This window comes from Pseudomonas sp. PB103 (genome assembly GCF_009764635.1).
Lineage (GTDB): Bacteria > Pseudomonadota > Gammaproteobacteria > Pseudomonadales > Pseudomonadaceae > Aquipseudomonas.
The window spans coordinates 1-55,477 of the sequence record NZ_RWIL01000118.1; the positions used below are offsets into that span (position 1 = coordinate 1).

The window sequence follows — 55,477 nt, forward strand, 5'->3', positions numbered from 1 at the left end:
AGCCTGCGGCAGCTCCTACACCGATCCCCTGTAGGAGCTGCCGCAGGCTGCGATCTTTTGATCTTCAGGAACAGGCGACCTTGCGCGGCGGCAGCACTTGGCGTTCGCGAAATTCCAGATAGTGCTTAAGCACCTGCACCGGCGACTCGGTTTGCGGATAGTGACCGATGCCCGGCAACAACACCGTATCCGCATCCGGGATCAACTCGCGATAGCGCTCGACCATGTGCGCACCGGAGATCGGATCGACCTCGCCATCGATCACCCGCATCGGCACTTCGCCACGCTGCATCGCCGCGACCCAACGATCACGCTGCACCCGACGTTCCGGAATGTAGCTGATCAGTTTGTGCATGATGCGCGGCCCGCGATTGCTGTCGACCAGGCTCCAGAAATCATCCAGCTCACTTTCCGTCGGCCGGGTCTGCGGGCCGAAGATCTGGCGAAAACTCTTCACCAGCGCATCGCGGGTAAACGCGCGGCCGATCATCCAGCCCAACGGGCTCAGCAACAGTTTTTGCATCAGCACCGGACGATGGGTTTCCGGAAACAGGCCACCGTTGAGGAACACACAACTGGCGATTTCGATGCGGTCTTCGTAATGCCGGGCCAGCAGTTCTTGCGCAACGCTGTCGCCGTAATCGTGCGCCAGCACATGCACCGGTTGCTCAACCTGCAGATGCGCAAGCAATGCCTGCTGCAAATCCGCCTGTTCCAGCAAGCTGTAGGTGTGGTTGATCGGCTTGGCTGAATCACCAAAACCGAGCATGTCACAGGCGATCACGCGATAACGCTGGGCCAGTGGCTGCCACAGGTAATGCCAGTCCCAACTGGCGGTCGGAAAGCCATGGATCAGCAACAGCGGCTCACCCTGCCCGGTCGTCCAGTAACGGATCGGCTGGCCACGAAAGACAAACGTCTGGCTGCGTTTACGCCAGACACACAGAGGAATCTCGGCAAGAGGCATTAGAGTTTATATCCCGGGTCTTGTTTATCGAGTTTGCGCAGCAGCGCCGGCCAGGCCAGCGCGCCCCCCATGCCTTGAGCACTTTTGGTGACGCCGGCGATCATCGCTTTGGCGCCTGCCAGGACTTGCGGTTCGATGGCGATGAGTTCAGCCCCGCCGGTCTGCGCCATCACCTGAATGTCGCAGGCGCGCTGGAAGGTGAACATCATCAGAAAGGTGTCGGCGATGGTGCTGCCACAGGTCAGCAGACCGTGGTTGTGCAGCATGAGGAAATTGTTCTCGCCGAGATCGGCCTGCAGGCGCGCCTTCTCTTCATGGTTCAGCGCCACGCCTTCATAGGAGTGATAGGCCAGGCTCGACAGCACGAACAATGATTGCTGGCTGATCGGCAATACGCCCTGCTTTTGCGCCGACACCGCGACACCGGACGCGGTGTGCGTATGCAGCACACACACCACATCGTGCCGCACTTCGTGCACGGCGCTATGAATGGTGTAGCCGGCAGGGTTGATCTCGTACGGGCTATCCATGAGTTTGTTGCCGGCCTGATCGACTTTCACCAGGCTCGATGCGGTGATCTCATGGAACATCAGACCGAAAGGATTGATCAGGAAATCTTCGGTGCCCGGCACCTTGGCGGAAATATGGGTGAAGATCAGATCGTCCCAGCCATGGGCGGCGACCAGACGATAACAAGCGGCAAGATCGACACGGGTCTGCCATTCCGCAGCGCTGACCTGGTCTTTGACATTAAGGGACGATTGGACGGGGGCTACGCTCACTGTATGCACCTCTGCGTTCTTATTGTTCTGCACGTGTGAGCAGTCTAGTCAGGCGCAGGCAATCGCGTAGTTGCATTGGCAGCCAGCTTGATGACTGACCGAGTCAGCCCAGCAAACAGCCTGGATCCGCGTCAAAGCAACGACGCCAGCAAAGGAGCTGCGAACAGGTTGAGCAAACCGGTGAGGACCATCACCAGCCCGGCGACAGAGCCTTCTTCACCGCCCACTTCATGTGCCCGGCTGACGCCGGCACCGTGCGCGCCCACCCCAAACAGCGCGCCACGCGCCAGGGCGCTGCGCAACGGCAGCCACTTGAGCAGCACGCCGCCGAGCATCGCCCCGAACACGCCGGTGAACATCACGAACACGGCAGTCAGCTCCGGCACACCGCCGAGGTTTTGCGCCAGCGGCATGGCGAACGGCGTGGTGATCGAACGCGGCACCAGTGACATCGTCACCGAACTGTCGAGCGCCAACGCTTTCGCCAATCCGAACGAGGTGCCGATCGATGCCGCGCTGCCCGCCACCATGCCCAGCAACAACGCCGACCAGTGCCGCATCAACAAACGCCGTTGCTGCCAGATCGGTACGGCGAAGGCCACGGTCACCGGGCCGAGCACCAACATCAGCCAATGGGTGTTGCTGGAATACTCGGCATAGGCGGTGTGCAGCGGCACGGCGAGCGCCAGCAGCAGCGCCGGCACCAGAATCAGCGGCGACAACACGTAGCGACCGGTGCGCCGATAAATCCAGCGGCTGAACAAGTACGCCAACAAGGTGAAGGCCAGCCAGAACATCGGCATCCATTCAAGCTTCATGGGAACGCCTTGCGCGCACGGCCAATTCCACGGTGAACGCGGTCACCAGCATCACCATCAAGGTGCTGGCGGCGATCACCAGCAAAATCCGCCAGCCGTCGTTGCGCAGCAGCGCGCCGTAATCGAGCAGGCTCATCAACGCCGGGATAAAGAACAACAGCATCTCGGCCATCAGCAATCCCGCGCCCAATTGCAGCGCCGCCGGTTTGACCCAGCCGAACGCGAAGGCCAGCAGCAACAGCGCCATGCCGATCACGCCGCCGGGAATCGGCCACGCCAGCCAGGCGGCGAGTTGGCAGCCGAGCAGATAGAGACCGAGCAACACGGCGAGTTCGGCGAGTAAACGGGAGAAATGCTTGAGATTTGCGACATTCATGAGATGGGCTCCTTACAGAGGCCTATTTTACGAAGCCACCTGCCATCTCTGAAGCGAATTGTTAGACTCAAAGCCATTCCAAAACGGAATCAGGCTTATGGAATTCAAACAGCTGCGCAGTTTTGTCGAAGTCATGCATCAGGGCGGATTTACCCAAGCGGCGAAAACCCTGCACATCAGTCAATCAGCGGTTAGCAAGCAAGTCGCGCAATTGGAGCAGAGCCTCGGCACACCGCTGCTTGAGCGTCTCGGTTCGCAGTTGCGCCTGACCGCCGCCGGTAGCGTGGTCTTGCAGCGGGCCGAAGGCATGCTGCGCTTGCGCAATGAGTTGCTGGTCGAGTTGGACGACCTCAGTCATCTGGCCCGTGGCGAGTTGCGACTGGGCCTGCCGCTATTGGGCAGTGACGCGTTGTTCGCCGGATTGTTTGCCGAATATCGCCGGCGCTACCCGAACATCAGCGTGCAATTGCTCGAGGGCGGCAGCCGCAACATCGAGCAAGCTGTGCTCAACGGGGAACTGGAGCTGGGTGGCAGTTTGTTGCCGAAGGATCCGCAATTCGACTGTCAGCCGTTTTGCGACGAGAAACTCGATGCGCTGCTGCCCGTCGATCATCCGTTGGCAGATCGCGGCGAGATCGGCCTGGACGAACTGGCCGATACACCGTTCCTGCTCTATCAGCGCAGCTTCGTGCTCAACGATCGCTTGCTGCAGGCATGCCAGCAAATGGGCTTTACGCCGAAGGAAGGCGGGCGCAGCGGTCAGGCGGACTTTCTCGCGGCATTGGTGGCAGCCGGGCAAGGCGTGGTGTTGTTGCCCAGCGTGGTGGCGCGCGGGCTGGTGCGGCCAGGCGTGGTGCGCCTGACCTTGCGTGCGCCGGACTATCTGCGCTGGGACATTGCCTTCATCTGGCGTCAGGGCGCCTATCTGTCGAATGCTGCGCAGGCGTGGCTGGCACTCCTGCGCGAGCGGCCGATCAGCCCTTGAGGGTGTCGATCAACTGCGCCAGCCAAGGCTCGGCGTCGGTTTCCGGGGTCACGCTTTCGCTGGCGTCGATGCGCAGCATGTCCTGCACCTCACGCACGCCCAGTTCGCGGAACAGTTCGCGCATCTGCTCGCCACCGCCGCAGAAGGTGTCGCCATAGCTGGCGTCGCCCAACGCGATCACCGCACCCGGCAAACCGCGCCAGGCTGCCGGCAATTGATCGCGGATCGCCGAATACAGCGGTTGCAGGTTGTCCGGCAACTCGCCCATGCCGGTGGTCGAGGTCACCGCGAGGAAGGCTTCGGGGCCGAACGCTTGAATGTCGGCCAGGCTGGCGCGCGAGTTGTAGAAGGTCTCAAAGCCAGCGGCTTTCAACAGGTTCTGGGCGTGGCGGGCGACTTCTTCGGCGGTGCCGTAGACCGAACCGGAGAGGATGGCGACTTTCATCAATCTGATCCTGAAACTGAAAAAATGAGCGGCGATAGTAGCAGCCCAGGCTGCAAGCCTGCGATTGGATCTCATCTACCGATAATGGCCAGTAGACAGCGCCGACGGTTCTTCTAGAATGCGAGCCTTCGGCCAATCTGAACGGACTCACAGATGATCAATGCCCGTTTGCTGCAAATGGTGATCAACGCGTCTAACGACGGCATCGTCGTAGCGGAACAGGAAGGCGAGCAGGACACGATCCTGATTTACGTCAACCCGGCCTTTGAAAGAATGACCGGCTACAGCAGTGAAGAAATTCTTTATCAGGATTGCCGCTTTCTGCAGGCCGGAGACCGCGACCAGCAAGCGCTGGCGGCGATTCGCGAGGTGTTGCGCAACAAGGGCTCGTGCCGGGAAATCCTGCGTAATTATCGCAAGGACGGCACGCCGTTCTGGAATGAGCTGTCGCTTTCGACGGTAACAAACGCTGACGACGGGCTGACCTATTTCGTCGGTGTGCAAAAGGATGTGACGGTTCAGGTCAAGGCTCAGCAGCGCGTCACACAGCTCGAAGCCGAGGTCGCAGCCCTGCAAGCAGAGCTGGCTGAACTGAAAGCGACGAACGGTTCAAACAAAACAGCGAACTAATTGTCATTAACTACAATCACCAATGACTTTGTAACTATATCTTTCGAGTTAGCCATGCAGCGCGACGCCCTCCTCACTCAGGATGAGCTGGATTTCATCCAGACCATGCAGCACAACCCGCAACTGAACGTGCGGGATGCGACGTCGAGTCTGCTGGTCAATGGCGGTTCGCAGATCCGTGATTTGCTCACGCGCCTGGCTGCTCACGAGCAAGTGACCATCCAGGCCAACTTCGAAAACCAGCAGATGACGTTCCCGCTGCATCTGGTGGAAGACGAGTTCCACGCCCTGCATTTGCGCCTCGGTGTGCCGAGCATCTACGAAGATGGACCGATGGTGCGGCCATGGCGACTGACGCTGGAAGAACCGGTGGCACTGGAAAACGCCAAAGGCCAGCCGGGCATGCTGTGGGTGCACGAGGTGTCACACAAGGGCGTGCTGGTGGAAGTGCGCAACAAGATCAAACCGCCAAAACATTTCGCCCAGTGGTTCAGCCCATCGGGTTATGAACGAATCGCCCTGCGTGGTCACTTCGAGCGGGAAACCGAGCAAGGTTTCTTCGCCTACGAACTGAGCCAGACCGATGCGGATGAAACCGAGCGTCTGCGCCAGTTCATCCTGCAACAACACCGCCTGACCCATCCTGCCCTGCACACCTGAGTTTCAGGTATCGAGTTTCCCCGCGAGAAATTGCGTCAGGCGCTGACGCATGGTCGCGCCTTCATTGCCCAGGCAACCGATCGAAGACCCGGCCAGGCTGTCCTGCGCCAGGTCCGCGGCATCGCCGGCCAACAACACCTGACAATCCAGACTCAGCGCCAAACGATTCAAACGTCGCGGCAATTCGGCGGCCGGGGCATGATTGGAAAACAGTACCAGCGCCTGCGGCTTGATCTTTTCGCAAACCAGCGTCAACTCATCGAACGGCTGACCGCTGGTCAACACCCGCACGCCTGATTCGCTGCCGCTCAAAAACAATGCAGCGACCAACAATTCCAGCTCCCGACACTGACCGGCCAGCGCACTGACGACAATCTTGCGCGGCTGCGCGCTGCGTAACGCAATGATGCGCTGCAGCACGCGTGTTCGCAGGTAGCCGTCGAAGAACAGCCACTCACTGGTTTGCCCGAACGCCTCTTGGCGCTGCAGCAGTTGCCGCCACAACGGCAGGAGAATGTCCTGAAACACCACGGGTAGCGAGTAGGAAGAAAAGATCTGGCCATACACGCGATCAAGCTCAAGGTCGTCGAATGAGCTGACCGCACGCTGCACCTGATGCTGCCACTGCAGGTAGTCGGCTTGCACAAGGTCATCGGGAATCAGGTGCGCGAGGACTTTCAACGGCTCGGTCTTGGCGAGAATCTTGCCGACCTTGCTGACGGCCACGCCACGGTCGATCCACTCGACAATGCTGCGCACACGCTCGATATCGGTCATGGAATAGAGCCGATGCCCACTTTCGGTGCGTGTCGGCTCAATCAAACCGTAGCGGCGCTCCCAGGCACGCAGCGTGACCGGGTTGACGCCGGTCAGCCGCGACACTTCACGTATCGGGAAGAGATCTTCGCGTTCAAGCGCGACAGATGCCTGCGCAGCAGGGCTTGCGTCCGTCATGACGGGCATATTGCGGTCAATGTCCATTTGATTGAATTGGATCCCATTCTAGCTGCAATGCCTCATTCAGGTTCAAGCGATGAAATGCGACGAAAGTCGCTGGTTAAATCGCGAAATTCAGGAATAATCCTTGCTTGTAAAAACGCAGGCCACCACCCCGGCCTTCGTCTGGCGAAGCCCCTACCCGGAGCGACGCATAAGCAATACGGAGATACACAATGTCTACTTCCCCCGTCACGCTGATGGTTGCGCGTCGCGTCGCCGACGGCCGCTATCAGGATCTGATGGCCTGGCTGCGCGAAGGCGAGCAACTGGCCACCGACTTTCAAGGTTATCTCGGCTCTGGCGTGCTCGCTCCGCCGCCCGGCGATAACGAGTTTCAAATCATCTTCCGCTTCGTCGATGAACAGACCCTGCATGCCTGGGAGCATTCGGCTTCGCGCACGGCCTGGCTGGATCGCGGCAGCGATCTGTTTGCGCACCCGAAGGAACATCGGGTCAGCGGCATCGAAGGCTGGTTCGGTGCGGTCGGTCAGCGGCCGCCACGCTGGAAACAGGCTGTAGCGATCTGGCTGGCGTTCTTCCCGGTGTCGCTGCTGTTCAACTTCGTGCTCGGCCCGCTGCTCGCTGATATGAGTCTGCTACCGCGAGTTTTTATCAGCACGCTGTGCCTGACGCCACTGATGGTTTACTTCTTTATTCCGTTGTCGACGCGGTTGCTGGCCAATTGGTTGAACAGCGTTCCAGTGCGACGGTTGCCTGCGGAACCCTCTACGCAGAATCGGTGAAAGATCGCAGCCTCGTTGCACTCGTCAGCTCCTACAGGAATGTACGCAATCCAGTGTAGGAGCTGCCGCAGGCTGCGATCTTTTCAGGCGCGTCGCTGTTATAGTTTTTGCTCCACCCGCGATGCGAGCCGTTCATGTCCACTTCCGCAGCCCCGATCCTCATCACCGGCGCCGGCCAGCGTGTCGGTCTGCATTGCGCACAGCGTTTGCTGGAAGACGGCCATCGTGCCATTTTCACCTACCGCACTGAACGCCCCGGCGTGCAATCGCTGCGAGACCTGGGCGCCATCGGCCTGTTCGCGGACTTCGCCAGCGAAACCGGGATTCTCGCCTTCATCGACGAACTGAAAAGCCATACCGACAGCCTGCGTGCCATCGTGCACAACGCCTCCGAGTGGCTGGCCGAAACGCCGGGCAGCGAGACCGAAGCCTTCACCCGCATGGTCAACCTGCACATGCTCGCGCCCTACCTGATCAACCTGCACTGCGCCGATTTGCTCCAACGCTCGACACCGGCCGACATCATCCACATCAGCGACGACGTCACCCGCAAAGGCAGCAGCAAACACATCGGTTATTGCGCCAGCAAAGCCGGGCTCGACAGCCTGACGCTGTCCTTCGCCGCCCGCTATGCGCCGACAATCAAGGTCAACGGCATCGCACCGGCCCTGCTATTGTTCAATCCCGACGACGACGCGGCGTACCGCGCCAAGGCGCTGGCGAAATCCGCGCTGGGCATCGAACCCGGCAGCGAAGTGATCTACCAGAGCCTGCGCTATCTGCTCGACAACCCTTATGTCACCGGGACGACCCTGACCGTCAACGGCGGACGGCACGTCAAATAACGCTGCCCCGCGAGGATGTTGCATGCCACTTTCCCTGCCCGAAAATTACCGCGAAATCCTCATTGGCCTCGGTGAAGATCCTGAGCGTGAAGGACTGCGCGACACCCCGGTACGTGCGGCCAAGGCCATGCAATACCTGTGTCACGGTTATGAGCAAAGCGTTGACGAGATCGTCAATGGCGCACTGTTTGCCTCCGACAGCGACGAGATGATCATCGTCGCCGACATTGAACTGTACTCATTGTGCGAACATCATCTGCTGCCCTTCATCGGCAAGGCCCATGTGGCTTACATTCCGACGGGCAAGGTGCTGGGCCTGTCGAAAATCGCGCGTTTGGTGGACATGTTCGCCCGACGCCTGCAGATTCAGGAAAACCTCACCCGGCAAATTGCCGACGCGGTGCAACAAGTCACCGACGCTGCCGGCGTCGCCGTGGTCATCGAAGCCAGACACATGTGCATGATGATGCGCGGCGTTGAAAAACAGAATTCGACGATGAACACCTCGGTCATGCTCGGCGCCTTCCGCGAGTCGAGCAACACCCGCCAGGAGTTCCTGCAATTGATTGGACGGAGCAAGTAAATGCCACAACTTCAGCCGGGAATGGCGCGCATCCGGGTCAAGGATCTGCGCTTGCGCACCTTTATCGGGATCAACGAGGACGAGATCCTCAACAAACAGGATGTGCTGATCAACCTGACCATTCTGTATGCGGCCCAGGAAGCGGTGCGTGACAACGACATTGATCACGCATTGAACTACCGCACGATCACCAAAGCGATCATCGCCCACGTCGAGGGCAACCGCTTTGCGCTGCTTGAACGCCTGACGCAGGAGTTGCTCGACCTGGTGATGAGCAATGGTTCGGTGCTGTACGCCGAAGTCGAAGTCGACAAGCCGCATGCGCTGCGATTTGCCGAATCGGTATCGATCACGCTTGCGGCAAGCCGCTAGCTTCAAGCTTCAAGCGGCAAGCTGTAAACTTCGGTTCACCGCCACCCATCTTGCAGCTTGAAGCTCGTCGCTTGAAGCTGTCTCGCAGAGATTCCCATGAACGAGCAACAACGCCTCGAACTCGAAGCCGCCGCCTTCCGCCGGCTGGTCGCCCACCTGGACAGCCGCAAGGACGTGCAGAACATCGACCTGATGAACCTCGCCGGGTTCTGCCGCAATTGCCTGTCGAAGTGGTACAAGGCCGAAGCCGACGAGCGCCAGATCGAGGTCAGCCTCGATGACGCCCGCGAAGTGGTTTACGGCATGCCGTACGCCGAGTGGAAAGCCCAATTTCAGCAAGAAGCCAGCGCCGACCAGCAAGCGGCGTTCGCCAAAGGAAAAACCCATGAGTGACCTGAACACCCTGCGCGCCAGCCTGAAGAGCGGCGAACACGCTTTCGCCGACACCCTGGCTTTTGTTGCCGACGGTTACGACTACCAGCCGCAAGCCTTCAACAACGGTGGCGTGGAAAACGCCGCCGGGCAGAACGAAGGTTCGTGCAAGACCCTGGGTCTGGCGCTGCTGGAAGGGCTGAGCGATGAAGAAGCGCTGTTGGCGTTTGGCGAGCATTATCGCTCGGTGGTGGCGACGCCTGAGGGCAGCGATCACGGCAATATTCGGGCTTTGATCAAACATGGTCTGGCTGGCGTGAAGTTCACCGCCCAACCCCTGACCCGCCGCTGATCAAGATCAAAAGATCGCAGCCTTCGGCAGCTCCTACACTGATCTGATCGTTCCCACGCTCCGCGTGGGAATGCAGCCGGGGTCGCTCCGCGTCCCATCGGACGCAGAGCGTCCAGATAAGGCCTTCCCACGCAGAGCGTGGGAACGATCAGGCACAAAAAAACCGGCCAATCTGGCCGGTTTTTTTGTGCCTGCGATCTTAGAACGAAGCGTTCTGCAGACCATCCAGGTAACGCTCGGTGTCGAGTGCCGCCATGCAACCGGCGCCGGCCGAGGTGATGGCCTGGCGGTAAACGTGGTCAGCCACGTCACCGGCGGCGAAGATGCCTTCGACGCTGGTCGCGGTAGCGTTGCCGTCACGGCCGCCCTGCACCACCAGATAACCGTCTTTGAGGGTCAACTGGCCTTCGAACAGCGAAGTGTTCGGGGTGTGGCCGATGGCGATGAACACGCCGTCAACGGTGATTTCGTCGAAGCTGCCATCGTTGTTCTTCAGACGCGCACCGGTCACGCCCATGTTGTCGCCCAGGACTTCGTCGAGAGTGGCGTTCAACTTGAGGATGATCTTGCCTTCGGCGACGCGAGCGTTGAGCTTGTCGATCAGGATCTTCTCGGCGCGGAAGGTTTCACGACGGTGGATCAGGGTCACGGTGCTGGCGATATTGGCCAGGTACAGCGCCTCTTCCACAGCAGTGTTGCCGCCGCCAACCACAGCCACTGGCTTGTTGCGATAGAAGAAACCGTCGCAGGTCGCGCAGGCCGAAACGCCTTTGCCCATGAACGTTTCTTCCGACGGCAGGCCCAGGTAGCGAGCGCTGGCGCCGGTGGCGATGATCAGGGCGTCACAGGTGTAAGTCGCGCTGTCGCCGGTCAGGGTGTACGGCTTGGCAGCGAAGTCGACGGCGTTGATGTGATCAAACACGATCTCGGTTTCAAAACGCTCGGCGTGCTCGCGCATGCGCTCCATCAGCACTGGGCCGGTCAGACCATGGACGTCGCCCGGCCAGTTGTCGACTTCGGTGGTGGTGGTCAGCTGACCGCCAGCCTGCATGCCGGTGATCAGCAGTGGCTTGAGGTTGGCACGGGCCGCGTATACCGCAGCGCTGTAACCGGCAGGGCCGGAACCGAGAATAATCACTCGCGAATGACGGACTTCAGACATGACCTGCTCCTGTTGACCGGGCCGAAAAACAGACCCGGATCGCCGGACTGCCGGCGAGAATAAAAAAGGACTGTGGATAACCTTGGGGAAGGCGTGAGCTCGACAGTCCTGTAAAAAGTTGGGTGCAGCGTATCGAGGGGGGCAAGATTAAGGAAATACGGTTTAACAATCCAGCTCATAGGTCGACTCTATGCCGACGCACTGACGAGCTGGACGTCCGGCGATCCGAATCACTCATCCACACTGGCAGCGTATTTTTACCGGCCGCTGCATTTACCGTTGGCAGCTCTCGGCAAAATCGCTTGCTGGGGATAACTTGGACACCACAAAAAAATCACTTTTCTTAAAGGGAAAAACTTCCGGATTCCAGTACCTCAATTTCCCTGTAATTTTAACAGCCACTATATAGCCATGATGCGCAAGAAGTTGCGCAACTGCCCATAATAAAACACCCCCGGAAACCGCTACAGGCCTTACAGCCAAAGGCCTGCAGCCAAGTGCGCAAGAAGTTGCGCAGTACTGCGCAACTTCTTGCGCACTTTCCGCGGTTTCTCCGTGTCCAACTAATCTGCATGGATGAGGTACTTCACTTAAATCCTTGATCCGAAATGACTATCGAATCACTGGCATGAAAGTTGATATCTCAGAACTTACACGGACAGGCAATCGTGCCTGTTTAACGTGTCATTTCAAGCAAGGAGAGCATTCCCATGGCAACACCAGCGTACATGTCGGTCACTGGCGAAAAGCAAGGTCTGATCACCGCCGGCGCGTTCACCGCCGACTCGGTTGGCAACACCTTTCAGGAAGGCCACGAAGACCAGGTCATGGTTCAGGCTTTTACCCACGACGTGATCATCCCGCGTGACCCGCAATCCGGTCAGCCAACCGGTCAGCGCGTGCACAAGCCAGTTGTGATCACCAAGGTCTACGACAAGGCTTCGCCGCTGCTGCAGGCTGCTCTGACTTCGGGCGAGCGCATGAGCGAAATCGTTATCCAGTGGTACCGCACTTCGGCTCAAGGTACTCAAGAGCACTACTACACCACCAAACTGGAAGACGCGATCATCGTCGCCATCAACAACAAAATGCACAACTGCCAGGACCCGGGCAACGCGCACTTCACCCACCTGGAAGAAGTGCAGTTCACCTACCGCAAAATCACCTGGACCCACGAAGTATCCGGTACTTCGGGTTCCGATGACTGGCGTGCTCCAGTCGTCTAAGGACGGCTAAGCGTTACAACCATCGGCCAGCCCTGCTGGTCGATGTGATGGATGTCTTGCAGCGTTGATGGGCGGCCTCTCTTTCTCACCTGACCAAGGAACAGTCCAATGCGGCAAAGGGATTTGAAGTTCACGTTTTCCGTGTTGTCAGGGCAGATGGAGTTCGAGGTCGTAGAGTTCACGCTGGAAGAAGCCGTGTGTGAACCGTTTCGACTCACCATCGAGTTGGCCAGCCACAACCCGAACATCGATTTCGGCAAGGTTCTCGATCAGCCCTCATTACTCACGATCTGGCAAGGCGGCACGGCTGTGCGCCATGTCCACGGGCTGGTGTCCAGCTTCACTCAAGGCAAAACCGGCTTTCGCCGCACGCGTTATCGCGCCGTGGTCGAACCGCATCTCGCCCGCCTCGCCCTGAGTTCCAACTGGCGTATTTTTCAGCAGAAAAACGTCCCGGACATCATCAAGTCAGTGCTCAGCGAACACGGCATCCTCGACTATCAGCAACACATCAACGGCGAGCATCTGCCGCGCGAATACTGCACTCAGGTCGGCGACACGGACCTCTACCTGTTTGATCGGCTTTCCAGTGAAGAAGGCTTGTTCTATTTCTTCAAATGCAACGAAAGCACCCACACGCTGATTCAGGGCGACAAACTCTATGTGCAGGAGCGCATTCAAGGCGCTCCGGTGCTGTACACCACTGAACCGGCGGCGGACGCCACGCAGCCCGTGCTCTATGCGTTCAGTTACACCGAGAACGTGCGCACGGCCGAGCAGACGCAACGCGACTACACCTTCAAGCGCCCGACCTTCGACCAGCAACAGAATTTCACCGGCGATGACTTGCAACATCAGACGCCGAACTATGAACGCTACGATTATCCGGGTCGCTACAAGGTCACCTCGGCCGGCAAACCGTTCACCCAGAATCGCTTGCTCGGGCACCGTGGCGATGCGCGCATTGCCGTTGTCGAAGGCGACGATCCGCGCCTGATCCCGGGGTTCTCTTTTCAGCTCAGCGGCCATCCCCGGGAAGATTTCAATCGTTGGTGGCGATCGCTGAGGATCACCCACAAGGGCATCCAGCACGCCAGCCAGGAGGAAGAATCCGCCGGCGCGGATGTCGGCGTGAGCTATGACTTCGTCGCCGAAATCGTTTCCGAAGACACCGAATGGCGCACCCCGCCGATGCCCAAACCGATTATCGACGGGCCGCAGATCGCGACGGTGACCGGGCCGGACGGGGAAGAGATTTACACCGATGAATACGGCCGGGTAAAGGTCCAGTTCCCCTGGGACAGGGAAGGCAAGAACAACGAATTCAGTTCCTGCTGGGTGCGTGTGGCGCAGAACTGGGCAGGTGCGGACTGGGGCCATATGGCGATTCCGCGCATTGGCCAAGAGGTCATCGTCGATTACCTCGACGGCGACTGCGATCAGCCGATCATCACCGGTCGCACGTACCGGGCGACGAACATGCCGCCCTACCAACTGCCCAATCACAAGATTCTCAGCACCATCAAAAGCAAGGAATACAAGGGCACTCGGGCCAACGAACTGCGCATTGACGACACCACCAAGCAGATCAGTGCCGCCTTGATGAGTGATCACGGCAGCACCGCATTGCATCTGGGTTACCTGACGCATCCGCGGCCGAGCGGCGGTGAGCCGCGCGGCGAGGGTTTCGAGTTGCGCACCGATGAGCACGGTGCGCTGCGGGCGGCCAAGGGCCTGCTGCTCAGTACCGAGGAGCAAATGAACGCCAGCGGCGGGCACCTCAATCGCGGCTCGGTCATCCAGGTACTGGAAGCGGCGTTGAAACTGGCCAAGGACCTGGGGGACTACGCCCAGGACAACCAGGGTGTCGGCCATGACAAGGCACCGCAGCAAACCCTCAGCGATGCCGTTCGCGACCTCGGCAACGGCGCGAACGACGAGTCGGGCAAGACCAACGGTGGCCATCCGGCGATCGCCATGAGCGGTGAAGCCGGCATCGCGGCGGCATCCCCCAAGAGCATCACGGTGGCGGCGGGCGAGCATATCGACACCGTTGCCCAGCAAAATCAGCAACAGACCTCGGGGCAGAAGTTTGTGCTCAATGCCGGGACCGACCTGGGGATGTTTGCCCACAGCGGCGAAATGCGCCAGATCACCCATCAGGGCGCGATGCTGTTGCAGGCGCAGAAAAACAATATCCGCCTGGAGGCGGATCAGAGTGTGGAAGTCAGCGCCAGCAACCAGCACGTGCTGGTGTCGGCCAAAGAGCACATCACCCTGATGTGCGGCGGGGCCTACATCACCCTCAAGGGCGGCAATATCGAACTGGGCATGCCCGGCAACCTGATCGTCAAAGCGGCCAAACACAGCCTGCTCGGTGCGACCAGCCTGGAAGCCGAGCTGCCGAAATTCAAAGTCGGCGATACCCAGCGGCGTTTCATGCTCAAGCAAATTGACGGGACGTCGGCGATGCCCAACATGCCGTACAAAATCACCCTGTCCAATGGCGAAGTGGTCGAAGGCGTGACCGACGCTCAGGGCGCCACGCAGTTGTTGCAGAAAGACGTGATGAGCATTGCCAACGTCGCCATGCTCAAGCCCCCCGCCCCGGCAGCGGCAGGCGCGGCGGGAGGAGGCGCAGGGGCAGCCGCCAGTGCGGCCGGTGCTGGTGCCGCTGACGAGGCGGAGGAAATTGTGCAGTTTTTTGAATTCAAGGACGACCAGGGAGGCCCCGCGCCGCACCACTTCAAGGTGATGTCCGCCGGGGAAGTCGTGGCCGAGGGTTCCGGTGAGCGCACGCCGGAATTTCCTGCCGACCTGCAACTGGAACTGGAATCGTGGCCGGTGAAGGACAACCAAAATGCCTGATCTCATCACGCCACAGGTGCGCAAGCTCGCGGCCATCGGATACGGCGAAGCCTCGACGGACAACAACCCGCAGGAAGTGCGCGGCATTTGCTTTACGGTGACCAACCGCATGCGCGCCTGGGAGCTTGCCGATGTCGACAGCCTGCTCAGGGAGGCCGGCAGCGGCTACGTCGTTGCCACGAAGGGCAACAATGTCCGCTACAACCAACTCATGGCGGCTTCGGAAGCGGCCATCAATGCCGACCCGAACATGCGCTCGGCGGTAGAGAGTGCACGGGACGCGCTCGCCCAGCGCGGCAATGATCCCTCCAACGGCGCGTATTGGTGGGACGGTGTCGATATCAAGCAGTCGACCAACCCCCGACACTCTTCCGGGTTCCACTACGGCTCCCCCTCGCACAACATCTTTGGTGTGGCGCAAGTCACGAAGCCGGAGAAGATCACCTATTGGACCCAGTTCAACAAAAAGACCAACACGATGGTAAATACCCGTGAGCGGGGTCGTTATACCTACAAATACCTGTCCACTGCTGCCATCGGCAAAACGATCTTCTGGACCACCAATCCGGAGTACATCAAGGCATCCGGCGCCAAGGGGCATCGATGAGCAAAGTCACCCGTTGTCTGAGCCTGTTTCTCGTTGCGAGCCTGCCCCTTCTGGCGCAGGCCGCCCCGGTACAGTTCACCGATTACCGTGCGTTCTATCAATCGTTGGGCGACAACCTGTTTGCCGGGCCCGGCAGCGAACTTGCCATGCCCTGCTCGGAATCGCCAAGGCATTGCCTGTGGGCCAACGCCATGCGCCCGGCGTTTGAACGTTTTGAGGATGCGCAGTGGAGCGCGCCCGACGGACTGAAGCTCGACCCGCCCAAAGGCACCCCCGTCATTGTCTTGGACGGAGATGCGCTGACGGTCGGCAAACAACGTTGGCCGCTGCGCGAGGCGGTCAACTTCGCCTCGCCGCAATGGCCCATCGATGACCCCATCGACCCGGAAAACGTGGCTAGCGCAACGACCTGGCGTCAAGGCGCCTCAACGTGCCTGGAGTTGCATTACGTCAGCAGTGGCTACGGTAGTCGCTACCCCCAGGTGTTGCTGGTACACGGCCAGCATCTCTATGCGTTACCGCGACTTTTCTCCTCGTGCTCGGCCGTTCGCAAGGCGCCCGGCAATCAGTTCAGCTATCCGGAAAACACCTACCTGGGGGCAGAGTTGGAAAACAACCCGACCGGGCTGCAAGTGGATTACCGGGTACCCAACGCGAAAAACCCGGTGGCGCAGTACCTGCTGCACTTCCCGAATCAGGGTGATCCCTTCGTATTTGAGGCGCAGCGCCAATAGGCGCCAGCGGACACATCCGTCATGACCGTGCCCGCACGCGTCGAGACCAACGGAATTTTCAAGGAGGAAATGGGCGATGACTGATCCTACCCAGCCGAAAAAGATCGCTTCCAGCCAATCGATCACCATGCCCAGCGGTGGCGACATCCACCTGATTCCGCCGCCACCGAAGCCCTGTGTGACGATCCTCGTGCACGGCGTCAACGACCTCGCGGGTTGCTACGCGCGTATTGAGCAGGGCCTGTGCGAGGGGCTGAACGAACGCCTCGATATGCCGCGCACCTTCCCCAACGGCGCGAACAACCCGGGTTACCTGTTGCCGGCCAGCTACACCGCGCCCGCCGATGATGGCGGCAAGGCCAATAACCCCGATGCCGTGTACTTCCGCCGCAAAGCCGGCGCCTCCAGCAACGGCAGCCAGCCACGCAGTGTGGTGGTGCCGTTCTATTGGGGGTTTCGCGAAGAAGAAGCCTTCATTCAGAAAACCGAAGCGCACGGTCAGTGGCTGGACCGTGACGGCAACCGTCTGGACAAGGCCGGGACCAAGGAAGGCGGCCAGTTCGCCAACGCCACCACCAACCTGCCGGACATGTGGGGCAAGGGTTTCAACGGCATGCTGCTCGGCTTCATCTCGCTCGACAAAATCGGCGGCAAGCTGACTCACCCGCTGTTTTCAGCCGCCGGTCGGCGTTACATGGTGCTGGCTGCCATGCGCCTGGCGATGTTGATCAAGATCATTCACAAACGTCATCCAAACGATACGATCAACGTGGTTGGCCACAGTCAGGGCACGCTGCTGACACTGTTGGCCCACGCGTTCCTCAAGGAGGACAACGCCAAACCGGCTGACGGCGTGGTCATGTTCAACTCGCCCTACAGCCTGTTCCAGCCGAACATGGACAAGGTCCAGAAGTGGGGTGGGCAACAGACGACCGGAGCGCGCATCGCCACGCTCAACGGCATCTTGCAATTCATCGCCGGCAGCCCTAATCCGGTGCCGGCGCTGTCGGGCGTCGCCCTGAAAAACAAGCAGGGTTACGGAGCGATTGGCGGGCCTGGCTGGACGGGCACGGCCGCGTGTCAAACCACGATCCGCGGAGAAAAAATCACCTTCAACGAGCGCGACAACCGCGGCAGCACCTTTCTCTATTTCACCCCTCAGGATCAGACGGTTGGCCTGAAGAACGTCCAGGGCATCGGCTGGCAGGGGATCGGCGAAGAAGTCGATGGCCAGCCGGCGCGCAAGATTCTTCCGCAACGTTTCCACCAACGGGTCTTTACCGTACGCAAACGTAACGGCGAGAAAGAACTCGTCGGCAAACACGTTCCTCCATACGTCTACCTGTTGCGTCAGGACAGCGAGCAGCCCTGGGAAGACACCGGCCTGGGCTTCATGGACCGGATCCCCAATGGCAGCCTCGACAAGGGCGCCAGCGTAATCTTGACCGCGCCTCCATTGCCGGTGCCAGGCGACGTGAACTTTGCCAACGATGGTGTCGTTACCGCCCCCGGGGAAGACTCCAAAAGCGGGGTGTACCAGGTCAAGGACAAACTCGATCCCGTCGATGCCGCGATCGGCGTGGCCAATGGCGGCTGGGAGCCGGACAACCCACGTTACGCCGAAGCGGAGACCATGGAAGAAGCCCAGGCTTTCAAATACGGGCAAGACATCAAGAGCGTCGAAAAGGCCCGTAACGAGGGCAAGGAAGCCTCGGACTGCGCCCATGTGTTTGCCGCTCGGGCTCAAGGCAACGGCAAGGTTCTCGTCACGCGTGGGGAAACGCCTTATCAGGCACGTATCCGCCTGCAAGGCGAGGAATACTCGCTGGCGATGTCTTTCCACTCTTCCATCCCCAACAACCCTGAACACAGCCGCCAGGTGCTGGCCTATGACGTGGCGATCGGGGCCGGCGAATGCGTGGATGAAGCGTCGTTCTATGCGTATCTGTGTCGAGTGGCGGATTGGCGGCTGGACTGGGCCAAGACCGATGGCGGCGCCAACGCGCAATTTCAGGCAGAGAATGAAGATCCGGACGACTCCGTGGATCAGCACTATCAGGAGGAGGACGGTAAGAACCGCGAGTTGATTGACGCTACCGTGGCGTATCGCAAGACCGGCGCGTTACCCGCCATCAGCGACAACATGCCGAGCCTGGTGGCGACCCAGACCCGGACCGAACTCAGAAATGGCGAACCCGTGCGTTTTGGTGGAGCCCCTTGATGCGCTTTGATATTGCTCGTTTGTTTTGCACCGGCCTGCTCCTGACCAGCCCTCTGGTCCACGCAGCTGCACATCCATCGACGGCCAGCCGTTGCTTTGCCAGCGCGGCCTCACCCGTGCCTGCCTATACCTCGGCCAAGGAGGCCGCCACCATGCCTGTTGATGCCCGTTACCGCGCCCCTGCCACCTCGCCGCGTCTGGACACGCTGGATGTGCTCGCCATTGGCCTGAGCCTCGACGTGTTCCGTCAGGGCCAGGCCTGGAAAGCCTTGCAGGAACAGAACGCAAAACAGACCGAAGCCCTTCACGTCGGCAGCATTCTGCCCACGGACCCGAAACAGTATCCGGTGGATGGCGACGCCAAAGACCTCGCCTATGACAAGCGCAAGGCTGATGCGCTGGAACTGGGCTTGCGCGACTTCGTCGAGAAGTGGCCGATCCCGACCCTCACGGTCGTGCGTGGCTGGAATCCCGACACACCGAACCTGCGTTACGCCCCGCAAAGAACCCGGGAAATGCTCTCGGGCATGGTCAACAGTTACCGCACGGAAGCGGGCCTGCACTGGCATCGCGTACGCAATCTGCAAGATGGCGTGGTCTGCAGCGACACCCCGGAAGGTCTGGTGGAAAACCTCTTCAACCTGTTCGAACAGAACCCTGACCTCCCCGCTGTGCTGGTCTACAACGTCGAAGGCTTCAGCATGTCGTTCGCGCTGTCGGCGAAAAAGGCGCCGTTGATTGGCGGGCCCGGCCCACGCAAGCCGGGCGAACTCACCGACGCCATGGTCGCCATGGTGGTCGGTCGCCCCGAACGCGTCGAATGGCTGCGTTACTACGCGCAATTTGCCAAGGTCAACGAGAACAAAATCGACCCGGAATTCACCGGTTGGGGCGCGAGCAAACCCGCCGTGGAGTTCCAGCCATCGACGTTCATTCCGCAACCCTGGACCCAGCGTGCGTTCGAGCAATGGGATGCACAGCCGGTGCTGGCCAAGCTGCATCGGCCGGTCACCGTGGCGCTGCTGCGGCCAGACAATGGCGAACGCCTCAAGCGTGACGCGCTGACCGCCAAACTCGCCGCTGGCTGGAAAGACGCCACCGACGGGCTCGTGCAGAAACCAGCGCGGGTGTTCTTTGACGGCGGCGCGAACACCACGCCGCTGGCGGAGTTGCTGCCGGCGCTCACTGCCGCCCACAGCCCGCTGGATCTGCTCGATTCGCGCGAGAGCTACGACCTCACTCAGCGCTTGGGCGACACCGGCTCGGCTTCGCCGTTCGTTGGCCTGACCCTGGCGACGATGGCCAGTTACCTCAACGCCGACACCAGTGTGGTCATGCCGATGCGGCGCCCGGAGCAGGCGACGATCATTGCCGTGACCTCGCCGACGCCCGGCAAGAAGCCAACGGGCAATGATCATTTCGGCGTCAACCTGATGCCGCAGACTGCGAACACCGAGGAACCGTCAGCCGTGCCTACCGCGCATTCGGCGGCGAAAATGCCGGGCATCGAGCAGGATCACACGCTGGAAGAATTCCTCGCCGACCAGAAACCGAAAACCAACTGGATGGACGATCTCTAAGGGGCCTGCTGCCATGGACATCATTCGGCTCGGCGACTCCACCAGTCACGGTGGCACCGTCCTTGAAGCTTTCAACCAGACAGACCTGAACGGCAAACCCATGTCCGGCGTTGGCCACAAAGTGGTCTGCCCGCTGTGCAAAGGGGTGTTCCCGATCACGCAGGGCAGTGCCCTGCTGGATGTCGGCGGCATTGCAGTCGCGCTGCACGGGATGAAAACCGCGTGCGGCGCCAGCCTGATCGCGAGCAATCCCAAGGGTGAGGCTGAAAGCTGAACCCAAGCACTACCGCGCGGAAACAAGGCTGGATCAGCGGTGTTTGTTCATGCCCGACCAGAGCAGCGAGGGCAGCGTCCGTGAGTCCAGCAACGCTTCATCCGCCGTCACCAATCGTGGAAGCACGTGCCAGGGATGGTTGGCACTGCGGTGATGATGCAGGTGCAGATTGATGTGATAAGGCCAGATGAAAAACCGCCCTGCGTGCCCGACTTTCCAGGCATACGTCCATTCCCGCCAACCGGGGGTCACGTCCGGCCCGCCGCTGTGCTCGGCGATACTGCGGATTTTCTGCAACAGGGTGCCCAGGGTGGCCAGTGGCACAAACCAGAAAAAAACAATCAGCAGGATCGTCTGCGCCGACGTCTGCCAGGCAATCAACGCTAAAAGGCCCAGCCAGATCACACTCGCCGCTAAGGCCGGGCCGGTCATCTTCGGTGAGGCTCCGCCCGCTGCCTTGTAGGCGCGCAGATTGCGCAGCGTGTTGATCAGCAACAGATCGCCGAGCATTTGTCGCAGCAACAATTTGCCGCTCAGCGGCCGGAAATCCCAAGGCTGGCGGTGATACAGAAAGCGGCGCTCCGGGTCGTTGGCAGTACCGGTCTGTTGATGATGTTCGAGGTGCAGAGGCCGATAGAATTCCACCGGGACGAGGCCCGGCACACCGATCGCCAGGTTGATCAGAAAGTCGTTGAGCGGGCGATGACGGGTCAGGTGATAGTGCGTCGCATCGTGGTACAGGATGAACAGCGCATGTTGGCGTGCGGCAATCATCACGAAGGCCACGCCATACAGACGCCAGTCCCCCACGTACAGGGCTATGCGCAACGTCACGATGATGCACAGCCATTCCAGCAGGATCGCGGCCATGCTGCGCAGATCCACTTTCAGGCGCTTGAGCATGATCGTGAACACACCCGCCACGGCGCCGATCGCGGCGCCATACACCACGTCGAGCAGCACGTGCTGCCCCGTGGTCAACACGGTAACCCCCAGCATCACGCTCCACAGACTGAAGAGCCAGGCCGCACGGACGCGCAGGTAAGCAAGGACAACGCTGATCGCCACCGGCAAGGCCACGTGCCCACTGGGCGAGGCGGCCAACGGGGAGTCGAGCTGATAGAACCACATGAGCCACTGCGACGAACTGTCCGGACGCACGATCATGGTGGGCCAGAACAAATGGCTCAGCAGGCAGGTGCCGGACGCCACGGCCGCGGCAAAAAAGGCTGGCAGCAACCATTCGCGGCGCCGCCCCAGCAGCACCAGCGCCGGCATGATCAGCACATAGCTCAGGTACAACGGCAAGGTGTAAGGCAGTCGAGCAATGTGCGCGTCAAAACCTGTCGGTTCAATCACTCGCACCGCACCCATCGGGTAGTGCGTGACGAGAAAATACAGCGCGCCCGTCACGACGGTGTAGACCGCTAGCCAGAGGAACGGGCGTGTCACGATCGAGGTATCAAATTGATGACTGGCCAACGTGGATGACATGAATAAGGCGCCTGATGGGTCAGAACACGTGCAACGTTTCCATACCGCCAAGAGCGGCGGCTTCTGCTCGGTTATGCCAGATTTTCAGCGTCAGTAAATGACGGCGACGAAAGGAAGTCTACGTTGCATTGACCCTTTCAACTCGCCAAACTCCAAACATCTTGCTTGCGATGCCGAGGGTCTCCATGCGTTTGAGCGCAACGTCCGTTGAATGCTCCGATCTGCATCCACATGAAATCAACCGGATGTTCGAGATTTATTCGGCGTCCTACTGCGACACCTCTCGCCCGCAGTTCGAACAGGATTTGCAGGACAAGACCCACTGCATCGTGTTGCGTTGCGCGGATCAGAGCATCGTCGGTTTCACCACCCTCAAACGCTATGAGCGCACGTGGTGCGGGCGCCCGATCAGGGTGATTTTTTCCGGTGACACCATCATTGACCGCGAACACTGGGGCAGCCAGCAACTGGCCTTCGCGTGGATGCGCCTGGCCGGCGAGATCTGGCTGGAGCAACCTGACATTCCCCTGTACTGGTTTCTGATCTGCAAGGGCCATCGCACCTACCGTTATCTGGCCGCCATGGCGCTGAACTACGCGCCCCGCGCTGGCGCCGTGACGGACTCTGCGGTTCAGGCACTGGCCGATTATCTGGCGGTGGATCGTTTCGGCGAGGCCTACGACCCGGCAACAGGCGTGCTGTCTTTCAAAGTGCCGCAAGGTCGACTGACGACCGAGTTGGCACACGTCCCGGCGCCGCACTTGCGCCTGGATAACGTCGCGTATTTTCTGCACAAGAATCCTCATTACGCGGCGGGCGATGAACTGGTCTGCCTGTGTGAATTGCACCCCGATAACCTGCGGCCCATGGCGCAGCGTCTGTTCGCCGCCGCACAACCATGCTGATCCGCCAGGCCTGCGCGGCGGACAACCAGCGACTGTTGGATTTTCAGGCGCAGCGGGCCATGCAGGGTGGTTTGCCAATGCGTTTCGATCGCGGGCCGGACTACTTTGCGCTGCACCGTTGTCATGCCAGCGACCATCGCACCTGGCTGGCCGAGAACGAGACCGGTGATCTGAAGGGCATCGCCAGCCTGTTGGTGCGCGAGGGTTATCTTCAGGGTGACATTCAGCCCGTGGCCTATCTGGGGGATTTGCGACTGGTGCCTGATCGACGCCTGTCGCTGTCGTGGATGGCCGAGGTCAAAGTCCGTCTCGCCGCACTGGCCGCTGAAACGGGGGTGCAGCATGCCTATTGCTGTGTCATCCGCGACAACCGTCTCGCCACACAATCATTGCTCGGCGGACGGCGCGCCAATCCACTCGGGCTGGCGCGCTGGCGGGGTTACAGCAACGTCGCCGTGTATGCCCAGCGTGGCTGGACAAGCACCCCGCGAACGCCGGACCACGTGCGCATCGTGCAAGCGCAGCCGTGTCACGCCGACGCACTCCGGGCGTTTCTCGACCGCGAGTCGGCAGCTCAGCCCTTCGGCAACGTCTTCAGCGAGACGCAGTTTGCCAGGCGCCTGGAGACCTGGCCGGACTTCGGCCTCTCGTCATTTCTGCTGGCACTCGACGCCCGAGACAATTTGCTGGGCTGCGTCGCGCCTTGGGATGCCGGGCGGATCAAGCGCGTGGTGCTTGAGACCTTGCCGCTGCCCCACCAGGCCCTGCGCCTGGCGTTCAACACCTGTGCGCCGCTGTTGGGGCGCCCCGCCATTGCCGCGCCCGGCGAGGCGTTGCGCGACGTTTACCTGACCCACCTGCACGTCCGCCAACGCGACCCGCAGATTTTTGCGGCACTGCTGGACGCGGCGTGGATGCGCGTTCGCGGTCAGTACGCATTGATGCAATTGTGCCTGTATGACCATGACCCATTCTGGCTGGCCATGAAGCGCTATCGCGCCGTGTCCATTGCCATGGACTTGTACACCGCGCCTTGCGTGGGCAATGCCACGGCGTTGACGCCGCAGGATGCCGAGCGCATCCCGGGCTTCGAAATCTATCTGGTCTGAGCGCAACCGTGGACGACATCCAACAGCGTCAACCAGAAACGCGTGGCGTCAAAGCCACCGCCGCCCAGCACCGGTTGACCGTGATCGAGCCGGGGCAGGCAGATCTGCGGCATGCCCGCGATGCGTTGATGTTCGAGGTAAAACTGGCCGTCATGGGCGCAACCCGGGCGTCGCGCATTGAGGCGGGCATGATGGGTATCGAAGCGTGAACTGGGGACGGCGCTCCAACTGATCACGTGCAGGCATTGCACGTCGGCGGCCAGGTGTTCGAGCAGGTCGCTGATCTGCGGGTCGCGCAGACTGCTGATATCCCGTGCGCCAGCGGCCACCCAACGGGTTTTCGCCAGCACTCGGCGAACGCGATCGAACGGATAGTCGAGGTTCGACTGCCCTGCGCTGCAAGCCAACAGGTCATCGATGACCGTCGACGGACCTGTCGGCGGTTGCACCAGCACCACACCGTCACACGCCTGGCGCAACAGTTTGTCCTGTGCCAATGCCGCGAGCGCGTCGAGCCCACCCTTGCTGTGCGCCAACACGACAAAGCGTTGCCCCTGCCTGAGTTGGGCCGTCAGCACCTGACTGATATGTCGACCCTGCGCCATGACGCCGCGAGAGGAACGCACGGGCATGCGCAAAACCGGATAGCCCAGGCGCCGCAACGTCCGCGCGCAATCCTGAAAACAGCCGGGCAGCCATTCGGAAAACAGCCCGGCCACCAGCACCACCAACGTTTCCTGGGAAAGGCTGAGCATGGGCTTGTGCCAGGACGCGATAAATTGCTCCGTGCAGTCCAGCAATACGTCTGGCGCGACGAATTCGCTTGCCGGAAAATACCGTGGCCACTCGGCAAATCCCTCAGGTGTCCAGGCGGGGGTCATCGCCGAAGGCCCTTTCATGGTGTGCGCCCAGCGTATTCGTCGAGGGTTTGCCGCGCCGTTGCCAACGCTTCACGGGTGTCGAGGTGGTTGGGGTGAAACCCCGGAATGAACCAGGCCAGCCATTTCGGAAACACCCGGGTCAGCGGGCCGGGACGGACGAATAACCAGCCGAGCAAACGCAGCCATTCGCGCCCGTTGTGGCGCTGCCCATCATTGCCTGCCAGTCGGTAAATGAAATACAGGACATCGATGGCAAAGTAGCCGGTCATGATCAGCATGACCCCGCAGCGCATCAGGTATCGCCGCAGCGGATTGCTCACCACCACGCCCAGCACATCGTAGGCAACGGCCTTGTGTTCGGTTTCTTCGATCGCATGCCAGCGCCACAGCATGGCCATCTTCGTATCGGCGCCTTCAAGGATCGCCGGATGACGCAGCAGTTGATCGGAGAGGATCGCGGTGAAATGTTCCAGGCTGGCCGTCATGGCCAGGCGCATCGCCGGGGAAAATTTATTGCCCACCTCCTGACGACGCATCAGCAATTGTTCCAGCGCATCAATCGGTGCGCCTTGGGCCGCGAGCAGCCGGTTATACGCGCGATGTTCGCGAATATGCGACGCTTCCTGATACACGAACGCGTCAACCGCCTGGGCCAGCGCCGGATGTTTTTCGAGGGCTTGGCGAAAGTGCACGACACTGTCGATGAAGAGTTTTTCGCCGAGTGGAAACATGATCGACAGGCCATCGAAAAAGCGCGTGACGTGCGGCCAGCCACGATACCAATAGCGCGGAATCTGCTCATCGAGCGCGAAACGCATGTCGCGTCGAGGGATGTCTGCGCCAGCGGGTTTCGTCGCCGAGCGTCTGTTCAGAAGGCGTTTTAGATACGACATACAGTGTTCTGCGGTTCCTCGTTGCCCTGACGCGCCAGCAATTGATCATTAGCGACGCGATCAGGGCGGTATACTTTTTCGACTCGACCTATCAAGGAGCCCATATGCGCAGTTCCAGTGACATTTCGCAAACGCGTCGTTTCGACGTGGCCAATCTGTGCGTGCTGGCGCTGCAAACGCTGTTGTGGGGCGCGACCCTGACCTGGCTTTCCCACACTGAGGCGGGCGGGCTCAAATGGCTGGTGCTCATCCCGTTCTGCCTGGTCATGCAAGGTGTCTTCTCGATGATGCACGAGTCCTTTCATGGCCTGGCGCACAGTCGCAAGTCCCTCAACTACTTCGTCATGTGGTGGGCTTCTACCCTGTTTGGCGCGTCGGCGACGCTGATCCATATCAATCACCTGGGTCATCATGTGCGCAATCGTACACGCGCAGAACTGGCCGACTTCGCGGTCGCGGATGAGTCGCTGTGGCGCAAGCGCATCGAGTACTACTTTGCGGTGCTTGGCGGTATCTGGCTGGCGGCGTTTGTCGGCAGCCTGTTATTGCCGGTGCTGCCGGCGCGCATCACAGACAAGTGGTCGCAAACCGCAGAGGTCAACACCTACGCCGCCGCCTTCAAGGACTTCTCCAGCGCCGACTTCAAGCGTATCCGCGTGGAAGTCATCGCCAGTGTCGCCGCGTGGTTGTCGATCGGATTCTTGCTGGGATGGACGTGGCAGGTGGTGCTCATCGCCTACCTTGCTTTCGCCTTTTCCTGGTCGTCGCTGCAGTGGGTGTATCACATGCGCACGCCACTGGACGTCGTCGAGGGCGCCTATAACCTGCGGGCCCCGCGGCTGGTGCGCTGGGCGTTTTTGAACTTCAACTACAACCTGACCCATCATCGGCACTCGGCCATGCACTGGCAGCAAATGCATGCCGCCTCCAACCTGAAGGAAACCCGGCCGCTGTGGTATGGCTGGCTGCAGGTTTTCCTGCCGCCGCAGCGGTTACCCGATGATTTGTCGCAACTGGACAAGACCTACTTCTGATGAGCGCCAACATGGATGTGAAACGCGCGCTGTGGCAGACCTTCCTCGAGCACGCCAAGCCCACGCTCGATCAATGGCACGCGCAGCTCGAGCAACCGCAGGCAACGCAAGAACGCTTATTGCAGCGCCTGCTCGAAGCCAATCGCGATTGCGCATTCGGCCGTGCCCACGACTTTGCCCGACTGCAGGACTCGACGCAGTTTCGCGATAACGTACCGGTTCACACCTACGCGCAACTGCAGCCGTGGATCGAACGCGCGCAACAAGAATCCGCAGCGATTCTGACCACCGACACACCACTGTTCTTCGAGCGTACGAGCGGTAACAGCGCGCTGCAAAAAGCGATTCCCTACACGCGCGCCTTCCTCGCAGAAATGCACAACGCGCTGACCGTGTGGCTCGCCGACATGCATCGCCAGGTGCCGGGCATCAGTCATGGCTCGAGTTATTGGTCGATGTCGCCGCCCCTGCAAATGCCCGTGGCCGGGCCCAATGGCATTTGCCTCGGGTCGGCCAGTGATCTGGAGTATTTGAGCGGCAGTCATCTGGCCGGTCTGGCCGGGACATTGCTGATTCCAGAGTTTAACGGTGCACTGTCGCAATGGCGCCGCCAGACCCTGCTGGCCTTGCTGGCCGACGCTGATTTGAGTTTTATCAGCGTATGGAGCCCGACCTTTCTGACCAGCCTGTTACAGCCACTGTTCGCTGCCGAAACACCCGAACAGCTGCAGACCTTTGCATGGCTTGACGCCGCCCTCCCCGCGCCGCGCCGCTCGGCGCTACGCCGCGCGCGAGCTCAGGGTAACTGCAGCGAATTATGGCCGCGTCTGGCCGCCGTCAGTTGCTGGATGGAAGGGCCGAGTCGCCACTACTTCACGCAACTGGCCGCGCGTTTTCCGCAAACGCAATGGCTACCAAAAAGTCTGTTTGCCACCGAAGGCGTCGTCAGTGTTCCCTTCGGCGACGAACCGGGTTGCCCGTTGGCGATCGGCAGCCATTATCTGGAATTCCTCTGCGAAGACGGCAGCCTGCGCCATGCGCATTCGTTACGCCTGGGGGAAACGGCGCAGGTGCTGCTGAGCACCGGCGGCGGTTTGTACCGCTACGCACTGGGCGATCGGGTCCGCGTCGTCGGCATGTCGGGGGCCACGCCACGGGTCGAGTTTGTCGGCCGTGCCACGGGCACCAGTGATCTGGTCGGAGAAAAACTCGATGAACACGTGGTGCAGAACCTGTTCGAGCATTGCCCGGCCACCCAGGGCGGCGCCTGCCTGATCCCCGACGCCTATGCTTCGCCACCGCATTACACGGCGCTGGTGGCGATGCCCCGAGACCTTGATGCCAGTGCCCTGGCACTGACGATCGAGGCGGCACTGGCCGACGCCTTTCATTACGGCCAGGCACGCCAGCTCGGGCAACTGGGACCGGTGCAGGTGCGCCTGCTCGACGGCGGCGCTGATCAACTCGCGCAGGTGTTGCAACAGGCGGCGGAGTTGAGCGGCATCCGTGCGGGCGACTTCAAGCCACGCGCACTTATCAATCGGCTGGAGACAGCTCAAGCCCTTCTCGCTCTGACGGAAAGCTCATGTCGGTACCTTTGAACAACCTCCTCGAAACACCCGACGACGCGACCCTCGAACAATGGTATGTGGCGTGCGCACACAAAGAGCTGCGCAAAAACAAACCTTACCGGGCGAAGATTCTGGGCCTGAACCTGGTGCTTTTTCGCCAGCGTGACGGCCGGGCAGCGGCGTTGCTCGACCAGTGCGTGCATCGCGGCACACGCTTGTCGGCGGGCAAGATTGCCGACGATTGCCTGGTGTGCCCCTACCACGGCTGGCGCTACGACGCTGAGGGCCAAGTGGTGCATATCCCCAGCGCCGGCGAGAAGTCGTGCTCTTCGACATCCCCCGCGTATCGCTACCGCCAGCGTCACTTTGCGGTGCAGGAACAGGACGGGCTGGTCTGGGTCTACACCGGCACGGGCGACCCGCAGAGCAAAACCGTGTTCAAGCTCCCGGTCTACGGCGAAAAACCCTGGCAGTCCTATTTCATGATCAACACCTTCGAGGCCGACGTCGGCAGCCTCGTGCAGAACTTCATGGACGTGCCGCACACTGTTTTTGTCCACGAGGGCATCTTCCGTTCCAGCAGTGGGCGGGCGATGGAAGCCACGCTCGCGTGTAAAGCGCAGAGCATCGAAGTGACGTATCACGATGACGACGACAAGATCGGTTTGATGAACTGGCTGAGCAACCCCGACGGCGAGCCGCTGGTGCACACCGATCGTTTTTTTGCGCCCAACGTCACCCGCTGCGACTATCGGTGGGGCGAGCGTTCGGCATTCTTCATCATCAGTCAGATCACGCCCATCGACTCACGCCAGTCGCGCGTCTACACCTACATCGCCTACCGCTTCCGCCTACCCCGCTGGGTGCTGGGCCTGTTGCGGCCGTTGATTCATCTGTACACCCACATCGTGATTCGCCAGGACGTGAAAATCATTCAGGCGCACCGCCAAGGCCTCGACAATGTCGCCGATTTCAAACCGTGCAACGTGCAGGCCGATGCCGTGCATATCGGCGTCGATCAGCTATTGGCCGCCGTGAAACGCGGAGAATCGCTACCGCCGGCACAACGCCGTGAATCGCGGATACGCTTTGAACTCTGAGGGCGGACGCTGAACGATTCACTGACGAATAGCGTCCCTGTGATCTTGTTACAGTGAATGTCGATCGCTCTGCCGTGCTTTCGCAGCCTTTGCAAAGTCGGTAAGGTCGGCGCGTTTTCCCTTGCTCGGAGCACCTTATGCCCGCCCCTGTTCTGTCCGGCCCGCAATACCTGCGCGAAGGCCTCAAACTGGTTCTCAGCCCTGGCCTGCGCCTGTTCGTGTTGTTGCCACTGGCGATCAACCTGGTGCTGTTCGTCGGCTTGATTTATCTTGCCGGCCACCAGTTCAGCCTCTGGGTCGATACGCTGATGCCGTCGTTGCCCGAATGGCTGAGCTTCCTCAGCTACATCCTCTGGCCCTTGTTTGTGGTGCTGGTGGCGCTGATGGTGTTTTTCACCTTCACCATGCTCGCCAACGTGATCGCCGCGCCGTTCAACGGCTTTCTCGCGGAAAAAGTCGAAGTCGTGGTGCGCGGCACCGATGACTTCCCGGCGTTCAGTTGGGGCGAGTTGATCGAGATGGTCCCGCGCACCCTCGCCCGGGAAATGCGCAAGCTCGGCTACTTCCTGCCACGGGCAATCGGCCTGTTCATCCTCTCGTTCATCCCGATGGTCAACATCATCGCCGCGCCATTGTGGCTGCTGTTCGGCGTGTGGATGATGGCGATCCAGTACATCGACTACCCGGCGGACAACCACAAACTGGGCTGGAACGAAATGCTCGCCTGGCTGCGCCAGAAGCGCTGGCAGAGCATGAGTTTTGGCGGCATCGTTTATCTGGCGCTGCTGATTCCGGTGGTCAACATCCTGATGATGCCGGCCGCTGTCGCAGGCGCGACGTTGTTCTGGGTGCGTGAGCGTGGTGCCGAGAATCTGGTGACTCAGCGCTGAACCGGCAACAGAGCGCGCGTCACAAATCCATCATCCGAACGTAACAGCCACGACATGGCCTCAGCCGACACTGAGGTCATGACGACAGCTCTACACATCACCCTCATCAGCGAAACCTTCCCACCGGAAATCAACGGCGTGGCCAACACCCTTGGCCGCTTGTGCGATGGCTTGCGCGCGCGTGGGCATCAGGTGGAACTGGTGCGGCCGCGTCAGGCCGGTGATCCGCAGCGCAGTGACGATGATGCGCTGCTGCTGTGCCGAGGTTGGCCGCTGCCGGGGTATCCGGGGTTGCAGTGGGGGCAGTCGTCGATGCACAAATTGCTGCGGCGCTGGAAGCGCCAGCGCCCGGACGTGTTGTACATCGCCACGGAAGGGCCACTCGGCCTGTCGGCGTTGCGGGCCGCGCGGCGTTTGGGGATATCGGTGGTCAGCGGGTTTCATACCAACTTCCAGCAATACACCAGCCAGTACGGTCTCGGTTTGCTGACGCGGATGCTCACGCATTATCTGCGCTGGTTTCACAATCGTTCGGCACTGACACTGGTGCCGAGCGTGAGCCAGCGGCTGGAACTGGAGCGGCGGCATTTCGAGCGGTTGGCGTTGTTGTCGCGAGGGGTCGACAGCCAGTTGTTTCATCCAAGCAAACGGTTGAACGCTTTACGTGAGCAATGGGGCCTCAACGAGCGCGATATCGCGGTCATTCACGTAGGACGCCTCGCTCCCGAGAAAAACCTCGGCCTGCTCAAGCGCAGCTTCGAAGCACTGCGCAGCACTTATCCGCAGCGTCATCTGAAACTGATCATCGTCGGTGACGGGCCGCAACGCGTGGCGCTGGAAAAGGACCTGCCCGAGGCGATCTTCTGCGGCGCACAACGTGGCGAGGCATTGGCCGCGCACTATGCGTCGGGGGATGTGTTTGTGTTTCCGAGCCTGACCGAAACCTTCGGCAATGTCGTGTTGGAGGCGCTGGCCTCAGGTTTGGGGGTGGTGGCCTACGATCAAGCGGCGGCGGCGCAACACATTCGCCACGGCTACAGCGGCGTGCTGGCGATGCCGGGGGATGAGCAGGCATTTTGCGAAGCGGCCGTGTGGTTGCTGGAGGAAGATGAGCGGTTGCGTTGTGTGCGGCTGAATGCGCGACAGCATGCGAGTCGCCAGGGGTGGCCGGCGATTATCGAGCAGTTCGAGAGCCATTTGCGTGGGGCTTGTGTGGGGGAGCAAGTGGTGCCGAATGCGCAGACATTGCCTTGAATCATTGCTGACTTGGAAGGCGCCATCGCTGGCAAGCCAGCTCCCACAGTGTTTGCGGAAAACACAAAATTTGTGAACATCCCCAGAACCTGTGGGAGCTGGCTTGCCAGCGATAGCGTCAAAAGCGGCGCTGGTTAAACCAGCGTCATCAACGCCTCACGGCTGAACGGCAGGATGTCCTGCTCACGCCCTTCGCGGACTTTCAACGCCCAGTCCGGATCGACCAGCAGCGCACGCCCCACCGCCACCAGATCGAATTCCTCTTTGTTCAGACGCTCCAGCAGGTTTTCCAGGCTGGCCGGTTGCGCGACCTTGTCGGTGTTGACCATGAACTGCAGGAACTCGCCATCCAGGCCGACACTGCCGACGGTGATGGTTGGTTTGCCAGTCAGCTTGCGCGTCCAGCCCGCCAGGTTCAGCTCGGAACCTTCGAACTCCGGCTCCCAGAAGCGGCGCGTCGAGCAGTGGAAAATATCCACACCTGCGTCAGACAAAGGCTTGAGGAATTCGCCCAGCGCATCCGGCGTTTGCACCAGACGCGCGGTGTAATCCTGCTGCTTCCACTGCGAGAAGCGGAAGATGATCGGGAAGCCTTCGCCGACCGCCGCACGCACCGCCTGAATCAGCTCGATGGCAAAACGCGAGCGGTTGGCCAGGTTGCCGCCGTACTCGTCGGTGCGCTGGTTGCTGCCTTCCCAGAAGAACTGGTCGACCAGGTAACCGTGCGCGCCGTGAATCTCGACGCCGTCCATGCCGATGCTTTGTGCATCCTTGGCCGCTTGGGCGAAGGCTGCGATCACGTCCTGGATGTCTTGTTTAGTCATGCCGTGCACCACGACCTGACCGTCCTTGAGTTTTTCCGACGGGCCGTAACCCGGCACGTTGGCGTCCGGCTCGGTGCCGATGCGGCGCACACTGCCGACGTGCCAGAGTTGCGGAACGATCTTGCCGCCTTCAGCGTGAACGGCGTCGACGACTTTTTTCCAGCCAGCCAAAGGCGCGTCGCCAAAGAATTGCGGCACGTTCGGGTAGCCATTGGAGGCAATGTGACCAACGGTGGTGCCTTCGGTGATGATCAGGCCAACGCCTGCGGCCGCACGACGGCGGTAGTACTCGATGACTTTCGAATTCGGCACGCCACCCGGGGAGAAAGATCGGGTCATCGGCGCCATGACCACGCGGGTCGGGAGTTCGAGGGCACCGAGGTGGAACGGTTTGAACAAGGCTTGGACAGGCATCGGGAGGCTCCACAGAGATAACTTTATGACGGCGATAATATGGAGAGCCGAGGCCTTTGAACAGCATTATTGATTTCGGTGATTAAGGATTAAAAGACGCAAAGCAAAAGATCGCAGCCTTCGGCAGCTCCTACATGGGATAACGTTTCCCTGTAGGAGCTGCCGAAGGCTGCGATCTTTTGATCTTGCTGTTTCAGCTCAGCGCTTTTTCAATCGCATGCACAATGGTCGGATCATCCGGCGCCGTGCGCGGCGAGAACCGCGCCAACACACGGCCGTCCTTGCCGAGCAAAAACTTCTCGAAATTCCAGGTGATGTCACCGGGAAACTCCGCGCCCTCGCCCGCCAGCAAGCGGTACAACTGATGCCGTTCGTGACCGTTGACTTCGAGCTTGCTCGACAACGGAAACGTCACACCATAGTTAAGGCTGCAGAAATCCTGAATGTCCTTTTCAGAACCGGGTTCCTGGCCGGCAAACTGGTTGCACGGCAGGCCGAGCACGCTGAAACCTTTGCCCTTGAACTGCTGATAGAGGTTTTCCAGCGCCGCATACTGGGGGGTCAAGCCGCATTTGGAGGCGACGTTGACCACCAGCACGACTTGGCCCTTGAACGGTGCCAGCGGTAGCTCCTGACCATCCAGGGCTGTCAACTTAAGGTCGTGAAAAGCACTCATGACGAACTCCAAGATTCCCGTGTTCTACTCGAAACAGCCACTTGGCGAGGCTACCAAGGACAGCCGCGGACTAAAAAGGCGCCCGCAGGCGCCTCTCCAGTACTCGAAGCTTAGCGCAGAAATCAGTGGTGATGGCCACCTTCGCCATGGACGTGGCCATGAGCGATTTCTTCCTGGCTGGCGTCACGGATGTCAACGATCTTCACTTTGAAGTTCAGGCGCTGACCAGCCAACGGGTGGTTGCCGTCGACAGTCACGTCGTCGCCGTCGAGGTCACGGATGGTGACGATTTGCATCTGGCCGTCCGGCGCCGAAGCGTGGAACTGCATGCCGACTTCCAGCTCGTCAACGCCTTCGAACATGCTGCGGCTCAGGGTGCTGACCAGCTCTGCAGCGTATTCGCCGTATGCGTCTTCCGGTTCAACGGAGACTTCCAGCTCGTCACCAACAGCTTTGCCATCCAGCGCTTTTTCCAGGCCCGGGATGATGTTGCCTGCGCCTTGCAGGTAGACCAGCGGAGCGCCGCCGGCGGAGCTGTCGATGACCTCACCAGCGTCGTTGGTCAGGGTATAGTCGATGGAGACAGCCTTATTGGCGGCGATCAGCATGGGGCGAGACCTTTTGCATAAGAATATAGAAAGGCCAAGTTTAGCGAAGCAATCGCGCGAAAGCGAACACAACCCGGACAAACGGGTTTCGACGCTCACAGGCTTGCATCAGGACGAAGACGGTCATTGGGTCGCCGAGCTTTCCTGTGGCCACACCCAGCACCTGCGCCACCAGCCGCCGTGGCAATCACGCGCCTGGGTGCTGGACCCGGCGCAACGTATTGAAAAAATAGGCCAACCCTTTGCCTGCGGTTGGTGCGCACAGGGCTCGGTTAGCGATAACCTTGGCGACTGAATTTCGGTAGGCGATCACGTATAGATTGCCGCCATTGCCATGCAACTTTAGAGAATTCGCATGCAAACTTTTTTTATCGCCCCCACCGATTTTGGCGTGGGTCTGACCTCCATCAGCCTCGGGCTGGTGCGCACGCTTGAGCGAGCGGGCCTGAAAGTCGGGTTCTTCAAACCGATTGCCCAGCCGCACCCGGGCGACACCGGCCCTGAGCGCTCCACCGAACTGGTAGCCCGTACTCACGGTTTGAAACCGCCGCAACCATTGGGCCTGGCGCACGTCGAGCGGATGCTCGGCGACGGCCAGCTCGATGAGCTGCTCGAAGAAATCATCACCCTGTATCAGCAAGCCGCCATCGGCAAAGACGTGCTGGTCGTCGAAGGCATGGTGCCGACTCGCAGCGCCAGCTACGCCGCGCGGGTCAACCTGCATTTGGCCAAAAGCCTCGATGCCGAGGTGATTCTGGTCTCGGCGCCGGAAAACGAAGTGCTGGCCGAACTCTCCGGCCGCGTTGAATTGCAGGCGCAATTGTTCGGCGGGCCGAAAGACCCGAAAGTCCTCGGGGTGATCCTCAACAAGGTCAAAACCGACGAGAGCATGGAAGCCTTCGCCGCGCGTCTGAAGGAGCACTCGCCGTTGCTGCGCAGCGGTGATTTCCGCCTGCTCGGCTGCATTCCCTATCAGCCGGAACTCAATGCACCACGCACCCGCGACGTCGCCGACCTGATGGGTGCGCAAGTGCTCAACGCCGGTGATTACGAAACCCGGCGGATGACCAAAATCATCATTTGCGCACGGACCATGCGCAACACCGTCGAGCTGCTCAAGCCCGGCGTGCTGGTGGTGACCCCGGGTGATCGCGACGACATCATCCTCGCTGTCAGCCTCGCGGCGATCAACGGCGTGCCGCTGGCCGGCCTGTTGCTGACCAGCGACACCCTGCCCGATCCGCGCATCATGGATCTGTGCCGGGGCGCGTTGCAGGCCGGTCTGCCTGTGTTGTCGGTGAGCACTGGCTCGTATGACACCGCCAACCTGCTCAACGGTTTGAACAAGGAAATCCCCATTGATGACCGCGAGCGTGCGGAGATCATCACCGACTTCGTTGCCAGCCATCTCGACGCGAAATGGCTGCACCAGCGCTGCGGCACGCCACGGGAAATGCGCCTGTCGCCGGCAGTGTTCCGCTATCAGTTGATTCAACGCGCGCAAGCGGCGAACAAACGCATCGTCCTGCCCGAAGGCAGCGAGCCGTTCACTGTGCAAGCGGCAGCGATCTGTCAGGAACGCGGGATCGCCCGTTGTGTGTTGCTGGCGAAACCGGAAGACGTCGAAGCCGTCGCCCGTGCCCAAGGCATCACATTGCCGCCGGGGCTGGAGATTCTTGATCCGGATCTGATCCGCGAACGCTACGTCGAGCCGATGGTCGCCCTGCGCAAAACCAAAAGCCTTAATGCACCGATGGCCGAGCAGCAACTGGAAGACACCGTGGTGATCGGTACCATGATGCTCGCACTCGATGAAGTCGACGGTTTGGTCTCGGGCGTGATCAACACCACGGCCAACACCATCCGCCCTGCCTTGCAGCTGATCAAAACGGCACCGGGCTGCACGCTGGTGTCGTCGGTGTTCTTCATGCTGTTCCCGGAAGAAGTGCTGGTGTATGGCGACTGTGTGATGAACCCGCACCCGAGCGCTACCGAACTGGCCGAGATCGCCCTGCAAAGCGCCGATTCGGCAGCGGCGTTCGGCATCACCCCGCGCGTGGCGATGATCAGTTACTCCAGCGGCGAATCGGCCACCGGCGAAGAAGTCGAGAAAGTCCGCGAGGCCACCCTGCTCGCCCACGAACAACAGCATTCGCTGCTGATCGACGGCCCGTTGCAATACGACGCCGCGGCCAACGCCGAAGTCGCCCGGCAACTGGCACCGAACAGTCAGGTCGCCGGTCGCGCCACGGTGTTCGTGTTCCCGGATCTGAACACCGGCAATACCACGCACAAAGCCGTGCAACGCAGCGCCGATTGCGTCAGCCTCGGGCCGATGCTGCAAGGCCTGCGCAAACCGGTGAACGATTTGCCGCGCGGCGCGCAAGTCGATGACATCGTCTACACCATCGCCCTTACCGCGATTCAAGCCGCCAACCGACCTATGGATGTGTAAATGCTGGATTTTCTACCTGCACCCGTGCGCGGCGTGATTGCCTCGCTGCTGTTGGCACTCAACACGATTCTGCTCTGCTCGTTTCTGTTCTGCGTGGCGCTGGTCAAGGCCTTGCCGTTCGCCTTGACCCAACGCATCGCCGGTTGGCTGATGAGCCACACCCACGAGGCGTGGATCAGCAACAACAAAGGCTGGATGAACCTGGTGCGCCGCACGCGCTGGCACATCAGCGGCCTGCAAGGCCTCGATTACCAGCACTCGTACCTGATCACCAGTAACCATCAGAGCTGGGTCGATATTCTGGTGCTGCAATACGTGCTCAACCGCCGGATTCAGCCGCTGAAATTCTTCCTCAAGCAGGAGCTGATCTGGGTGCCGGTGATCGGTCTGGCGTGGTGGGCGCTGGGCTTTCCGTTCATGAAGCGCTACTCCAAGGCTTACTTGGCCAAGCACCCGGAGAAGAAAGGCAAAGACCTCGAAACCACGCGCAAGACCTGCGCGAAGTTTCGCCATAACCCGGTGGGGATTTTCAACTTCGTCGAGGGCACGCGCTTTACTGACGGCAAGCATGCGCAGCAGCAATCGCCGTTCAAGTATCTGCTCAAGCCCAAGGCTGGCGGGATTGCCTTTGTGCTCGATGCGATGGGCGAGCAACTGGAGTCGATCGTCAACGTGACGATTCACTACCCGGCCGGGCGTCCGGGGTTCTGGGATTTGCTGTGCGGCAATGTGCGCGACGTGGTGGTGCACTTTGAAGAGCTGAAGATTCCACAGCAGTTCATCGGCAAGAACTACGATCAGGACGGCGAGTATCGCCTGCAGTTCCAGGGCTGGATCAATCAGCTGTGGCTGGACAAGGATGCGCTGCTGGAACAGATGCACCGCGAATATCCAGCGAAGTCTTGAGGCGTCTGTTCCGGCCTCATCGCTGGCAAGCCAGCTCCCACAGGTTTCTCTGCGTTACACAATATTTGTGTGCGCTGAAAATCCCTGTGGGAGCTGGCTTGCCAGCGATAGCAATATCAAGGCAACAAAAAACCCGCCGATGATCTCTCATCAGCGGGTTTTGTTTTTCAGGCTAACGCTTAGATCGCGCCACGCTGACGCAGCAGATCCAGCACTTGCTTGACGCTTTCTTCCACACTCAGCGTCTGCGTGTCGATCACCAGATCGGCATTCAGCGGCACGTCGTACGGGAAGGATTCGCCCGGGATGTTGTCGCCAGCGGCGGCATACAGACCTTGCGGATCACGCTCGGCGCAGACGGCCGGCGAGGCCTGTACGTAGACGGTCAGCAGGCGATCCTTGCCGATCAGGTCCTTGGCCTGTTCACGCCCTTCAGCGCTTGGTGCCACGAACGAGGCCAGGGTCAGCAGACCCGCTTCGTTGAACTGACGCGCCACGTGTGCGGCACGACGCCAGTTCTCGGTACGCCCGGCGCGATCCTGCGGCAGGCCTTTGTTCAAGTCCTGACGCAGGTTCTGGCCATCCAGCACAAACACCGCACGGCCCATGTCGAACAGCTTGCGCTCGACCGCATAGGCCAGCGTGCTCTTGCCCGCGCCCGACAGACCGCTGAACAGCACGGTCGCCGGTTGCTGGCCAAAGCGCTGAGCACGTTCTTCAGTCGCAACGTGCGCCAGTTTGCCGTGGTGCGTGGCAGTGCCATGCGTCACTGGCTGCGCGACGATCATGCCAGCGCCAACGGTGCCGTTGGTCAAACGGTCGATGATGATGAACGCGCCGGTGGTGCGGTTGCTTTCGTAACCGTCGAGGGCGATTGGCGCATCGAGCGCAATCTTCACCTTGCCGATTTCGTTGAGCTGCAACGCGCTCGCAGGGCCTTCTTCCAGGGTGTTCACGTCGACCTTGTTAACGATGCTGGCAATCGAGCCCGGCACGTAACTGGTAGCGCGTTTGATGTCGTATTTCTTGCCCGGCAGCATCGGCTCTTCAGCCATCCACACCAGCATCGCTTCGAAGCTGTCGGTGACCGGCGGCACGTTGTCGGCATGCACCAACAGGTCGCCACGGGAGATGTCGATTTCGTCTTCCATGGTCAGCGTCACTGCCTGACCTGGACCGGCGTGTTCCAGCTCACCTTCGAAAGTGACGATGGATTTCACCCGGCTGCTCTTGCCCGACGGCAGCACCACGACTTCGTCACCCTTGTGCACGATGCCACTGGCCAGCGTGCCGGCGAAACCACGGAAGTTCAGGTTCGGACGGTTGACGTACTGCACCGGGAAACGCAGATCGGTGAAGTTGCGGTCGCCCGCAACTTCTACGGTCTCGAGAATCTCCATCAGCGACTGGCCCTTGTACCAAGGCGAGCGCTCGGACTTGTTCACCACGTTGTCGCCCTTGAGGGCAGACATCGGCACGAAGTGCATGCTGGTCGGCTTCATCTTCAAGCCTTCGGCGAACTTCAGGTAGTCGGCCTTGATCGACTCGAACACGCCTTCATCGAAGTCTTTCAAGTCCATCTTGTTGATGGCGACAACGATGTGTTTGATCCCCAGCAGGGAGGCGATGAAGCTGTGACGACGGGTCTGGGTCTGCACGCCGTAACGCGCGTCGACGAGGATGATCGCCAGGTCACAGGTGGAGGCACCGGTGGCCATGTTGCGGGTGTACTGCTCATGGCCAGGCGTATCGGCGATGATGAATTTGCGTTTGGCCGTGGAGAAATAACGGTAAGCGACATCAATGGTGATGCCCTGCTCACGCTCGGCCTGCAGACCGTCGACCAGCAATGCCAGGTCGATGTCGTCACCGGTGGTGCCGACTTTCTTCGAATCGCGGGTAATCGCTTCGAGGTGATCTTCGTAGATCATTTTCGAGTCGTGCAGCAGGCGCCCGATCAGGGTGCTCTTGCCGTCATCGACGTTACCGCAAGTCAAAAAGCGCAGCAGCTCTTTACGTTCGTGCTGGCCCAGGTAGGCGAGGATGTCCTCGCTGATCAAATCAGATACGTGGCTCATTGCATTCAAGCTCCGAGCTGTAAGCTTCAAGCGGCAAGCTTGTCGGCGTACAGCTAGTCAGAAATTTTGTTGATCAACCCGCCCAGCATTCTAGAAAGCTCACGGGTTTCCATAATCCAATTTTCAGCCAGCGGTTCTGCGATGTAAGCGATATCTCGGCCTATCAGGATCTGGGTTCGCAACTCTCCGCAAGAAGCCTTCGCAATCCAAAGAAAGTGCACCTTTTCTTTGCAACTCCGACGCTCCATGCCTTCAGCAATATTGGAAGGCACTGACATTGCAGTGCGGGTGATCTGATCCTTGAATCCAAAATCCCCGCATCGCGCAAACTCTCTAAAAATCCCCACCGCCAAGCATTTGCTTCGCTGCCAAACAACCAGTTTCTCGAAATCCATTACGAGTCATCCGATTCCGGCTCGCAACAACCGGCCGCAAGCGCCAAACCGTAAAGTTACGCATAACGCCTTTAACTTGCAGCTTGCCGCTTGTAACTCGAAGCTTAAAAGTACCCCTGACGTTTTTTGTCTTCCATCGAGCCGGCGCCATCGTGGTCGATGACTCGGCCCTGGCGCTCGGAAGTTCGCGTCAGGAGCATTTCCTGGATGATGTCCGTCAGCGTTTCGGCTTCGGACTCCACGGCGCCCGTCAACGGGTAGCAGCCTAGGGTACGGAAACGCACTTTCTTTTTGACGATGCGCGCTTTGTCTTCGTCGGACAGGTGCTCGAGGATGCGCTCGTCGTCGATCATGATCAGCGTGCCGTTCTTCTCGATCACTTCGCGTTCGGCGGCGAAGTACAGCGGCACAATCGGGATGCCTTCGAGGTAGATGTACTGCCAGATATCCAGTTCGGTCCAGTTCGACAACGGGAACACACGGATGGATTCGCCCTTGTTGACCTTGCCGTTGTAGACGTTCCACAGCTCCGGACGCTGGTTTTTCGGGTCCCAGCGGTGCTTGCTGTCGCGGAACGAGTACACGCGCTCTTTGGCGCGGGATTTCTCTTCATCGCGACGGGCGCCGCCGAAGGCTGCGTCGAAACCATGCTTGTCGAGTGCCTGTTTCAAGCCCTCGGTTTTCATGATGTCGGTGTGCTTGGCGCTGCCGTGGGTGAACGGGTTGATGTTCTGCGCCACGCCATCGGGGTTGATGTGGGTGATCAGGTCCAGGCCCAGTTCTTCGACCATCTTGTCGCGGAACTTGTACATCTCCTGGAATTTCCAGCGGGTGTCGACGTGCATCACCGGAAACGGCAGCTTGCCCGGGAAGAACGCCTTGCGTGCCAGATGCAGCATCACGGCGGAGTCTTTACCGATGGAGTACAGCATCACCGGGTTATCGAACTCGGCGGCCACCTCGCGGATGATGTGGATGCTTTCCGCCTCCAGCTGTTTCAGATGCGTCAGTTTGTCGACCATGGCTACTCACGAAAACTTTCTTATGAACGGCCAGCGGGCCGTGTTCGAGCGGGGAATCCTAGCACAGCGGCCTTCTTCTAATCAGGACGCGGGCTAGAACGAAAGGGCATATGAATATGCCTCACAGTTCGGCCAACCCGCCCCTGTAGGAGCTGCCGAAGGCTGCGATCCTTTGATCTTGTTTTTAAACACCAGATCAAAAGATCGCAGCCTTCGGCAGCTCCTACAGGGGGGGCAAGTCAAATTGGATTGGGGATATCGATGAAGATGTGTTCGAGGGCGAAGCGTTTTGCCAGGTATTCACCGAGTGCCTGCACGCCGTAGCGTTCGGTGGCGTGGTGGCCGGCGGCGATGAAGCTGATGTCGTTTTCGCGAGCACTGTGGAAAGTCTGCTCGGACGCCTCGCCACTGAGGAATAAATCGACGCCCGCCGCGACGCCATGATCGATATAACCCTGGCCACCGCCGGTGCACCAGCCGACCCGCCGAATCATCGGGCTGCCCTCGATCACCAGCGGCTCACGGCCCATGACGTCCTGCACCTTGCGGGCGAAATCGCGTGCGGTCATCGGCTCCTTCAGGGAGCCGACCAGGCCGACGATTTTCAAGTTATCCGGATCCAGCGGCCCTTCGACGGTGATGTCCAACTGACGAGCGAGCTGCACGTTATTGCCGACCTCCGGGTGCAGATCAAGCGGCAAGTGGTAGGCGAGCAGACTGATATCGTGCTTAAGCAAGGTTTTCAATCGACGCTGTTTCATGCCGGTGATGCACGGGTTTTCGCCCTTCCAGAAGTAACCATGATGCACCAGCACCAGATCGGCCCCGGCTTCAACGGCAGCGTCCAGCAAGGCCTGGCTGGCGGTCACGCCGCTGACAATGCGCATCACCTGCGGCTGACCTTCGACCTGCAAACCGTTGGGGCAATAATCGGCAATTTTCGCACTGCCAAGGTAACGGTCGGCTTCTTCGACGAGGGTGCTGAGGGCAACGGCCATGAAAGACTCCTAAATATCCCGTTCCGAGGCACGCGCGGCCTCGTATAATGCGCGACATTATGGGCGGTCTGACCCCGCCTGCAACTTTTCCAGGACGTGCTTAATGTTCAAGGCGCTGCGTTTTATGGGCTGGCCGTTGTTGGCCGGTGTGCTTATCGCTCTGTTGATTATTCAGCGTTACCCGCAGTGGGTCGGGCTGCCGAGCCTCGACGTCAACCTGCAACAGGCCCCGCAAACCACCAGCGTGCAGCAGGGGCCGGTGTCCTATGCCGATGCGGTGACCATCGCGGCGCCCTCGGTGGTCAACCTGTACACCACCAAAGTCATCAATAAACCGGCGCATCCGTTGTTTGAGGATCCGCAGTTCCGCCGTTTCTTCGGGGACAACTCGCCCAAGCAGAAACGCATGGAATCAAGCCTCGGCTCCGGCGTGATCATGAGCCCGGAAGGCTACATTCTGACCAACAACCACGTGACCAGCGGCGCCGACCAAATTGTCGTCGCCTTGAAGGACGGTCGCGAAACCCTCGCCCGGGTGATCGGCAGCGACCCGGAAACCGATCTGGCCGTCCTCAAGATCGACCTGAAAAGCCTGCCAGCCATCACCGTCGGTCGCTCCGACAACATCCGCATCGGCGACGTCGCGCTGGCCATCGGTAACCCGTTCGGCGTCGGCCAGACCGTGACCATGGGCATCATCAGCGCCACCGGGCGTAACCAGTTGGGCCTGAACAACTACGAGGACTTCATCCAGACCGACGCGGCGATCAACCCGGGCAACTCCGGTGGTGCGCTGGTCGATGCCAACGGCAACCTGACGGGCATCAACACGGCGATTTTCTCCAAGTCTGGCGGCTCGCAGGGCATCGGTTTTGCCATCCCGGTGAAACTGGCGATGGAAGTGATGAAGTCGATCATCGAGCACGGTCAGGTGATCCGTGGCTGGCTGGGCATTGAAGTGCAGCCACTGACCCAGGAACTGGCCGAGTCGTTTGGCCTGTCCGGGCGCCCGGGGATTGTCGTCGCGGGGATCTTCCGCGACGGCCCGGCACAGAAGGCCGGCCTGCAATTGGGTGACGTGATTTTGAGTATTGATGGCGAACCGGCGGGTGATGGTCGTCGCTCGATGAACCAGGTCGCGCGGATCAAACCGACTGACAAGGTGACGATTCAGGTGATGCGTAACGGCAAGGAGCTGAAGCTCTCGGCTGAAATCGGCCTGCGTCCGCCGCCGACGCCGGTGCAGGAAAAAGAAGAGAATTAAAAAGTAACCTGCCCCACCGCCCGTGACGGCAACTGCCGCTGCTGGAAGAACGCGATGTATTTCATACATCGCGTTTTTTTTGCCCGTCAGAACGTCAATCGCTGAAACCTGCAGCGATAGCCCTAATAGCCAATAAAACTAAAAAACTGTCATATCCGACAGTGTCGCCGACAGCCCCTTGAGTTTTACGCTGATGCCGTCAAAACCAAATAATCAAAACATGAGGCTGAAAATGGACATTCGAGAAGCAACGAAAGGCTTGAAGCGTAAGGGGTCAGGTTTTATTACGGTTAAACAAAATGGCGGAAAGGAGCACAAGTTCACCTCCGTTGATCTGCACGATTTCGGTAATGACAAGGGAGGTCTAATGGTAGGGGGCGATTATGAAACCTATCACATGATCGATTTTGGTTACCCGGCTCGCTCTACGGACGGAAGCCATAAGGCACATTACAAGAAGGACTTTTCCGATCCTTATATGACGTGGAGTTACAGCGATCGGGAGGGGATGACGCATGTTGCGGATAAGGGAGAACTGAACGTGACCTTCTCGAATTATCTCAACGCGGCGAAAGGCTCCTACAGTTTCGAGACGAAGGAAGGTACGAAGTTCGAGGGTACGTTCGACCTGAAAGCCGGTTGAAGTCTCGCCTCGCTGCCATGCCAGCGGAGTGAATAAGAGACTTTCTCAAAAGGCATGTTATATTGTTTCAATTACGCCAATTGGAACAACATAACATGTCGTCTCGAACAAAGGCCTCCCTGCTCGGCCTGAGCCTCGGTTTGCTGGTTGATCCAGCCTTTGCCGAAGAACCCACCGCCCTCGAACTCGACGCCATCAGCGTCGTCTCCGACTACGAATCGCCGACCGGCCCGATAAAGGGTTACCGCGCCACGCGTTCGTCCAGTGCGACCAAAACCGACACGGCAATCCGCGATATCCCGCAGGCGATCAGCGTGGTGCCCGCCAGCGTGCTCAAGGATCTGGGCAGTACCAGCGTCGAGCGCGCATTGGATTTTGCCGGCGGCGTGTCGAAACAAAACAACTTCGGCGGCCTGACACTGTACGAATACAGCGTGCGCGGCTTCACCACCTCGGAGTTCTACAAGGACGGTTTCAGCGCCAATCGCGGTTATCCGAGCACGCCGGATGCGGCCAACATCGAGCGCATTGAGGTGCTCAAAGGCCCGGCGGCCAGCCTGTACGGTCGAGGCGATCCGGGCGGCACGGTGAACATCGTCACCAAGAAACCGCAGCCCGAAGCCTTTACCACGCTGCAAACCAGAGCCGGCAGTTGGGATCGCTATCGCACTGCGCTGGACGTCAACACGCCGCTGGATGATCAGGGCGATGTGCTCTCGCGGATCAACCTCGCGGTCGAAGACAACAACAGTTTTCGCGATCACGTCGACAGCAAGCGCGTGTTCGTCGCCCCTTCGATCAGTTGGCAATTGAACCCGGACACGTCGCTGCTGGTGGAAAGTGAAATCGTCCGTCACAGCTCCACGTTCGATCGCGGCATCGTCGCGCCGAACAACACATGGAGTGGCGTCTCGCGCTCGACCTTCCTCGGCGAACCCAACGACGGCAACATCGATAACCACAACAACCTGCTGCAAGCGACCCTCGAGCATCACCTCAACGACAGCTGGAAGTTGCGCCTGGCCAGTCATTACAAGGACGGCAAACTCTGGGGTTTCGCCTCGGAAGCCCGTGCGCTGAACGCCGACGGCCACACCGTCAACCGCCGCTATCGCGAGCGCGACACCAACTGGCACGACAGCATCACCCAGCTTGAGCTGCGTGGCCTGTTCGACCTTGGCCCTTGGCAGCACGAACTGCTGATCGGCACCGAGTACGAGAACTTCCGCAAGAACGAGCGCGTCACCACGATTGCTGGCGGCCCCTACGCGATCGACATCTACAACCCGATCTACGGCCAGCCGAAACCCAATGGTGCACGCTCGGGCACGGATACGTTCGAACACGTCGAAAGTCATGCGCTGAACCTGCAGGATCAAATCATCTTCACTGACAAACTGCGCGGGATGATCGGCGCGCGCTTTGAACATTTCGATCAACACATCGACGATCACAGCCGCAACGCCACCAGCGACCAACGGCATGACGCCCTCACCCAACGCGCCGGCCTGCTCTATCAACTGACGCCGCAAACCGGTCTGTTCGCCAACGCCTCGACCTCGTTCAAACCGAACAATGGCCTCGACGCCTCCGGCAAATCTTTCGACCCGGAAGAAGGCGTCGGCTACGAAGTCGGCATCAAGAACGAGCTGTTCGACGAACGCCTGAGCAGCACCCTCGCCTTTTTCCACATCGACAAGGAAAACGTTCTCGCCCTCGATCCGGGCACCGACACCAGCCGTGCAATGGGCAAGGCGCGCAGTCGCGGTTTCGATTGGCAGGTCACCGGACAAGTCACCGACGCCGTGCGGGTGATCGGCGCCTTCGCCTGGATCGACGCCGAAGTCACTCAGGGTGACGCGGTGATTCCCACCGGCAGCCGCATCCTCGGCGTGGCCAAACGCAGCGGCAGTCTGCTCGGGGTTTATGAATTTCAGGATGGCCGTTTGCGCGGCTCTGACGTCGGCGCGGCGTTCACTTATGTCGGCGACCGTTCCGGTGAATCCGGCAGCGATTTTGAATTGCCGGCCTATCACACCGTCGATCTGCTGGCCCACTACAAGTCCAGCGACAACGTCACCGTCGGCCTGAACCTGAACAACCTCTTCGACGAAAAGTATTACGAGCGCTCGTACAGCAACTATTGGGTTAACCCCGGCGAGCCGCGCAATTTCACCGTCAGCCTGACACTCAATCTGTAAAAGGACGTCACCATGCAATACGGCAAAACCCTCGTGCTCATCGCCGCGCTGTTCGCCGGCCAGGTTTCGGCTCATGGCCTGTGGACCGAACAACGGCGCGGCAATATCGAAGTGATCTACGGCCATGGCGCCGAGGATAATGCGTTCAAGGCGCAGAAAATCAGCGGCGCCTGGGCCTACGATGCGGGCGGCAAGATGATTCCGGTGAGCGTTGAACGACTCGCCGATCACGCACGTTTGCAGCCGCTGAAGTCGCCTGCGGTGTTGGCCGTGGCGCTGAATAACGGCATGTGGTCGCAGACTGCCGACAAAAAGTGGGTCAACGAAGGCCGCAGCAAAGTACCGGGCGCTATTGAGGCAACCGAGACATTCAAATACAGCCTGGCGATTTACCAGCCGGGGGCGAAGTTGCCGAAGCTTGATCAGATCAAGTTGTTGATTTTGCCGGAGGTCGATCCGCTGACCGTGGGACCGGGAAAATCGTTGCCGGTGCGGGTGTTGCTCGATGGCAAACCGGCGGCCGGGGTGAAGTTGATTGGCGACTATCGCAGTGCGCCGAACACCCTGAGCACCGAGACCGACAAGGATGGCCGCGCGCGGGTGCTGGTGCGAAATGAAGGGTTGAATGTGATTGCGGCGCAGGTTGAGGTGCCGGTCAAGGACAGTGCTGATGTGAACAGTCGTGGCTTGTTCAGCTCACTGACCTTCCTTGGCGAACCGCATCACGAGTAATCACCACAAATCCCCTGTAGGAGTGAGCCTGCTCGCGATTGCGGTGTGTCATTCAACTCACATGTTGAATGCTGAAACGCATCGCGAGCAGGCTCACTCCTACAGGGTGCAGCGGTGGTTTAAAGCTCGCCCAGGCCGTCGATCAGCGCCTGATTCTGCTCCGGCGTGCCAATCGAGATCCGCAGAAACTGCGCAATCCGCTCCTGCTTGAAGTGACGCACAATCACGCCCTGCTCGCGCAATTTCGCCGCCAGCCCCGCCGCATCATGCTGCGGATGCCGGGCGAAGATGAAGTTCGCCGCCGACGGCAGCACTTCAAAACCCTTGGCCTGCAACTGCGCGATCACCCACTCGCGGCTCTCGATCACCAGACGGCAGGTCTTGTCGAAATACTCGCGATCTTCGAACGCGGCAGCAGCACCGACAATCGCCAGACGATCCAGCGGATAAGAGTTGAAGCTGTTCTTGATTCGCTCCAGCGCCTCGATCAAGTCCGGATGCCCGACCGCCAGACCCACGCGCAAACCGGCCAGCGAGCGCGATTTGGACAGGGTCTGCGTCACCAGCAGGTTCGGATAACGATCGACCAGACTGATCGCCGTCTCGCCGCCGAAGTCGATATACGCCTCATCCACCACCACGACTGAATCCGGGCTGGCCTTGAGGATTTGTTCAACCGCGTCCAGCGCCAGCAGGCACCCGGTCGGGGCGTTCGGGTTAGGGAAAATAATCCCGCCGTTCGGCTTGGCGTAGTCGGCCGGGTCGATCTGGAACTGTGCGTCCAGCGGCACCGCATCAAACTTGATGCCGTACAACCCGCAGTAAACCGGATAGAAGCTGTAGCTGATGTCCGGGAACAGCAACGGCTGATCATGCTGCAACAAACCGTGGAAAATGTGCGCGAGCACTTCGTCCGAACCGTTACCGAGAAACACTTGATTGCTCTGTACGCCGTAGTAGTTGGCGACTGCAGTTTTCAGCAGATCGCTGTTCGGATCGGGGTACAAGCGCAGGTTGTCATTCAGCTCGACCTGCATGGCCGCCAAGGCTTTTGGCGATGGGCCGTACGGGTTTTCGTTGGTGTTGAGCTTGACCAGTTTGGTCAGCTTCGGCTGTTCGCCCGGCACGTATGGCACCAGATCCTTGACGAACGGGCTCCAGAATTTACTCATGCTTTATTCCCCCTGCCCTTGAAGAAAGTCTGCGTCTTTGATGCGGTATTCGGCGCTGCGCGCGTGAGCGCTCAGCGATTCGCCACGGGCCAGCACGGAGGCAGTTTTACCCAGCTCGGAGGCACCGGCCTCGGAGCAGAAGATGATCGACGAACGTTTCTGGAAGTCATACACGCCCAGCGGCGACGAAAACCGCGCGGTGCCGGAGGTCGGCAATACGTGGTTCGGGCCCGCGCAGTAGTCGCCCAGCGCTTCGGAAGTGTGACGGCCCATAAAGATCGCGCCGGCGTGGCGGATCTGCGGCAGCCAGGCTTGCGGATCAGCAACCGACAATTCCAGGTGCTCAGGGGCGATGCGGTTGGCGACTTCGATGGCTTGGGCCATGTCCTTCACGTGAATCAACGCACCACGGCCATTGATCGAGGTTTCGATGATGGTCGCGCGATCCATGGTCGGCAGCAGTTTGTCGATGCTGGCGGCGACCTTGTCGAGGAACTCGGCGTCCGGGCTGACCAGAATCGCCTGCGCGTCTTCGTCGTGCTCGGCTTGCGAGAACAGATCCATGGCGATCCAGTCCGGATCGGTCTGGCCGTCGCACACCACGAGGATTTCCGAAGGGCCGGCGATCATGTCGATGCCAACCTGACCGAACACGTGGCGCTTGGCCGTGGCGACATAAATGTTGCCCGGGCCAACCACTTTGTCGACTTTCGGCACGCTTTCGGTGCCATAAGCCAAGGCAGCAACGGCTTGCGCGCCGCCGATGGTGAACACGCGGTCGACGCCAGCGATGCACGCAGCCGCCAACACCAACTCGTTGATTTCACCGCGCGGGGTCGGCACGACCATGACCACTTCGGTCACGCCGGCGACTTTGGCCGGAATCGCGTTCATCAATACCGACGAAGGATACGACGCCTTGCCGCCCGGCACATACAGACCGGCGCGATCCAGGGGCGTGACCTTCTGGCCCAGCACGGTGCCGTCAGCCTCGGTGTAGCTCCAGGAATCCTGCTTCTGTTTTTCGTGGTAGCTGCGCACACGGGCGGCGGCTTTTTCCAGTGCTTCGCGCTGCGGCACGGTGATGCGCGTCAGCGCCAGTTCCAGGCGCTCGCGCGGCAGGATCAGGTCAGCCATCGAAGCGACTTCGAGGCCGTCGAACTTCTGGGTGAACTCGACCAGCGCCGCGTCACCGCGTTCGCGCACAGCCTTGATGATGTCCAGCACCCGCTGATTGACCGAGTCGTCAGACACACTTTCCCAGCTCAGCAGATGATCCAGATGATGCGCGAAATCCGGGTCAGCAGCGTTGAGTCGGCGAATTGCAGTCGTTGCGGTCATAGCGAGAGCCTCATAGGAATGGCAAAAAACTCAGGCGCCCGAAACTATCATTCGATCCGCTTAGGCACCTGAGAATTCTGGCTATGAGGCGGATAGACGGCGCGACCTGGGGTCGCGCAGGTAAATCAGCCGCGGTGTCGAGACTCCACTGCGTTGCGCAGGGTGTCGATCAACGCCTGGATTCGGGCGTGTTGCATTTTCATCGAAGCCTTGTTGACCACCAGGCGCGAGCTGATCGTGGCGATCAGTTCCTGAGGCTCCAGGCCGTTGGCGCGCAAAGTGTTGCCGGTGTCGACCACGTCGATGATCTTGTCCGCCAGACCGATCAGCGGCGCCAGTTCCATCGAGCCATAGAGCTTGATGATGTCGACCTGACGGCCCTGCTCAGCGTAGTAACGCTTGGCAACGTTGACGAACTTGGTCGCCACGCGCAGACGGCCCTTGGGCTCTGGCGCACCGATCTTGCCGGCGGTCATCAGCTTGCACTGGGCGATCTGCAGGTCCAGTGGCTCATAGAGACCCTGGCCGGTGTATTCCATCAGCACGTCTTTACCAGCGACGCCGAGGTCGGCCGCGCCATGCTCGACATAGGTCGGCACGTCAGTGGCGCGCACGATCAGCAGACGTACGTCTGGCTGAGTCGTAGGAATAATCAGCTTGCGGCTCTTGTCCGGATTCTCGGTCGGCACGATGCCCGCTTCAGCAAGAAGCGGCAGGGTGTCGTCAAGGATGCGGCCCTTGGACAGTGCGATGGTCAACATGGGAAACGTCAGTCCTTATCAAGGTACTCATGTCCGGTCGCAATCGGCGCCGGACACACATCGAGCCGGAAACCGGCTCGACTCAAAACGAATTCAACGGACACGTCCCTGTGTCCACATGCAGCTGTTAGCCCGGTACGCGACGGATCTTGGCGCCCAGCATCTGCAGTTTTTCTTCGATGCACTCGTAACCACGGTCGATGTGGTAGATGCGGTCGATCAGCGTGTCACCTTCGGCAACCAGTGCCGAGATCACCAGGCTGGCCGAAGCTCGCAGGTCGGTGGCCATGACTGGCGCGCCTTTCAGGACTTCAGTACCGGTGACGATGGCAGTGTTGCCTTCGACCTGGATCTTGGCGCCCATGCGGTGCAGTTCGTACACGTGCATGAAACGGTTTTCGAAGATCGTCTCGATCACCGCACCGGTGCCTTCGGCAATGGCGTTGAGCGAGATGAACTGCGCCTGCATGTCAGTCGGGAAAGCCGGGTACGGCGCGGTGCGCACGTTCACTGCCTTCGGACGCTTGCCGTGCATGTTCAGCTCGATCCAGTCTTCACCGCAGGTGATTTCTGCGCCGGCTTCACGGAGTTTTTCCAGAACGGCTTCGAGGATGGTCGGATCGGTGTCCTTGACCTTGACGCGGCCACCGGTCACGGCAGCAGCCACCAGGTAGGTGCCGGTTTCAATACGGTCAGGCATGACTTTGTAGAAGCACGAACCCAGACGCTCGACGCCATCAATGGTGATGGTGTCGGTGCCGGCGCCGGAAACCTTGGCGCCCATGGCGTTGAGGAAGTTCGCCAGGTCAACCACTTCAGGCTCGCGGGCGGCGTTCTGCAGCACGCTGCGGCCCTTGGCCAGAGCAGCGGCCATCATGATGTTCTCGGTACCGGTCACACTGACGGTATCGAAGAAGAAGCTTGCACCGCGCAGGCCACCTTCAGGCGCCTTGGCCTTGATGTAGCCGCCTTCGACGTCGATCACCGCGCCCATGGCTTCGAGACCACGGATGTGCAGGTCGACCGGACGCGAACCGATGGCGCAACCGCCAGGCAGTGCAACTTCGGCTTCACCGAAACGGGCAACCATCGGGCCCAGTACCAGGATCGACGCACGCATGGTTTTCACCAGTTCGTACGGGGCGATCAAGGTCTTGATGGTGCGCGGGTCGATTTCGACGCTGAGTTTCTCGTCGATCACCGGCTCAATGCCCATGCGACCGAACAGCTCGATCATGGTAGTGATGTCGTGCAGGTGCGGCAGGTTGCCAACGGTCACCGGGCCATCACACAGCAGGGTGGCAGCCAGGATCGGCAGGGCAGAGTTCTTTGCCCCGGAAATGCGGATCTCGCCATCAAGGCGAGCGCCACCGGTAATAATCAATTTATCCATAAGAATCTCGACGCCCTTAGGCTCAGGTGCGCTCGGCCCAGGCCGCGCTGCTGAAAAATTTCATAGTGACCGCATGGATGCTGCCATCGGTGATCCATGGGTTCAAATGGGCATAGACCTGCTGCTGACGCTTCACCGGGCTCAACGCCGCCAGTTCATCGCTAATCACGTTCAGCTGGAAATTGCAGCCTTCGCCCTCAACTTCTACCAACGTTCCGGGCAGCTTTCCTTCAAGGAAGCTCTTCACTTCTACGGCCTGCATGCTCAACCTCAATCGGCGCCCTGTGCGCACGGGTCGGACATCATACAAAAAAGCCCCGCGCCTGCGAACCCCGCATGGCAGGACTCTGACGGGGGGCTTCTTTATAGATGTGGGTTCAGGGGTGCGCCAACAGTTCGGTCAATTCACTGACCTGAGCAATTTCGCGCATGTCTTCGGGCATTGCGCGGATGCTGACAGCCTTGCCGGCCGCCTTGGCATCGCGCATGAAGCACAGCAGCAACGACAAGCCGACGCTACTGGACTTCTTCACCGCCGAGCAATCGATCACCAGCGATGCCGCTTTACTGGACTTGATCAGTGCCTGGCCTTCCTTGCGCAAGTCAGGGCCGGTGCGGTAATCCAGCACTCCGCTGAGCAGAAGCTCGTCGACATCACTCATACGAACTGCGGCCTCACTCATTGTGCTGGGTTCTTTTCGGTGGATTCCTTGGCCTTGGCCACTTCACCGGCCCAACCATTGATGGTCTTGTCCAGGTCGTTGCCATTACGCTGCATCGCGTCGGCGAACTGATCACGGAACAGCTTGCCGATGTTGATGCCGTTGATGATCACGTTGCGCAGTTTCCACTCGCCATTGATCTTCTCCAGCGTGTACTGCACAGGATAGATCGCGCCGTTGCTGCCCTTGACGGTCATGTTGACGCTGGTGCGATCACCCGACTCGTCCTTCGCCGGATCAACGGTAATGCCCTGGTTGTTGTACTCGAGCAAGGCGTTGCCGTAGAACTGGAACAGGCCTTTCTTGAAGTTTTCCTGGAAGGTCTGCATCTGCGCCGGCGTGGCCTTGCGCGAATACTTGACCGTCATGATGCTCTTGGAAATGCCTTCGGCGTCCACCACCGGCCCGACGATGCTGTTGAGCGCCGCGTAGAAATCAGTCGGATCCTGCTTGTATTTCTCTTTGTTGGCCGCCAGATCGGCCAGCAACCGGTTGGTTGTGTCCTGAACCAGATCGTGTGCCGAAGTCGCAGCCGCCACGGCGTTACCCATCAACGGCAAGGCCGCCAACAGCACCAACAGGCTGCGTCGCAAGATAGAGATCATTCAAAAGCTCCTCATTTGGCGTCTTTGCTAACGGTATTGAGCAGGAATTTACCGATCAGGTCTTCCAGTACCAGAGACGACTGCGTGTCGTGGATGGTTCCGCCATCCTTCAGCGGTTTGTCTTCCCCACCGACGCTGATACCGATGTACTTCTCGCCCAGCAGACCAGCGGTCAGGATAGACGCTGTGGAGTCGGTTGGCAGGTTGTCGACCTTTTTATCCACTTGCAGGGTGACCCGACCGGTGAAGCTGTCGCGATCCAGATCGATCGCCGTGACCTTGCCGATGGTCACACCGGCCATGGTCACTTTGGCTCTGACCGTCAAACCGGCGATATTGTCGAAGTAGGCATAAAGTTTATAGGTGTCAGTGGTCGACGTCGGAGACAGGCCACTGACCCGCAACGCAAGCAGCAACAAAGCCAGGATCCCTGCCAGCAGGAACAGGCCGACACCGATTTCCAGGGTGCGGTTTTGCATCAGAAATCTCCAAACATCAAAGCGGTCAGAATAAAGTCCAGGCCGAGCACTGCCAGCGAGGCAAACACCACGGTCTTGGTGGTGGCACGACTGATTCCCTCGGAAGTGGGCTCACAGTCATAGCCTTGGAATACGGCGATCCAGGTGACGACGAAGGCGAAAACGATGCTTTTGATGACACCGTTAAGCACATCACTGGTGAAGTTCACGCTGTTCTGCATGTTCGCCCAGTAGGAGCCTTCATACACGCCCAGCCAGTCGACAGCTACCCACGAACCGCCCCAGATGCCTACCACGCTGAAAATCATCGCCAGCACCGGCAGGGAAATGAAACCGGCCCACAGGCGCGGGGCAATGATGTACTTGAGCGGGTCGACACCGATCATTTCCAGGCTGGAAAGCTGTTCAGTCGACTTCATGTTGCCGATTTCGGCGGTCAGCGCCGAACCGGCACGCCCGGCGAACAGCAACGCCGTCACCACCGGCCCCAGTTCACGCAGCAAGGTCAGGGCCACCATCTGCCCTACCGCCTGCTCCGAACCGTAGCTCGACAGAATGCTGAAACCCTGCAACGCCAGGACCATGCCGATGAAAATGCCGGAGACGACAATAATCACCAGCGACATCACGCCGACCGAATGCAGTTGCTTGACCAGCAGGCCGAAGCCACCGCTGATGCCACCACGCCCCAGCAAGGCATGAAACAGGAACAGCGTGGCCCGACCGAACACCGCAACGGCATCGATCGCCGCTTCGCCAAACCGGCGAACGCGTTCTATTAATGAAATTCTGCGCATCAGCGCTTCCCCAGAAGATCTGCGCGGTAATCCGTCGCTGGAAAATGGTACGGCACCGGGCCATCGGGATTGCCGGTCATGAACTGACGGATACGCGGCTCGTCCGAGTTCATCAGTTCATCCGGTGTGCCCTGCCCCAACACCTGACCATCACCGACGACATAAATGTAGTCGGCAATGCTCGCGGTTTCGGCCAGATCGTGGGAGACCACGATACTGGTGATCCCCAGCGCATCGTTGAGCAGACGGATCAGGCGCACCAGCACGCCCATGGCGATCGGGTCCTGGCCGACGAACGGTTCGTCGTACATGAGAATCTGCGGATCGAGCGCAATCGCCCGGGCCAGCGCGACACGACGTTTCATGCCGCCGGACAGTTCGTCAGGCATCAATTCGATGGCGCCACGCAGACCGACTGCCTGCAATTTGAGCAGGACGATGTCGCGGATCATTTCTTCCGGCAATTGGGTATGAACGCGCAGGGGGAAAGCGACGTTCTCGAAGACATCGAGATCGGTGAACAGCGCGCCGCTCTGAAACAGCACACCCATGTGCTTGCGCGCATCGAACAGATCGCTGCGCGACAGCTTCGGCAGGTTCTGACCGTTGACCCAGACTTCGCCGCTGGTGGGACGCAACTGCGCGCCCATCAACCGCAGCAGCGTGGTCTTGCCACACCCGGAAGGCCCCATGATGCCGGTGACCTTGCCGCGCGGGATGCGAATATCGACGTTATTGAAAATGCTGCGCGCACCGCGCTTGAAGGAGACTCCCTTCAGCTCGACCGCGTAGGCGTTATCGGCACTCATCTAAACTCCTTGCGATGCAGCCTCTCACTCGGACGCCAGGCTTTCTTGGGAAAGCACATACATCCCGGGCAGGCCGAACTGGCGGCGAACTATATCACTGCAACCGCCAAGCGCCCAAGGCTTGTGCCGGCGCATGTTCAGTGATTTGACAGGCCCGCAGCAGGTTTTCGAAGCATTTGGTAACGAGGAATGACAAAGCGCGACGATCTTGCGTGAGGCTTTGCAACATAACCGCTATAATCGCCGCCTTTTCATCGGGCTATACGATTTCTGACATGAGCCAATCCAGCGACCTGATTCAATCGGCACAACGCACCATCCAACTCGAAGTGGAAGCCGTACAAGGCTTGTTGCCCCATATCGACGCCGATTTCGTCCGTGCTTGCGAGATGATTCTGGCCAGCAAAGGCCGTGTGGTCGTGGTCGGCATGGGCAAATCCGGGCACGTCG

58 protein-coding genes (1 of these 58 cut by a window edge) are annotated in these 55,477 nt (G+C 60.0%); 31 read left to right on the forward strand and 27 right to left on the reverse strand.

Features of this window, described 5'->3' with window-relative positions; translation table 11 throughout:
• Positions 1 to 64: 64 nt before the first annotated feature.
• The 4 genes from EJA70_RS20720 to EJA70_RS20735 all read right to left on the reverse strand — a co-directional run bounded on the left by EJA70_RS20720 (position 65) and on the right by EJA70_RS20735 (position 2,943).
• Positions 65 to 967 (reverse strand): alpha/beta fold hydrolase, encoded by a 903-nt coding sequence (locus EJA70_RS20720; RefSeq protein ID WP_158833141.1) that lies wholly within the window; start codon positions 965 to 967, stop codon positions 65 to 67.
• On the reverse strand, positions 967 to 1,749 hold the full coding sequence (locus EJA70_RS20725) for a class II aldolase/adducin family protein (RefSeq protein WP_158833143.1): 783 nt from the start codon (positions 1,747 to 1,749) through the stop codon (positions 967 to 969). Before EJA70_RS20725 ends, EJA70_RS20720 begins: the two co-directional genes overlap by 1 nt.
• A gap of 131 nt (positions 1,750 to 1,880) precedes the next feature.
• On the reverse strand, positions 1,881 to 2,567 hold the full coding sequence (locus EJA70_RS20730; protein ID WP_158833145.1) for an LrgB family protein: 687 nt from the start codon (positions 2,565 to 2,567) through the stop codon (positions 1,881 to 1,883).
• Positions 2,557 to 2,943, reverse strand: coding sequence for a CidA/LrgA family protein (locus tag EJA70_RS20735; protein WP_158833147.1), 387 nt, complete (start codon positions 2,941 to 2,943; stop codon positions 2,557 to 2,559). The genes EJA70_RS20730 and EJA70_RS20735 overlap by 11 nt, the downstream gene beginning before the upstream one ends.
• A 97-nt stretch (positions 2,944 to 3,040) precedes the next feature.
• On the opposite strand from EJA70_RS20735, the gene EJA70_RS20740 reads away from it, so the two are divergent.
• Complete coding sequence (locus tag EJA70_RS20740) at positions 3,041 to 3,928, forward strand: LysR family transcriptional regulator (RefSeq protein WP_158833149.1); 888 nt, start codon at positions 3,041 to 3,043, stop codon at positions 3,926 to 3,928.
• Here the strand turns inward: EJA70_RS20740 and EJA70_RS20745 are convergent.
• Entirely contained in the window at positions 3,918 to 4,373 is a 456-nt protein-coding gene (locus EJA70_RS20745; RefSeq protein ID WP_158833151.1) for a flavodoxin, read from the reverse strand. The two genes, EJA70_RS20740 and EJA70_RS20745, sit on opposite strands and share 11 nt — an antisense overlap.
• A 153-nt stretch (positions 4,374 to 4,526) precedes the next feature.
• On the opposite strand from EJA70_RS20745, the gene EJA70_RS20750 reads away from it, so the two are divergent.
• Both EJA70_RS20750 and EJA70_RS20755 read left to right on the forward strand, forming a co-directional pair.
• Positions 4,527 to 5,003: a PAS domain-containing protein gene (locus tag EJA70_RS20750; protein WP_158833153.1), complete on the forward strand. Its 477-nt coding sequence runs from the start codon at positions 4,527 to 4,529 to the stop codon at positions 5,001 to 5,003.
• 54 nt (positions 5,004 to 5,057) lie between these two features.
• Entirely contained in the window at positions 5,058 to 5,663 is a 606-nt protein-coding gene (locus tag EJA70_RS20755; RefSeq protein WP_158833155.1) for a hypothetical protein, read from the forward strand.
• Positions 5,664 to 5,666: 3 nt separating this feature from the next.
• Here the strand turns inward: EJA70_RS20755 and EJA70_RS20760 are convergent, their stop codons facing one another.
• Complete coding sequence (locus tag EJA70_RS20760) at positions 5,667 to 6,626, reverse strand: MerR family transcriptional regulator (protein WP_158833157.1); 960 nt, start codon at positions 6,624 to 6,626, stop codon at positions 5,667 to 5,669.
• A gap of 209 nt (positions 6,627 to 6,835) precedes the next feature.
• Between EJA70_RS20760 and EJA70_RS20765 the strand changes: the two genes are divergently transcribed.
• The 6 genes from EJA70_RS20765 to EJA70_RS20790 all read left to right on the forward strand — a co-directional run bounded on the left by EJA70_RS20765 (position 6,836) and on the right by EJA70_RS20790 (position 9,929).
• On the forward strand, positions 6,836 to 7,405 hold the full coding sequence (locus tag EJA70_RS20765; RefSeq protein WP_008084986.1) for a hypothetical protein: 570 nt from the start codon (positions 6,836 to 6,838) through the stop codon (positions 7,403 to 7,405).
• A gap of 134 nt (positions 7,406 to 7,539) precedes the next feature.
• Positions 7,540 to 8,250: a dihydromonapterin reductase gene (folM, locus tag EJA70_RS20770; RefSeq protein ID WP_158833159.1), complete on the forward strand. Its 711-nt coding sequence runs from the start codon at positions 7,540 to 7,542 to the stop codon at positions 8,248 to 8,250.
• A 22-nt stretch (positions 8,251 to 8,272) separates the two neighbouring features.
• Positions 8,273 to 8,833, forward strand: a complete 561-nt coding sequence (gene folE, locus EJA70_RS20775; protein WP_008084990.1) for a GTP cyclohydrolase I FolE — start codon at positions 8,273 to 8,275, stop codon at positions 8,831 to 8,833.
• Entirely contained in the window at positions 8,834 to 9,205 is a 372-nt protein-coding gene (folX, locus tag EJA70_RS20780; RefSeq protein ID WP_007914273.1) for a dihydroneopterin triphosphate 2'-epimerase, read from the forward strand.
• A 96-nt stretch (positions 9,206 to 9,301) separates the two neighbouring features.
• Positions 9,302 to 9,598, forward strand: a complete 297-nt coding sequence (locus EJA70_RS20785; protein ID WP_158833161.1) for a DUF1244 domain-containing protein — start codon at positions 9,302 to 9,304, stop codon at positions 9,596 to 9,598.
• The gene (locus tag EJA70_RS20790) at positions 9,591 to 9,929 is read left to right on the forward strand and encodes a HopJ type III effector protein (RefSeq protein ID WP_158833163.1); all 339 of its coding nucleotides are present in this window, start codon (positions 9,591 to 9,593) and stop codon (positions 9,927 to 9,929) included. Before EJA70_RS20785 ends, EJA70_RS20790 begins: the two co-directional genes overlap by 8 nt.
• 199 nt (positions 9,930 to 10,128) lie before the next feature.
• On the opposite strand, the gene trxB is transcribed toward EJA70_RS20790, so the two are convergent.
• A complete protein-coding gene (gene trxB, locus EJA70_RS20795; protein WP_008084996.1) occupies positions 10,129 to 11,091 on the reverse strand; it encodes a thioredoxin-disulfide reductase in 963 nt (320 codons plus the stop codon).
• A gap of 710 nt (positions 11,092 to 11,801) precedes the next feature.
• Between trxB and EJA70_RS20800 the strand changes: the two genes are divergently transcribed.
• The 7 genes from EJA70_RS20800 (at position 11,802) to EJA70_RS20830 (ending at position 20,601) form a co-directional block, all read left to right on the forward strand.
• Complete coding sequence (locus tag EJA70_RS20800) at positions 11,802 to 12,317, forward strand: Hcp family type VI secretion system effector (protein ID WP_008084998.1); 516 nt, start codon at positions 11,802 to 11,804, stop codon at positions 12,315 to 12,317.
• Positions 12,318 to 12,425: 108 nt separating this feature from the next.
• On the forward strand, positions 12,426 to 15,185 hold the full coding sequence (locus EJA70_RS20805) for a type VI secretion system Vgr family protein (protein ID WP_158833165.1): 2,760 nt from the start codon (positions 12,426 to 12,428) through the stop codon (positions 15,183 to 15,185).
• Positions 15,178 to 15,792 carry a hypothetical protein gene (locus EJA70_RS20810; protein ID WP_008085000.1) on the forward strand — a complete coding sequence of 205 codons (615 nt, stop codon included), beginning with the start codon at positions 15,178 to 15,180 and terminating at the stop codon, positions 15,790 to 15,792. The genes EJA70_RS20805 and EJA70_RS20810 overlap by 8 nt, the downstream gene beginning before the upstream one ends.
• Positions 15,789 to 16,526 carry a hypothetical protein gene (locus tag EJA70_RS20815; RefSeq protein ID WP_158833167.1) on the forward strand — a complete coding sequence of 246 codons (738 nt, stop codon included), beginning with the start codon at positions 15,789 to 15,791 and terminating at the stop codon, positions 16,524 to 16,526. The genes EJA70_RS20810 and EJA70_RS20815 overlap by 4 nt, the downstream gene beginning before the upstream one ends.
• Positions 16,527 to 16,602: 76 nt before the next feature.
• Positions 16,603 to 18,747, forward strand: coding sequence for a DUF3274 domain-containing protein (locus tag EJA70_RS20820; RefSeq protein WP_008085005.1), 2,145 nt, complete (start codon positions 16,603 to 16,605; stop codon positions 18,745 to 18,747).
• On the forward strand, positions 18,747 to 20,327 hold the full coding sequence (locus EJA70_RS20825) for a DUF2875 family protein (RefSeq protein WP_306109900.1): 1,581 nt from the start codon (positions 18,747 to 18,749) through the stop codon (positions 20,325 to 20,327). The genes EJA70_RS20820 and EJA70_RS20825 overlap by 1 nt, the downstream gene beginning before the upstream one ends.
• A gap of 13 nt (positions 20,328 to 20,340) precedes the next feature.
• A complete protein-coding gene (locus tag EJA70_RS20830) occupies positions 20,341 to 20,601 on the forward strand; it encodes a PAAR domain-containing protein (protein WP_158833171.1) in 261 nt (86 codons plus the stop codon).
• A 33-nt stretch (positions 20,602 to 20,634) separates the two neighbouring features.
• On the opposite strand, the gene EJA70_RS20835 is transcribed toward EJA70_RS20830, so the two are convergent.
• On the reverse strand, positions 20,635 to 22,095 hold the full coding sequence (locus EJA70_RS20835) for a fatty acid desaturase (RefSeq protein WP_158833173.1): 1,461 nt from the start codon (positions 22,093 to 22,095) through the stop codon (positions 20,635 to 20,637).
• 185 nt (positions 22,096 to 22,280) lie between these two features.
• On the opposite strand from EJA70_RS20835, the gene EJA70_RS20840 reads away from it, so the two are divergent.
• Entirely contained in the window at positions 22,281 to 23,000 is a 720-nt protein-coding gene (locus EJA70_RS20840) for a hypothetical protein (protein ID WP_158833175.1), read from the forward strand.
• Positions 22,994 to 24,109 carry a hypothetical protein gene (locus EJA70_RS20845; RefSeq protein WP_158833177.1) on the forward strand — a complete coding sequence of 372 codons (1,116 nt, stop codon included), beginning with the start codon at positions 22,994 to 22,996 and terminating at the stop codon, positions 24,107 to 24,109. The genes EJA70_RS20840 and EJA70_RS20845 overlap by 7 nt, the downstream gene beginning before the upstream one ends.
• On the opposite strand, the gene EJA70_RS20850 is transcribed toward EJA70_RS20845, so the two are convergent.
• Positions 24,097 to 25,008 carry an esterase/lipase family protein gene (locus EJA70_RS20850; protein ID WP_371924616.1) on the reverse strand — a complete coding sequence of 304 codons (912 nt, stop codon included), beginning with the start codon at positions 25,006 to 25,008 and terminating at the stop codon, positions 24,097 to 24,099. The genes EJA70_RS20845 and EJA70_RS20850 overlap by 13 nt on opposite strands.
• Positions 25,005 to 25,883: a metal-dependent hydrolase gene (locus EJA70_RS20855; RefSeq protein WP_178116948.1), complete on the reverse strand. Its 879-nt coding sequence runs from the start codon at positions 25,881 to 25,883 to the stop codon at positions 25,005 to 25,007. Before EJA70_RS20855 ends, EJA70_RS20850 begins: the two co-directional genes overlap by 4 nt.
• Before the next feature lie 104 nt (positions 25,884 to 25,987).
• On the opposite strand from EJA70_RS20855, the gene EJA70_RS20860 reads away from it, so the two are divergent.
• From EJA70_RS20860 to EJA70_RS20880, 5 genes are all read left to right on the forward strand, one after another.
• Positions 25,988 to 26,917, forward strand: a complete 930-nt coding sequence (locus EJA70_RS20860) for a fatty acid desaturase (protein ID WP_158833181.1) — start codon at positions 25,988 to 25,990, stop codon at positions 26,915 to 26,917.
• A complete protein-coding gene (locus EJA70_RS20865) occupies positions 26,917 to 28,518 on the forward strand; it encodes a GH3 auxin-responsive promoter family protein (protein ID WP_158833183.1) in 1,602 nt (533 codons plus the stop codon). The genes EJA70_RS20860 and EJA70_RS20865 overlap by 1 nt, the downstream gene beginning before the upstream one ends.
• A complete protein-coding gene (locus EJA70_RS20870) occupies positions 28,503 to 29,588 on the forward strand; it encodes an aromatic ring-hydroxylating dioxygenase subunit alpha (RefSeq protein WP_158833185.1) in 1,086 nt (361 codons plus the stop codon). Before EJA70_RS20865 ends, EJA70_RS20870 begins: the two co-directional genes overlap by 16 nt.
• 137 nt (positions 29,589 to 29,725) lie before the next feature.
• Positions 29,726 to 30,478: a sulfate transporter CysZ gene (cysZ, locus tag EJA70_RS20875; protein ID WP_008085023.1), complete on the forward strand. Its 753-nt coding sequence runs from the start codon at positions 29,726 to 29,728 to the stop codon at positions 30,476 to 30,478.
• A gap of 54 nt (positions 30,479 to 30,532) precedes the next feature.
• Entirely contained in the window at positions 30,533 to 31,732 is a 1,200-nt protein-coding gene (locus tag EJA70_RS20880) for a glycosyltransferase family 1 protein (RefSeq protein ID WP_158833187.1), read from the forward strand.
• 134 nt (positions 31,733 to 31,866) lie between these two features.
• Here the strand turns inward: EJA70_RS20880 and EJA70_RS20885 are convergent, their stop codons facing one another.
• From EJA70_RS20885 to EJA70_RS20895, 3 genes are all read right to left on the reverse strand, one after another.
• Positions 31,867 to 32,970 carry an NADH:flavin oxidoreductase gene (locus EJA70_RS20885; protein ID WP_158833189.1) on the reverse strand — a complete coding sequence of 368 codons (1,104 nt, stop codon included), beginning with the start codon at positions 32,968 to 32,970 and terminating at the stop codon, positions 31,867 to 31,869.
• A 193-nt stretch (positions 32,971 to 33,163) separates the two neighbouring features.
• Positions 33,164 to 33,646 (reverse strand): glutathione peroxidase, encoded by a 483-nt coding sequence (locus EJA70_RS20890; RefSeq protein WP_053117143.1) that lies wholly within the window; start codon positions 33,644 to 33,646, stop codon positions 33,164 to 33,166.
• 122 nt (positions 33,647 to 33,768) lie between these two features.
• Entirely contained in the window at positions 33,769 to 34,254 is a 486-nt protein-coding gene (locus EJA70_RS20895; RefSeq protein ID WP_008085027.1) for a peptidylprolyl isomerase, read from the reverse strand.
• Here EJA70_RS20895 and EJA70_RS20900 point away from each other — a divergent pair.
• Genes EJA70_RS20900 through EJA70_RS20910 form a run of 3 tightly spaced genes read left to right on the forward strand, consistent with a single transcriptional unit; the run spans position 34,223 to position 37,615 of the window.
• Positions 34,223 to 34,549 carry a DUF3565 domain-containing protein gene (locus tag EJA70_RS20900; RefSeq protein ID WP_158833191.1) on the forward strand — a complete coding sequence of 109 codons (327 nt, stop codon included), beginning with the start codon at positions 34,223 to 34,225 and terminating at the stop codon, positions 34,547 to 34,549. The genes EJA70_RS20895 and EJA70_RS20900 overlap by 32 nt on opposite strands.
• Positions 34,550 to 34,609: 60 nt before the next feature.
• On the forward strand, positions 34,610 to 36,709 hold the full coding sequence (gene pta, locus EJA70_RS20905) for a phosphate acetyltransferase (protein WP_158833193.1): 2,100 nt from the start codon (positions 34,610 to 34,612) through the stop codon (positions 36,707 to 36,709).
• Positions 36,710 to 37,615 (forward strand): acyltransferase, encoded by a 906-nt coding sequence (locus EJA70_RS20910; RefSeq protein WP_158833195.1) that lies wholly within the window; start codon positions 36,710 to 36,712, stop codon positions 37,613 to 37,615.
• 179 nt (positions 37,616 to 37,794) lie between these two features.
• On the opposite strand, the gene cysN is transcribed toward EJA70_RS20910, so the two are convergent.
• From cysN to EJA70_RS20930, 4 genes are all read right to left on the reverse strand, one after another.
• On the reverse strand, positions 37,795 to 39,693 hold the full coding sequence (gene cysN, locus EJA70_RS20915) for a sulfate adenylyltransferase subunit CysN (protein WP_034154495.1): 1,899 nt from the start codon (positions 39,691 to 39,693) through the stop codon (positions 37,795 to 37,797).
• A 53-nt stretch (positions 39,694 to 39,746) separates the two neighbouring features.
• Positions 39,747 to 40,088: a four helix bundle protein gene (locus EJA70_RS20920; protein ID WP_158833197.1), complete on the reverse strand. Its 342-nt coding sequence runs from the start codon at positions 40,086 to 40,088 to the stop codon at positions 39,747 to 39,749.
• 104 nt (positions 40,089 to 40,192) lie between these two features.
• On the reverse strand, positions 40,193 to 41,110 hold the full coding sequence (gene cysD / locus EJA70_RS20925; RefSeq protein WP_008085033.1) for a sulfate adenylyltransferase subunit CysD: 918 nt from the start codon (positions 41,108 to 41,110) through the stop codon (positions 40,193 to 40,195).
• Between the two features lie 239 nt (positions 41,111 to 41,349).
• Positions 41,350 to 42,108: a Nif3-like dinuclear metal center hexameric protein gene (locus EJA70_RS20930; RefSeq protein ID WP_158833199.1), complete on the reverse strand. Its 759-nt coding sequence runs from the start codon at positions 42,106 to 42,108 to the stop codon at positions 41,350 to 41,352.
• A gap of 103 nt (positions 42,109 to 42,211) precedes the next feature.
• Here EJA70_RS20930 and algW point away from each other — a divergent pair, with 103 nt between their 5' ends.
• From algW to EJA70_RS20950, 4 genes are all read left to right on the forward strand, one after another.
• Positions 42,212 to 43,372 carry a Do family serine endopeptidase AlgW gene (gene algW, locus EJA70_RS20935; RefSeq protein ID WP_158833201.1) on the forward strand — a complete coding sequence of 387 codons (1,161 nt, stop codon included), beginning with the start codon at positions 42,212 to 42,214 and terminating at the stop codon, positions 43,370 to 43,372.
• Positions 43,373 to 43,604: 232 nt separating this feature from the next.
• The gene (locus tag EJA70_RS20940; protein ID WP_158833203.1) at positions 43,605 to 44,015 is read left to right on the forward strand and encodes a hypothetical protein; all 411 of its coding nucleotides are present in this window, start codon (positions 43,605 to 43,607) and stop codon (positions 44,013 to 44,015) included.
• A 95-nt stretch (positions 44,016 to 44,110) separates the two neighbouring features.
• Entirely contained in the window at positions 44,111 to 46,216 is a 2,106-nt protein-coding gene (locus EJA70_RS20945) for a TonB-dependent siderophore receptor (protein WP_158833205.1), read from the forward strand.
• A gap of 12 nt (positions 46,217 to 46,228) precedes the next feature.
• Positions 46,229 to 46,948, forward strand: a complete 720-nt coding sequence (locus EJA70_RS20950) for a DUF4198 domain-containing protein (RefSeq protein WP_158833207.1) — start codon at positions 46,229 to 46,231, stop codon at positions 46,946 to 46,948.
• A gap of 119 nt (positions 46,949 to 47,067) precedes the next feature.
• Here EJA70_RS20950 and hisC read toward each other — a convergent pair whose 3' ends face one another.
• The 10 genes from hisC to EJA70_RS21000 all read right to left on the reverse strand — a co-directional run bounded on the left by hisC (position 47,068) and on the right by EJA70_RS21000 (position 55,027).
• Positions 47,068 to 48,120 (reverse strand): histidinol-phosphate transaminase, encoded by a 1,053-nt coding sequence (hisC, locus tag EJA70_RS20955; protein WP_158833209.1) that lies wholly within the window; start codon positions 48,118 to 48,120, stop codon positions 47,068 to 47,070.
• A gap of 3 nt (positions 48,121 to 48,123) precedes the next feature.
• Positions 48,124 to 49,461, reverse strand: a complete 1,338-nt coding sequence (hisD, locus tag EJA70_RS20960; protein ID WP_158833211.1) for a histidinol dehydrogenase — start codon at positions 49,459 to 49,461, stop codon at positions 48,124 to 48,126.
• Between the two features lie 125 nt (positions 49,462 to 49,586).
• Positions 49,587 to 50,222, reverse strand: a complete 636-nt coding sequence (gene hisG, locus EJA70_RS20965; protein WP_053117119.1) for an ATP phosphoribosyltransferase — start codon at positions 50,220 to 50,222, stop codon at positions 49,587 to 49,589.
• A 127-nt stretch (positions 50,223 to 50,349) separates the two neighbouring features.
• On the reverse strand, positions 50,350 to 51,615 hold the full coding sequence (gene murA, locus EJA70_RS20970; RefSeq protein ID WP_008085049.1) for a UDP-N-acetylglucosamine 1-carboxyvinyltransferase: 1,266 nt from the start codon (positions 51,613 to 51,615) through the stop codon (positions 50,350 to 50,352).
• Positions 51,616 to 51,637: 22 nt separating this feature from the next.
• Positions 51,638 to 51,877 (reverse strand): BolA family protein, encoded by a 240-nt coding sequence (locus tag EJA70_RS20975; protein ID WP_008085051.1) that lies wholly within the window; start codon positions 51,875 to 51,877, stop codon positions 51,638 to 51,640.
• 115 nt (positions 51,878 to 51,992) lie between these two features.
• Entirely contained in the window at positions 51,993 to 52,298 is a 306-nt protein-coding gene (locus tag EJA70_RS20980; protein WP_045123231.1) for a lipid asymmetry maintenance protein MlaB, read from the reverse strand.
• Positions 52,295 to 52,942 (reverse strand): phospholipid-binding protein MlaC, encoded by a 648-nt coding sequence (locus tag EJA70_RS20985; RefSeq protein WP_008085055.1) that lies wholly within the window; start codon positions 52,940 to 52,942, stop codon positions 52,295 to 52,297. The genes EJA70_RS20980 and EJA70_RS20985 overlap by 4 nt, the downstream gene beginning before the upstream one ends.
• An 11-nt stretch (positions 52,943 to 52,953) precedes the next feature.
• Complete coding sequence (gene mlaD, locus EJA70_RS20990; RefSeq protein WP_007912400.1) at positions 52,954 to 53,421, reverse strand: outer membrane lipid asymmetry maintenance protein MlaD; 468 nt, start codon at positions 53,419 to 53,421, stop codon at positions 52,954 to 52,956.
• A complete protein-coding gene (mlaE, locus tag EJA70_RS20995) occupies positions 53,421 to 54,218 on the reverse strand; it encodes a lipid asymmetry maintenance ABC transporter permease subunit MlaE (protein ID WP_003221704.1) in 798 nt (265 codons plus the stop codon). The genes mlaD and mlaE overlap by 1 nt, the downstream gene beginning before the upstream one ends.
• Complete coding sequence (locus EJA70_RS21000) at positions 54,218 to 55,027, reverse strand: ATP-binding cassette domain-containing protein (protein ID WP_008085058.1); 810 nt, start codon at positions 55,025 to 55,027, stop codon at positions 54,218 to 54,220. The genes mlaE and EJA70_RS21000 overlap by 1 nt, the downstream gene beginning before the upstream one ends.
• Before the next feature lie 275 nt (positions 55,028 to 55,302).
• On the opposite strand from EJA70_RS21000, the gene EJA70_RS21005 reads away from it, so the two are divergent.
• A protein-coding gene (locus tag EJA70_RS21005; protein WP_008085060.1) for a KpsF/GutQ family sugar-phosphate isomerase crosses the window boundary here: on the forward strand, positions 55,303 to 55,477 show its beginning. It continues 800 nt past the right edge of the window; the window shows 175 of its 975 coding nt (coding positions 1-175); it begins with the start codon at positions 55,303 to 55,305; its stop codon lies off the right edge, out of view.

Bases quoted from the DNA above. Each gene is read 5' to 3' on its own strand.
- EJA70_RS20720 (WP_158833141.1), bottom strand. From the start codon at position 967: ATGCCTCTTGCCGAGATTCCTCTGTGTGTCTGGCGTAAACGCAGCCAG.
- EJA70_RS20730 (WP_158833145.1), bottom strand. From the start codon at position 2,567: ATGAAGCTTGAATGGATGCCGATGTTCTGGCTGGCCTTCACCTTGTTG.
- EJA70_RS20735 (WP_158833147.1), bottom strand. From the start codon at position 2,943: ATGAATGTCGCAAATCTCAAGCATTTCTCCCGTTTACTCGCCGAACTC.
- EJA70_RS20740 (WP_158833149.1), top strand. From the start codon at position 3,041: ATGGAATTCAAACAGCTGCGCAGTTTTGTCGAAGTCATGCATCAGGGC.
- EJA70_RS20745 (WP_158833151.1), bottom strand. From the start codon at position 4,373: ATGAAAGTCGCCATCCTCTCCGGTTCGGTCTACGGCACCGCCGAAGAA.
- EJA70_RS20750 (WP_158833153.1), top strand. From the start codon at position 4,527: ATGATCAATGCCCGTTTGCTGCAAATGGTGATCAACGCGTCTAACGAC.
- EJA70_RS20755 (WP_158833155.1), top strand. From the start codon at position 5,058: ATGCAGCGCGACGCCCTCCTCACTCAGGATGAGCTGGATTTCATCCAG.
- EJA70_RS20760 (WP_158833157.1), bottom strand. From the start codon at position 6,626: ATGCCCGTCATGACGGACGCAAGCCCTGCTGCGCAGGCATCTGTCGCG.
- EJA70_RS20765 (WP_008084986.1), top strand. From the start codon at position 6,836: ATGTCTACTTCCCCCGTCACGCTGATGGTTGCGCGTCGCGTCGCCGAC.
- folM (WP_158833159.1), top strand. From the start codon at position 7,540: ATGTCCACTTCCGCAGCCCCGATCCTCATCACCGGCGCCGGCCAGCGT.
- folE (WP_008084990.1), top strand. From the start codon at position 8,273: ATGCCACTTTCCCTGCCCGAAAATTACCGCGAAATCCTCATTGGCCTC.
- folX (WP_007914273.1), top strand. From the start codon at position 8,834: ATGCCACAACTTCAGCCGGGAATGGCGCGCATCCGGGTCAAGGATCTG.
- EJA70_RS20785 (WP_158833161.1), top strand. From the start codon at position 9,302: ATGAACGAGCAACAACGCCTCGAACTCGAAGCCGCCGCCTTCCGCCGG.
- EJA70_RS20790 (WP_158833163.1), top strand. From the start codon at position 9,591: ATGAGTGACCTGAACACCCTGCGCGCCAGCCTGAAGAGCGGCGAACAC.
- trxB (WP_008084996.1), bottom strand. From the start codon at position 11,091: ATGTCTGAAGTCCGTCATTCGCGAGTGATTATTCTCGGTTCCGGCCCT.
- EJA70_RS20800 (WP_008084998.1), top strand. From the start codon at position 11,802: ATGGCAACACCAGCGTACATGTCGGTCACTGGCGAAAAGCAAGGTCTG.
- EJA70_RS20805 (WP_158833165.1), top strand. From the start codon at position 12,426: ATGCGGCAAAGGGATTTGAAGTTCACGTTTTCCGTGTTGTCAGGGCAG.
- EJA70_RS20810 (WP_008085000.1), top strand. From the start codon at position 15,178: ATGCCTGATCTCATCACGCCACAGGTGCGCAAGCTCGCGGCCATCGGA.
- EJA70_RS20815 (WP_158833167.1), top strand. From the start codon at position 15,789: ATGAGCAAAGTCACCCGTTGTCTGAGCCTGTTTCTCGTTGCGAGCCTG.
- EJA70_RS20820 (WP_008085005.1), top strand. From the start codon at position 16,603: ATGACTGATCCTACCCAGCCGAAAAAGATCGCTTCCAGCCAATCGATC.
- EJA70_RS20825 (WP_306109900.1), top strand. From the start codon at position 18,747: ATGCGCTTTGATATTGCTCGTTTGTTTTGCACCGGCCTGCTCCTGACC.
- EJA70_RS20830 (WP_158833171.1), top strand. From the start codon at position 20,341: ATGGACATCATTCGGCTCGGCGACTCCACCAGTCACGGTGGCACCGTC.
- EJA70_RS20835 (WP_158833173.1), bottom strand. From the start codon at position 22,095: ATGTCATCCACGTTGGCCAGTCATCAATTTGATACCTCGATCGTGACA.
- EJA70_RS20840 (WP_158833175.1), top strand. From the start codon at position 22,281: ATGCGTTTGAGCGCAACGTCCGTTGAATGCTCCGATCTGCATCCACAT.
- EJA70_RS20845 (WP_158833177.1), top strand. From the start codon at position 22,994: ATGCTGATCCGCCAGGCCTGCGCGGCGGACAACCAGCGACTGTTGGAT.
- EJA70_RS20850 (WP_371924616.1), bottom strand. From the start codon at position 25,008: ATGAAAGGGCCTTCGGCGATGACCCCCGCCTGGACACCTGAGGGATTT.
- EJA70_RS20855 (WP_178116948.1), bottom strand. From the start codon at position 25,883: ATGTCGTATCTAAAACGCCTTCTGAACAGACGCTCGGCGACGAAACCC.
- EJA70_RS20860 (WP_158833181.1), top strand. From the start codon at position 25,988: ATGCGCAGTTCCAGTGACATTTCGCAAACGCGTCGTTTCGACGTGGCC.
- EJA70_RS20865 (WP_158833183.1), top strand. From the start codon at position 26,917: ATGAGCGCCAACATGGATGTGAAACGCGCGCTGTGGCAGACCTTCCTC.
- EJA70_RS20870 (WP_158833185.1), top strand. From the start codon at position 28,503: ATGTCGGTACCTTTGAACAACCTCCTCGAAACACCCGACGACGCGACC.
- cysZ (WP_008085023.1), top strand. From the start codon at position 29,726: ATGCCCGCCCCTGTTCTGTCCGGCCCGCAATACCTGCGCGAAGGCCTC.
- EJA70_RS20880 (WP_158833187.1), top strand. From the start codon at position 30,533: ATGGCCTCAGCCGACACTGAGGTCATGACGACAGCTCTACACATCACC.
- EJA70_RS20885 (WP_158833189.1), bottom strand. From the start codon at position 32,970: ATGCCTGTCCAAGCCTTGTTCAAACCGTTCCACCTCGGTGCCCTCGAA.
- EJA70_RS20890 (WP_053117143.1), bottom strand. From the start codon at position 33,646: ATGAGTGCTTTTCACGACCTTAAGTTGACAGCCCTGGATGGTCAGGAG.
- EJA70_RS20900 (WP_158833191.1), top strand. From the start codon at position 34,223: ATGGAGACAGCCTTATTGGCGGCGATCAGCATGGGGCGAGACCTTTTG.
- EJA70_RS20895 (WP_008085027.1), bottom strand. From the start codon at position 34,254: ATGCTGATCGCCGCCAATAAGGCTGTCTCCATCGACTATACCCTGACC.
- pta (WP_158833193.1), top strand. From the start codon at position 34,610: ATGCAAACTTTTTTTATCGCCCCCACCGATTTTGGCGTGGGTCTGACC.
- EJA70_RS20910 (WP_158833195.1), top strand. From the start codon at position 36,710: ATGCTGGATTTTCTACCTGCACCCGTGCGCGGCGTGATTGCCTCGCTG.
- cysN (WP_034154495.1), bottom strand. From the start codon at position 39,693: ATGAGCCACGTATCTGATTTGATCAGCGAGGACATCCTCGCCTACCTG.
- EJA70_RS20920 (WP_158833197.1), bottom strand. From the start codon at position 40,088: ATGGATTTCGAGAAACTGGTTGTTTGGCAGCGAAGCAAATGCTTGGCG.
- cysD (WP_008085033.1), bottom strand. From the start codon at position 41,110: ATGGTCGACAAACTGACGCATCTGAAACAGCTGGAGGCGGAAAGCATC.
- EJA70_RS20930 (WP_158833199.1), bottom strand. From the start codon at position 42,108: ATGGCCGTTGCCCTCAGCACCCTCGTCGAAGAAGCCGACCGTTACCTT.
- algW (WP_158833201.1), top strand. From the start codon at position 42,212: ATGTTCAAGGCGCTGCGTTTTATGGGCTGGCCGTTGTTGGCCGGTGTG.
- EJA70_RS20940 (WP_158833203.1), top strand. From the start codon at position 43,605: ATGGACATTCGAGAAGCAACGAAAGGCTTGAAGCGTAAGGGGTCAGGT.
- EJA70_RS20945 (WP_158833205.1), top strand. From the start codon at position 44,111: ATGTCGTCTCGAACAAAGGCCTCCCTGCTCGGCCTGAGCCTCGGTTTG.
- EJA70_RS20950 (WP_158833207.1), top strand. From the start codon at position 46,229: ATGCAATACGGCAAAACCCTCGTGCTCATCGCCGCGCTGTTCGCCGGC.
- hisC (WP_158833209.1), bottom strand. From the start codon at position 48,120: ATGAGTAAATTCTGGAGCCCGTTCGTCAAGGATCTGGTGCCATACGTG.
- hisD (WP_158833211.1), bottom strand. From the start codon at position 49,461: ATGACCGCAACGACTGCAATTCGCCGACTCAACGCTGCTGACCCGGAT.
- hisG (WP_053117119.1), bottom strand. From the start codon at position 50,222: ATGTTGACCATCGCACTGTCCAAGGGCCGCATCCTTGACGACACCCTG.
- murA (WP_008085049.1), bottom strand. From the start codon at position 51,615: ATGGATAAATTGATTATTACCGGTGGCGCTCGCCTTGATGGCGAGATC.
- EJA70_RS20975 (WP_008085051.1), bottom strand. From the start codon at position 51,877: ATGCAGGCCGTAGAAGTGAAGAGCTTCCTTGAAGGAAAGCTGCCCGGA.
- EJA70_RS20980 (WP_045123231.1), bottom strand. From the start codon at position 52,298: ATGAGTGAGGCCGCAGTTCGTATGAGTGATGTCGACGAGCTTCTGCTC.
- EJA70_RS20985 (WP_008085055.1), bottom strand. From the start codon at position 52,942: ATGATCTCTATCTTGCGACGCAGCCTGTTGGTGCTGTTGGCGGCCTTG.
- mlaD (WP_007912400.1), bottom strand. From the start codon at position 53,421: ATGCAAAACCGCACCCTGGAAATCGGTGTCGGCCTGTTCCTGCTGGCA.
- mlaE (WP_003221704.1), bottom strand. From the start codon at position 54,218: ATGCGCAGAATTTCATTAATAGAACGCGTTCGCCGGTTTGGCGAAGCG.
- EJA70_RS21000 (WP_008085058.1), bottom strand. From the start codon at position 55,027: ATGAGTGCCGATAACGCCTACGCGGTCGAGCTGAAGGGAGTCTCCTTC.